We start from the raw sequence: 45,100 nt of genomic DNA, 5'->3' as shown, positions 1-45,100 counted from the left end.
AAACGGTGGGAACTAGGTGTTGGCGACATTCCACGTCGTCGGTGCCGCAGCTAACGCATTAAGTTCCCCGCCTGGTAAGGGGCGCGGGGAACTGCGCGACAAGCCCCCACTGGGCCGCACGCACAGGAAACACCTTCATGAACGGCCCATGAGAACCTCCCCCGACCTGCGAGAAGGTTCCTTATATCGGGCAAACGAGGTTCTCGCGGCGTTCTCAGCGGGCACTCAGGAAGCTCTCATGGTCGCGGGACAAGCTTCTAGTCATGACCGAGAGCTTCCGCCGCAGCGGCGAGTACGAGAACCCGCAGGGTCCCCAAGGTGACGCCTACCAGGGCGCGTACCCCCAGCAGCAGCACGCCTCCGCTCCCGCCCCCGTGAACCCGGAGTGGCCGCCCCCGCCCTCGCACCAGCCGGGGCAGGCGGCGCAGCAGCCCGACGGCGCCGAGCACTCGGTCCACGGCAGGAAGAAGCGGGCCCGCGGCCCGATGGCCCTGCTCGCGGCGGTCGCGATCGTCGCCGCGGCGGTCGGCGGCGCCACGGCGTACGGCTTCCAGGAGCTGACCGGCAAGGACGAGGTCGTCTCCAGCAGCACCACCACCAACGTGGTCCCCTCCAGCAAGAAGGGCGACGTCGCCGCGATCGCCGCCGCCGTCAGCCCGAGCGTCGTGGAGATCACCGCGACCCTCAGCAACGGCACCTCCACCGGTTCCGGCGTGATCATCACCAGTGACGGCCAGATCGTCACCAACAACCACGTGATCTCCGGCGCCCAGTCCATAAAGGTGACGACCAGCACCGGCAAGTCGTACACCGCCAAGGTCGTCGGCACCGACAGCGCCAAGGACCTCGCGCTCATCAAGCTCCAGGGCGCCTCCGGTCTCAAGGTCGCCACCCTCGGCAACTCCGACGGCGTCCAGGTCGGCGACACGGTCGTGGCGATCGGCTCCCCCGAGGGCCTGAGCGGCACCGTCACCAGCGGCATCGTCTCCGCGCTCAACCGGGACGTCACCGTCTCCACCGACGAGGGCCAGGACCAGCAGGGCCAGGGCGGCGACGGCCAGTGGCCGTTCTCGTTCGGCGGCCGCCAGTTCAACGGCGACACCGGTTCGTCGACCACGACGTACAAGGCCATCCAGACGGACGCCTCGTTGAACCCCGGCAACTCCGGCGGCGCCCTCATCGACGCCGGCGGCAACATCATCGGCATCAACTCGGCGATGTACTCGGCCAGTTCCAGCTCCTCCTCGTCCTCCTCGGACGCGGGCAGCGTCGGCCTCGGCTTCGCCATCCCGATCAACACCGTGAAGGCCGACCTGGCCAAGCTGCGGTCCGGCTCCACCAGCTGAACCACCGGCACGCACGTAGTCACGCAGTCACGTAGCAGGGAGTACGTCATGATCAAGCAGGTTTCGCACCAGGTGACCGGCAACGCCCCCGCCGACCTCGCGCTGGCCCTCGCGGTGGCGTACGAACTCCACGCCCCGACCGAGGCGGCCCCGCCGACCCCGGCGACCCCGGCCCCCCGCGCCCCGGAGCTGGTGCCGGCTCCGCAGCTGATGGGCCTGCGCACCTCCGCCGCCCGGCCGCACCAGCGCAAGGTGCCGCTGAGCCGCATGACCCTGGTCCGCGGCTGAGCCGCCGCGCATACGCGACAGCCCGGAAACATGCGAGGCTGAGAGACGTCCCGACCGAGACCCACCGCACCCCGAGGAAACGCGAGCGATGAGCCCCGCCGAAGGCGACCGTGACCCCCAGCGCATCCTGATCGTCGACGACGAGCCGGCCGTACGCGAAGCGCTCCAGCGCAGCCTCGCCTTCGAGGGGTACGAGACCGAGGTCGCCGTCGACGGCGCGGACGCCCTGGAGAAGGCCACCGCCTACAAGCCGGACCTGATCGTCCTGGACATCCAGATGCCGCGGATGGACGGGATGACCGCGGCCCGCCGGATCCGCGGGGCGGGCGACACCACCCCCATCCTGATGCTGACGGCCCGCGACACGGTCGGCGACCGGGTCACCGGGCTCGACGCGGGGGCCGACGACTACCTGGTCAAGCCCTTCGAGCTGGACGAACTCTTCGCCCGCATCCGGGCGCTGCTGCGCCGCAGCTCCTACGCGGCCTCCGTGTCCGAAGCGGCCCAGGAGGACGAGGCGCTCACCTTCGGCGACCTGCGCATGGACCTCGCGACACGGGAGGTGACCCGGGCCGGCCGCCAGGTGGAACTCACCCGTACCGAGTTCACCCTCCTGGAGATGTTCATGGCACACCCGCGCCAGGTCCTCACCCGCGAGCAGATCCTCAAGGCCGTCTGGGGCTTCGACTTCGAGCCCTCCTCCAACTCCCTCGACGTGTACGTCATGTACCTCCGCCGCAAGACCGAGGCGGGCGGCGAACCCCGCCTCGTCCACACCGTGCGCGGCGTCGGGTACGTCCTGCGCCAGGGCGGCGCCGAGTGAACACCCTCGCCCGCCGCTTCCGCGCCCTCCCGATCCGCGCCCGCCTGTCGATGCTGGTCGCGGCAGCGGTGGCGTTCGCGGTGGCGGCGGTCTCGGTGACGTGCTGGTTCATCGTCCAGGGAAAGCTGTACGACCAGCTAAGGAACGACCTGGAGAGGCAGCAGCACGGGCCGGCAGTGGGCGCGGCCATAGACGTCGCCCTCGCCGACTGCTCCGAGTCGCCCCAGGGCAACACCAACTACCGGAGCAACTACGGCCAGGTGGTCATGGCGGACGGCACGATCTGCCTCATGCCCGGCTCCACGGACGAGGTCAAGGTCACCCAGGACGACAAGAACGTCATCAGGAGCGGAGACACCGGCACGCTCTACTTCCGCAACGGCACCGACAAGGACGGCGCCGCGGTACGCGTGATGACCCAGGTGTTCGCGACCCGGAGCGGCTCCTACATCGGACTGGTCAACGCGCTTCCCCTGAAGAGCACCCAGAACACCCTCAACGACCTCGCCCTGATCCTCCTGCTCGTCTCCGGTGTCGGAGTCCTCGGCGCGGGAGCCGCGGGCCTCGCGGTCGCCCGGGCCGGTCTGCGCCCCATCGACGAACTCACCGAGGCCGTCGAACACGTTGCCCGCACCGAGGACCTCAGCGTCCGCATTCCGGTGGAGAAGGAGGCGGACGACGAGGTGGCCCGGCTCTCCCGCTCCTTCAACAGCATGACCACGTCCCTGGCCAGCTCCCGCGAGCTCCAGCAGCAGCTCATCGCGGACGCCGGTCACGAGCTGCGCACCCCCCTCACGTCGCTCCGCACGAACATCGAACTGCTCACCCGCAGCGAGGAGACCGGCCGCCCGCTCCCGCCCGCCGACCGCAAGGCGCTGCTCGCCTCGGTGAAGGCCCAGATGACCGAGCTGGCCTCGCTGATCGGCGACCTCCAGGAGTTGTCCCGCTCGGAGGGGCAGCGCGGCGAACGCGTCCAGGTCGTCGCCCTTCAGGACACGGTCGAGGCGGCCCTGCGCCGCGCCCGTCTGCGCGGCCCGGAGCTGACGATCACGGCGGACGTCCAGCCCTGGTTCGTACGCGCGGAACCCTCCGCCCTGGAGCGGGCGATCGTCAACATCCTCGACAACGCGGTGAAGTTCAGCCCCGAGGGCGGCACCATCGAGGTGGCCCTGGACCGGGGCGTCCTCACGGTCCGCGACCACGGCCCCGGCATCGCGGAGGACGAACTCCCCCACGTCTTCGACCGCTTCTGGCGCTCCCCGTCGGCCCGCGCCCTCCCCGGCTCCGGCCTCGGCCTCTCCATCGTGGCCCGCACAGTGCAGCAGGCGGGCGGCGAGGTCGTCCTTGCCCGCGCAGAGGGCGGTGGCACGGTCGCAACGGTACGCCTACCGGGCGCCCCTACGGCTCCCCCAGAGGCCCCGTAGGCGGCTCGGGTTCCCTCCAGAACAGCTCTTCCACCACGGTCTGCGGATCTTCGGTTCGGCGAACGAAGCTGTACTTCGTCCACCCCCTTGCGTCACACGCGCTTCGGTCCCGTGATCGCCTCCCCGATCACGAAGCCCTTCGCCGGGCCTTCGGGAACGGTGACCTCGGTGCCGTAGGGGACGCGGTGGACTCCCACCCAGTCGGCCTTGTCGGGGTCAGGTTCAGTGAGGACCGTGACCGTGCCGTGGCTGTCATAATCGTCGATGATCACGTAGACGGGGATGCCGGCGCGGGCGTACTCACGGCGCTTACGGACACGGTCTCGGTCCTGGTTGCGCTTGCCGGGTGAGACGACCTCGGCGATGAGGGCGACAGCAGAAGCAGCCACCCCCAGTTGTTCCTCGTCTCCGTGCGGCTCCAGGTCTTCGGGAGCGATGAGGATGTCAGGAATCCATCCCTTGCGCTCGTGGATGACGTTGGTGTCCTGAAACGCCGCGTGCTCTCCCTCACCCAGGAACCGCACCAGTGCGTTGCGGAGGCGGTTGACGATTTGAGCGTGGGACAGACGACCGGTGGGCGACACCTCGATGGCTCCCTCGATGATCTCGGCTCGGTAGCCCTCGGGGAGTTCCATGGCCTTCCATGCCTGCCACAGGACCTCGTCCAGATCGGGTCCGTCGAAGAGTTCGGCCTGCGCCTCGGACATGGTCTTGGGCCTCTCCTGTGCGAGAGCGGTCAAGGTGACACCACCTCCTCAAGTGTGGGCTGGGCGTGCCTGCGACACAAGCAACGCGATCACGGTAGGTAAGGCCGCCCCGGTGACCTGGGGAAATGACTCCAGATCACCCGTTCGAGCGAAGCCGAAACGGTTCGCGGGCTTACTCTCTCCCCAGTCGCGCGCCTGTTCGGTGCGTCAGGGGAGGGGCACGGGTCGTGGACGAAGGTGGAGTCGGCGAGCGGGAGTACCGGAGGCGGCGGAGGCCGCCGCTGGCGTACCTCGTCGTGCCGGGGGTGCTGGTGGTGAACGCGTTCATCCAGACCAGCCGGTTCTACGGAGACCCGGGCGGGGACGGCAGCGGCCGGTGGGGGCCGCCGGTCTTCGCGGTGCTGCTGGTCCTGGCGGTCACGCGGGTCGCGCTGGAGCAGTTCCGGGCGCACACCAGGGTCACGGCCGCCGGCATCACCGCGCAGGGGCCGGTGCGTGCGCGGACCTGGGCCTGGTCCGAGATATACGACATCCGGGTCGAGCAGGCCCCGCGCGGTTCCGGGCAGGGGGCGCCCCAGTGGCTCACCTACCTGTACGACTACCGGGGCCGCCGCTTCCTGCTGTGGCAGCTCAACGACTGGCAGCTGGACGACCCCTACGCCGAGGTCGCCGAGCTGTGCCTGGCCGCCGCGCCGCTGCGCAGCCTCACCTGGGAGCCGCGCCCGGACGCCGAGGAGCGGATCCGGCGGGGGGCCGTGCGCCGCAGGGCGTGGCTGTGGGGGGCGTACGGGACGATCGGGTCGGCGTTCCTCATGCTGGTGGTCGGCTTCGGACTGATCGTCACCGGGCGCTCGGACCATCCCTTCCTGCTGATCGTGTGCGTCCCGGTGGCCGTCGGCGTCGTCCTGGGTGCGCTCCTCCAGTGGTACTGGAGCGTCCGCCCGCCGCGGTCCCTCACCCCGCAGCCCTAGCTACCACCTGAGGATCATCGTCTCGTCCAGGGCGGGGGTCTGGTCCGCCGCGATCGTCTCCGGGAGGGGGTGGGCGAGGTCCGCGTAGGCGCCGCCGTGGGCGAGGAGTTCGGCGTGGGTGCCCGCCTCCACCAGGCGGCCCCGGTCCACGACCAGGATGCGGTCCGCGTCGGGGGCGAGCGTGAGGTCGTGCGTGATCATGATGGTCGTACGGCCCGCCATCAGGGTGCGCAGCGGGGCGACGACCTGGCGGGCGGCGATCGCGTCCAGGCCCGCCGTCGGCTCGTCCAGGACGAGGACCGGGGCGGCGCGGAGCATCGCTCGGGCGATGGCGATCCGCTGGAGCTGGCCGCCGGAGAGAGCGGCCGTGCCGGGGGCGACGGGGGTGTCGTAGCCCTCGGGGAGCGCGGTGATGAAGGCGTGGGCCGCGGCGTCCCGTGCGGCCTGCTCGATCTCGGTGTCCGTGGCGCCGGGGCGGCCGCAGGCGATGTTCTCGCGGACCGTGCCGTTGAGGACGAGCGTCTGCTGCGGGAGCAGGGCGACGTTCTCGCGGAGGAACTCCAGGGGTACGTCGGTGAGCGGTACGCCGTCCAGGCGGATCACGCCGGCGGAGGGGTCGTAGAAGCGGGTGAGGAGCTTGGCGACGGTGGACTTGCCGGCGCCGCTCTTGCCGGTGACCAGGACCAGTTCGCCGGGCCCGGCCGTGAAGCCGATGTTCCGGAGGGAGGCGCGGGGGGACTGCGGGTAGCGGAAGGAGACGTCGTGGAAGCTGACCCGGCCGTGGACCGGCCAGGGGCCGACGGGTTCGGCGGGGTCGGTGACGGCGGGCTCGGCGTCCAGGATCTCGCCGATGCGCTCCGCGCCCGCGGTGGCCGCGGTGAGGGTGAGGCCGAGCTGGCCGAGGTTGCGGACCGGCGGGTAGAGGTAGCCGAGGAAGGCGGCGAAGGCGAGGAGCTGACCGAGGGTCATGCGGTCCGCGGAGATCTCCCAGACGCCCAGGCCGATGACGGCGAGCACGCAGAGGGTCTCCACGACCTCGACGAACTGGGCGTACATCTCGCTGAGCCGGGCCCCGCGCACGCTCGCCCGCAGCCATGCGCGGGCCTCGACGTCGAGGCGCTTCTCCTCGTCCCGGCGGCGGTTGTAGGCCTGGGTGAGGACGACGTTGCCGAGGGACTCCTCGACCACGGAGGTGATCGCGCCGTCGGCGACCCGCTCGTCCTGGGCGGCGGTCCTGATCCGGCCGGAGAAGCGGCGGGCGGCGAACAGGAACAGGGGCGCGAGGACGAAGGCGGCCAGCGCCAGGTCCCAGCGCAGCCAGCAGGCGGCGGTCGCGTAGAAGACGGCGGAGAACGCGGCGGCGACGGTGCCGACGACACCGGAGACGACCATCTGCTCGATGGCCTCGACGTCACCGGTGAGGCGTTCGACCAGGTCGCCCTGACGGTGCCGCTGGAAGAAGTGCGGGGGCAGGTCCTGGACGTGCCGGAAGACCTTGGCGCGCAGGCGCAGCACGAATCTCTCGGCGGTCCAGGTGGCCAGCGAGTTGCCGAGGTAGCCGACGGACGCGCCGACCGCGGCGACCAGCAGCCAGGCGCCGGCCGGGCCCCAGAAGGCGGACAGCGAACCGGCCTTGAGGGCGTTGTCGGTGAGGTCCGCGAAGAGCAGGATCGCGGCGGTCTCGGCGAGCGCGGACACCACCACGCACGTGATGATCATCCAGAGCCACTTGCGGTCGCCGCGGGTCAGCGGCCAGAAGCGGCGGAAGGCGGCACGGGCCTCTCTCATGGTCGTCAACTCCCTTCAGTCGCGGGCGCGCACGGCCGAGGCGGGGCCACCGGTCGCTACCAGGCCTGACCGGTGACCCCGCCTGACTGTGCGCTGCCTCAGCCGTTGTCCACCGGACGGCGGCGCTTCGGAGCCGGCTTCTTCGGCGCGGGCTTCTTCGGGGCCGGGGCGGGCTCGTGGTGCTTCTTGACCGGGGCGATCTTGCGGAAGCTCATGACGGTGTACCTCTCTGTCGTGAATTGCTGTGAACTGCTGTGAATTACTTCTGTGAATTATTTGTCAGCGCTCGTCGCCGATGGGACGACGCTTCGGAGCCGGCTTCTTCGGGGCGGGCTTCTTCGGGGCCGGGGCGGGCTTCTGGTGCTTCTTGACCGGGACAATCTTGTGGAAGCTCATGGTCTTCTCCTTCGATTCGTTCGCTCTGTCGTCCGCGCCGTTCGCTTTCGACATGGAAGACATTACGCGTCCCAGCCGCCCGAAAAAGCCATTTGCAATGAGACCTCGATGAATTGCGACTGAGTTAAATTTTCAGGAGCAATCTGGAACCGAAGGACGCTTCACACAGGTTTTATCCAGCAGAAAGGGCCCGGTACGCGCGCGTACCGGGCCCTCGGCGGGTCTGCTCCTCGGGGTGCCTACCGCACGATCGTGATGCGGTCGGCGGCCGGCGGCGCGAGGGGGCTCGTCGCCGAGGAGTTGGCCGTCAGGTACCGCGCCAGGGCGGACAGGTCGTCCGTGCCGACCAGGTCGTCGGTGCCCTGGCCGAGGGTGGTGAAGCCGTCGCCGCCCCCCGCGAGGAAGGAGTTGGTGGCGACGCGGTAGGTGGCGGCCGGGTCGATCGCCTTGCCGTCGAGGCGGATCGAGTCGCCGACGACGCGGTCCGCGCCGGTCTTCGTCAGGTCCAGGGTGTACGTCAGGTTCCGCGACGGCTGGAGGATCTTCGGCGCCGCCGCGTTGCCCCCGCTCACCTGCTCCTTGAGGACCTGGACCAGCTGGGCACCCGTGAAGCTCTGGAGGTTCACGGTGTTGGCGAACGGCTGGACCGTGAAGCCCTCGGCGTAGGTGACGACCCCGTCGCCCTCACCGGCCTTGGCCGCGTAGGTGAGGCCGGCGCGCACCCCGCCCGGGTTCATCAGCGCCAGGTCGGTCTCCGGGTCCAGCTCCCTGCCGTAGGCGAACTGGGCGTCGGCGATCAGGTCGCCCATCGGGGACTCGGTGCCGGTGTTGGCCACGTCGGCGGAGATGTAGCCGATCGGGCGGTTGCCGATGGGGGCGGCGAGGGCGTTCCACTTGCCGATCAGCCGGGTCATGTCGGGGGCCTTGGCGACGTCCCGGGTGACCACGCGGTTCGCGGACTTCACGGCCGTACGCGCGATGTCGCCGGTGCGGCGGTCGTACGTGAGGGTGGTGTCGGTGTACAGGCGGCCGAAGGAGGCGGCCGAGGTGACCATGCGGGGGTTGCCGGCCGGGTCGTCGATCGTGCAGACGTACGCGTTGTGGGTGTGGCCGGTGACGAGGGCGTCCACCGCCGGGGTCACGTTCTTCGCGATGTCGACGATCGGACCGGAGACGCCGGCACCGGCACCCGGCGCGTCGCAGTCGTAGTTGTACGACGACGAGCTCGGGAAGCCGCCCTCGTGGACCAGCGCCACGATCGACTGGACGCCCTGGCGCTGGAGCACCCTGGCGTACTTGTTGATCGTCTCGACCTCGTCCTCGAAGGCGAGGCCCTTGACGCCGTCGGCGGAGACGATGCCCGGCGTGCCCTCCAGGGTCACGCCGATGAACCCGATCCGCACGTCCTTCTTCTGCCAGACCCAGTACGGCTTGAGGATCGGCTTGTGCGTCTTCTCGTCGAGGACGTTGGCGGCGAGGTAGGGGAAGTCGGCGCCCTTGAAGCGCTTGTCGGTGTAGCAGCCGTCGGTGGGGTGGCAGCCGCCGTTCTGGAGGCGGGCGAGTTCCTTCGCGCCCTCGTCGAACTCGTGGTTGCCGACCGTCGTCACGTCCAGGTCGAGGTCGTTCAACGCCTCGATGGTGGGCTCGTCGTGGAAGAGCCCGGAGATCAGCGGGGAGGCGCCGACCATGTCGCCACCGGCGGCCGTCACGGAGTACGGGTGGCCCGCACGGGCCTCGCGCAGGTGCGTGGCGAGGTACTCCACACCGCCCGCGTCGACCGTCTTCGTCGTCCCGTCGGCCTCGGTCTCGGTGACCCGGCCGGAGGAGCCCGCCGGCGGTTCGAGGTTGCCGTGCAGGTCGTTGAAGGAGAGCAGCTGGACGTCCTGGTAGCGGCCCGGCCGCGGGTGTCCGTGCCCGCCGCCGGTGTGCGCGTCGGCGGGCAGCGCGCTCGCGAGCGCGGCGGCGGTGGCGAGCCCGACGGCGGACGCGAGCACGGCGTAGGCGCGGCGTCCGGACGGGCGGGAAGTGGCCGGCATGAAACCCCCCTGTGGGTCTGCTGAGAAGTGGCCCGGTCCGGCGCAGCCTAGGGTCAACGCGCGTAGCGCAACAGAGGTTTCTTGGTTACATCCTGGTTGCCTTTTGCCTCGCCCTTTACCTTCACCCGTGCACCCGTTCCGGCCGTGCGGGCCCGTACCCTCGTACGCATGACCAGCGACGACACCGCACGGCCGCCCATGTACTCCCGCTCCGTCGACACCTGCTCGGCGCTCACCGAGGACCAGGCCGAGGCCGTCCTCTCGCTGCTCACGGAGGCCGCGCGGGCCGACGGCCAGCAGCCGGTGTCCGAGCAGGGCCGCCTCCAGCTGCGCGGGGGTGCCCGGGACGGCGTCTCCCATCTGCTCCTCACCGTCGGCGGCGAACTCGTGGGCTACGCCCAGCTGGAGGACACGGACCCGGTGGAGGCACCGGCCGCCGAACTGGTCGTCCACCCGTCCCACCGGGGGCACGGGCACGGCCGCGCCCTGGGCAGCGCGCTGCTGGCGGCGACCGGCAAGCGGCTGCGGGTGTGGGCGCACGGCGGGCACGCGGCGGCCCGTCACCTCGCCCAGGTCCTCGGCCTCAGCCTGTTCCGCGAACTGCGCCAGCTGCGCCGTCCGTTGACGGACCTCGACCTGCCCGACCCGAAGCTCCCGGAGGGCGTGACGGTCCGTGCCTTCGTGCCCGGCAAGGACGACGCGGCCTGGCTCGCCCTGAACGCCGCCGCCTTCGCCCACCACCCCGAACAGGGCTCGCTCACCCAGCGCGACCTCGACGACCGCAAGGCCCAGCCCTGGTTCGACCCGGCCGGCTTCTTCCTGGCGGAGCGCGGGGGCGAACTCGTCGGCTTCCACTGGACGAAGGTGCACGAGGAGGAGGGCCTGGGCGAGGTGTACGTCCTAGGCGTCTCCCCCGCCGCCCAGGGCGGCGGCCTCGGCAAGTCCCTCACCACGATCGGCCTGCGCCACCTCGCCGGACGCGGCCTGCCGACGGCGATGCTGTACGTCGACGCGGACAACACGGCGGCGGTGACGGTCTACGAACGCCTGGGCTTCACCACCCACGAGACGGACCTGATGTACCGCACGGAGACCTGACCCCACCTCACCGCCCCGGCGGCCGCCCGCGGTTGATCAGGCGGGCGGACCTGCCCAGCACGGCGACGGCGACCGCCGCGGCGAGTGCCTTGACGAGCGGTGCGGCGCCACCGGCGAGGGTGGCCCCGGCGAGGAGCAGGACGACGGCCGCCGAGAGCCAGGGCATGGCTCTCTCGGCCGGCCCTCCGTCGCGAAAGGGGTTGTCCATGCCCGTCTCCTCGTCCCGCCCGCCCGGCGGTTGATCCGCCGCCCTCCTCATCATGCCCGCGTCGGCCGTGAGCGCCCACAGCCGCTCCGTTTGACTTTCCGGGGCGGCTTCCACCACCCTTTCACTACTTCATTAGTGAAAGGGTGGTTGTACGGGTGGTCGAGTACCGCATCGACCGGCGCTCCGGCGTCGCCACCTACGTCCAGATCGTCCAGCAGACCAAGCAGGCCCTGCGCCTGGGTCACCTGCGGCCGGGAGACAGGCTGCCCACCGCCCGTGAGGTGGTCGAGGCCACCGCCATCAACCCCAACACCGTCCTCAAGGCCTACCGGGAGCTGGAGCGCGAGGGCCTGGTCGAGGCCCGGCGCGGTCTCGGCACCTTCGTGAGACGCGCCCTGGGGACCGCACCGGCCGAGTCCCCCCTGCGCGGGGAGCTGGAGACCTGGGCCGCACGGGCCCGCGAGGCCGGCCTGGACCGCGACGACGTGGCCGCGCTCTTCACCGCCGTACTGGAAAAGCACTTTCAGGGAGACAACTGATGACCGACACCGCGATAGCGGCCTCGGCGCTGGGCAAGCGGTTCGGCCGGCGCGGGGGCTGGGCGCTGCGCGACTGCACCTTCCGGCTGCCCGCGGGGCGGGTCTGTGCCGTCGTCGGCCCCAACGGAGCGGGCAAGTCCACGCTCCTCGCCCTCGCCGCCGGTCTGCTGGGCGCCACCGAGGGCGGCCTGACCGTCCTCGGCACCACCCCGGCCGGGGCCCGCACCCGGGTCGGCTACGTCGCCCAGGACAAGCCGCTGTACCCGCAGCTCACGGTCGCCGAGACGCTCCGGATGGGCGCCGACCTCAACCCCGGGCGCTGGGACGCGGCGGCCGCCGAGCGGATCGTGACGGCCGGCGCACTGGACCCGAGGTCCAGGATCCGCACCCTCTCCGGCGGCCAGCGCACCCGCGTCGCGCTCGCCCTCGCCCTCGGCAAGCGGCCCGAACTGCTGCTCCTCGACGAGCCGATGGCCGACCTCGACCCCCTGGCCCGGCACGAACTGATGGGCGTGCTGATGGTGCAGGCCGCCCAGTACGGCACCACCATCGCGATGTCCTCGCACGTGGTCGCCGAACTCGAGGACTCCTGCGACCACCTGCTGCTGATCGGCGGCGGCCGGGTTCGGCTGGCCGGCGGGATCGACGACCTGCTGGCCGCCCACCGCCGGGTCGGCGCCCCCGCCGACGCCCCGCTCGCCCCGCACACCGTCGTCGAGTCCCGCACCACCGGCCGCCGGCTCAGCGCCCTGGTCCGCCCGACCGGCCCGCTGCCCGACGACTGGGACACCGACAGCCCCACCCTGGAAGAGCTGGTCCTCGGCCACCTCCGCAACCCCGAGGCTCCGGCCCTGGTCCCCGCCGAGGCCGCCGTATGACCGCCCTCACCGTACCCATGAGGCCCCGCCTGACCCGCTGGACGCTGCGCCTGCACCGGCCCGCGCTGTACGCCTGGACGGCCCTCGTCCTGCTCACCGCCGTCCTGCTGGTCCTCCTGCGGGGCCCGTTCGCCGACGCGGCCGCCGAGGGCTGGCGGCAGTACGACCACTGCGCGTTCAGCGGCCCGTGCCCGTACGACCAGAACGCGATCCTGCGCTACAAGGACTGGTACAACTACGGCACCCTGACCGTGTGCGCGCTGCCCTTCCTCGTGGCCGCGTGGGCGGGCGGGGCGCTCGTCGGCAGGGAACTGGAGTCGGGGACGGCCCGGTTGGCCTGGGCGCAGTCCAGCAGCCCGGTCCGCTGGCTGACCGTCCGGCTGGCGGTCCCGGCCGCCGCCGTCACCGCGGGGACGGGCCTGCTGGCCTGGCTGCACCACCTGGTCTGGACCGCGGGCCGGGGCCGTATCGACACGGCCGCGCCCTGGTACGACCTCTTCACCTTCCACACCAACGGCCCCACGATCGTCGCCCTCACCCTCACGGGCCTGGCCGCGGGCGCCCTGGCAGGGCTGCTGCTGCGGCGCGCGCTGCCCGCGCTGTTCGTCGCCCTGCTGCTGACGGGCGCGATCTGCGTCTCCACCCAGGTCCTGCTGCCCCACCTGTGGCCGGCACTCGGCCGCACCCGACCGGGCTTCTTCTACTCGCCGTCCGGGTCCTGGCAGGTGAGCGGTGGCAGGACCGGAGGTCGGTACCACGTCGCGTATCACCCTTACGCCCACTACTGGCCGCTCCAGCTGACCGCCACGGCCCTCCTCCTCGCCGTCACGGCCCTGCTCACCCTCGGCTGCTACCTGGCGCTGCGCCGCCTGACCGGAAAGGCGGCCCGGGGATGACCGCGCCGACGCTGACGGGGCTCCCCCGGACCGTGCTGCGGCTGCACCGGCCGGCCCTGCTGATCTGGACCCTGTTCGTGGCGGGGACGTGCGGCTGGCTGGCGTGGCTGACGGAGGGCGCCGCGAAGGAGCCGGACCTGCGGGGCCTGGCCTGCGCCGACAGCTGCGGCCGGCTCTCCTCCCTGCTCGCCCACCCGACCCAGATGGACTGGGTCGGCACGCTGATCACCTACGCCTTCGTCGGCGCCGCCGCCTTCGCGGGCGGCGCCCTGATCGGGCGTGAACTGGAGTCGGGTACGGCCCGGCTGGCGTGGACCCAGGGCATCACCCCGGCCCGCTGGCTGGCCACCAAGCTGGCGCTGGCCGCCCTCGCGCTCACCCTGGGCGGCACCACCCTCGTCCTGGTCTTCCGCTGGGCCTTCGCCGCCCACGCCGACCCGCTCTGGCCACCGGACTGGTCCTCCGCCTCGGCGTTCGCCGCACGCGGCCCGCTGCTGGTGGCGTACGCCCTGTGCGCGCTCGCCGTCGGCACGCTCACCGCGCTGCTGCTGGGCCGGGCGCTGGCCGCGCTGGGGACCGCGGCCGGGGTGATGTGGCTGTTCAACTCCGTGCTGACGTACTACCGCCCGCACCTGTGGCCCACCGACACCCGTACCGGGCCGAACGCCTTCGACCTGCCCGACGGCGACTGGGTGGTGGACGAGGGGTCGAACGCGCACGGGCGCTTCGCCGCCTACCACCCCGCGTCCCACTTCTGGCCGCTCCACCTCACCGAGACCGCGATCGTCCTCGCCGTCGCCGCCCTCGCCGTCCTCTGCTCCTTCCGGGTACTCAAGGGCCGTCCCGCCTCCCCCGCGTGAGCGGGGGCCCGCCGGCCGCCCCGGGGCCGGAGCCGTCGGTCCCGTGCGTCCCTCCGTCGGGGGAAAGGTGTACGGGATCGTCGCTTTCGTGAACCCCGGCGCACCCGCCGGTCGATCACAGACCTCCGTGAGCCGCTCCCCGCTATCCCGCACGCCATGTCTTCGTAACCATTGGTTCAGACGGACTTGCGACGCTCAGCCAATGAAGCCCGCCGTGCCAGAGCCTTCGCCGCCCCCCGAGGGGTTCGCGGGAAACGGGGTCGTCCACCTCCCACCCGCACGTTCCGACGCGCCTGTCACGCCCCGGGCGCGGAAGAATGGGGTCATGAGTCAGCAGAACGCCCAGGCAGCCGAGGTTCAGCACGCCCAGCCCTCCGTGGGCTCCATAGCCGCGCACCGCCCGCACACGGTGGCCGCCGCGGTCTCCGACCTCGAACCCGACATCGACGCCGACCTCGACGCGTACGAGGAGTCGCAGCTCGACGGCGACCGGCTGCCCCAGGGCCGGTTCCTGGACCGGGAGCGCAGCTGGCTCGCGTTCAACGAGCGGGTCCTCGAACTCGCCGAGGACCCGAACACCCCGCTGCTGGAACGGGCGAACTTCCTGGCGATCTTCGCCAGCAACCTGGACGAGTTCTTCATGGTCCGGGTGGCGGGGCTGAAGCGCCGCATCGCCACCGGCGTGGCCACCCGGTCCGCCTCCGGCCTCCAGCCGCGCGAGGTGCTGGAGATGATCTGGGCCCGCTCCCGCGAGCTGATGGCCCGGCACGCCGCCTGCTACCACGAGGACGTCGCCCCCGCGCTCGCGGAGGAGGGCATCCACCTGGTCCGCTGGGCCGAGCTCACCGAGAAGGAGCAGGCGCGGCTCTTCACGCTCTTCCGGCACCAGATCTTCCCGGTCCTGACCCCGCTGGCGGTCGACCCGGCGCACCCCTTCCCGTACATCTCCGGCCTGTCCCTGAACCTGGCCGTGGTGGTCCGCAACCCGGTCAGCGGCCACAAGCACTTCGCCCGCGTGAAGGTGCCGCCGTCGCTGTCCCGCTTCCTGGAGAGCAGCCCGGGCCGGTACGTCCCCATCGAGGACGTCATCGGCGCCCACCTGGAGGAGCTGTTCCCGGGCATGGAGGTCGTGGAGCACCACGCCTTCCGGCTCACCAGGAACGAGGACCTGGAGGTCGAGGAGGACGACGCCGAGAACCTCCTCAAGGCCCTGGAGAAGGAACTCATGCGGCGCCGCTTCGGGCCGCCGGTGCGCCTGGAGGTCGAGGAGTCCATCGACCGCGACGTCCTCGACCTGCTGGTGCGCGAGCTGAAGATCGGCGAGGCCGAGGTCTACCCGCTGCCCGGCCCGCTGGACCTGACCGGCCTGTTCCGCATCGCCGGACTGGACCGGCCGGAGCTGAAGTACCGCAAGTTCATCGCGGGCACCCACCGCGACCTCGCCGAGGTGGAGTCCGCCTCCGCGCCCGACATCTTCGCGGCCCTGCGCGAACGGGACGTGCTGCTGCACCACCCGTACGACAGCTTCTCCACGTCCGTGCAGGCCTTCGTCGAGCAGGCCGCCGAGGACCCGGACGTCCTCGCCATCAAGCAGACCCTGTACCGGACCTCCGGCGACTCCCCGATCGTCAACGCGCTCATCGACGCCGCCGAGGCCGGCAAGCAGGTCCTCGTCCTGGTCGAGATCAAGGCCCGTTTCGACGAGCACGCCAACATCAAGTGGGCCAAGCGCCTGGAAGAGGCCGGCTGCCACGTCGTCTACGGCCTCGTCGGCCTGAAGACGCACTGCAAGCTGTCCCTGGTGGTGCGCCAGGAGGGCGACACCCTCCGCCGCTACAGCCACGTCGGCACCGGCAACTACCACCCGAAGACGGCACGCCTGTACGAGGACCTCGGGCTGCTCACCGCCGACCCGCAGGTGGGCGCCGACCTGTCCGACCTGTTCAACCGCCTCTCCGGCTACTCCCGCCGGGAGACGTACCGCCGCCTGCTGGTGGCACCCAAGTCGCTGCGCGACGGACTGATCGCGCGGATCGACAAGGAGGTCCAGCACCACCGTGCGGGCCGCCCCGCCTTCGTCCGCATCAAGGCCAACTCGATGGTCGACGAAGCGCTCATCGACGCGCTCTACCGGGCGTCCATGGCCGGCGTGCCGGTCGACATCTGGGTGCGCGGCATCTGCGCCGTCCGCCCGGGTGTCACGGGCCTCTCGGAGAACATCCGGGTCCGCTCGATCCTCGGCCGCTTCCTCGAACACTCCCGGGTCTTCGCCTTCGGCAACGGCGGCGAACCCGAGGTGTGGATCGGCAGCGCCGACATGATGCACCGCAACCTCGACCGCCGGATAGAGGCCCTGGTCCGGGTCATAGACCCGGCCCACCGGGCAGCCCTCACCCGGCTCCTCGAAACCGGCATGTCCGACTCCACCTCCTCCTGGCACCTGGGCCCGGACGGCGAATGGACCCGGCACGCGACCGACGCCGACGGACAGCCGCTGCGCAACATCCAGGAGATGCTCATAGACGCCCGGAGGCGCCGGCGTGGCACAGCAACACCTTGAACCGACGGACCCCACGGCCCGGGCCGTCAGCGGGGACGCCCTCGCGGGTTACCTGCGTGCCCAGGCCACGGAGTTCCTCCGCGCGCTGCGGCTGCACCGGGAGACCGGTACGGCCGCGGCCGCGGCGGAGGAGTCCGTCGACGCGGCCCGCGCGTTGCGCCGCTCCGCCCGGCGCATCAGCGGCAGCCTGCACACCTTCCGACCGCTCCTGGAGGCCGACTGGTCGGAGGAGATCCGCCCCGAACTCGCCTGGCTGTCGGGCACGTTGGGTCTTGAGCACGCGTACGAGGCCAGGCTGCAGCGGCTGCTGCTGGCGCTGCACCGGCTCTCCGGCTCGACCGCCCTGCCCGGCCAGGCCACTTCGGAGGTCCCGACCGACCGCGGCAACCTCACGGTCGGCGCGGCGAAGGCCGGCGCCCTGCTGGACCGCCAGCTGACCCTCGCCCGCACCCGGGCCCACTCCACGGCGCTCCAGGCGCTCGGCTCCTCCCGCTTCCACGCGGTCGCCGACAAGGTGGCGGTACTGGCCAGCGAGGTCCCGCTGACGGCCGCGGCTTCCACCGCCGACCTGCGCCCGGCGGCGGCCGCCGCCGAGGAACGCCTCACCGACGCCATCGCGGCCCTCCCGCTGGTCACGGCCGGTCACCCCTACAACGCGGAGGCCCTCGTGAACGGCCTGTCCCCGGACCCGTCCCCGCACCCCCAGGACGGCCCCTGGCACCAGGTCCGCCTGCTGCTGCGCCTGCACCGCTACGCCCGCGAGGTGCTGTGCGGCCAGGGCGCCCCCGTGGACGTCCGGCTGCTCACGGCCGGCCAGGCCCTGAACCGGCACCGGGACGCCTCCGAGGCCGCCGCGGCGGCCGCCGCGGCCGCCCGCACCCCGCGCATCGCCCCGGCGACCGCCTACGCCCTCGGCGTCCTCCACGCCGACCAGCGGCACGAGGTGGAGGCGGCCCGCTTCGCCTTCCAGCAGGCGTGGCAGGAGCAGCCGCTGGAGGCCGTGTGAACGACACCCCGGTACTCGCGGCGGGCTGCGTCCTGTGGCGCCGCTCACCGGTCGACGGCGGCCTGGAGGTCTGCCTCGTCCACCGCCCCAAGTACGACGACTGGTCCCACCCGAAGGGCAAGCTCAAGCGGGGCGAGGACGCCGGCACGGCCGCGCTGCGCGAGGTCGAGGAGGAGACGGGCTACACGGCGACGCTCGGCAGCGAGCTGTCCACCGCCCTCTACTACGCCAACGGCCGCCCCAAAGAGGTCCGTTACTGGGCGGGCGAGGCGGGGGAGGGTCACTTCACCCCGAACCACGAGGTGGACAGGATCCTGTGGCTGCGGCCGGCGGAGGCCCGGCGCCGCCTGACCCAGCCGCGGGACGCGGAACTGGTGGACGAGTTGCCGGCCGCGCTGCACAACGCTCCGTGAGGCGTGTCACCCGGCACCGGACACCTGGCACCCGGCTTCTGACGCCCTGACAGCTGACACCTGACACCGTCTCACCCGCCGGTGGCCAGGTGCCCCTCCGCGTCCGTGCGCGCCAGGCTTCTCGCCCGCCGCGCCGGCCCCCGCCAGCCACACGTGCACCGGGCGAAACAGAACCGCCCCTGCTCAACCGTGTCCGCCTCGTGTCCCACCCTGTGCAGGGCCCGTCCGGAACCGTCCTCCTGCGCCACACCGACAACGTTACCCAGCCCCGGTAAAGCCCAGGCATGCGTGACGGCCCCACCCACCCCTCGTTAACCGGAACGACAGGCGGCCCGCGACGGACGTACCGGTGGGGGTAGGCAGCGATGGATCGGCGGCAGCACAGGCGCGCTGGGAAGACGGCCGTCACCGTGGGCCTCGTGGTCGGACTCGGCGCGTGCGCCACCGGCTGCGGCGGCGCCACGGCGGAGGGCGCGAGCGGCCCGCCCGGGGACCCGGTCACCGTCCTCGAACACGCGGCGGACGCCCTGCTGAACGCCCGCACGTCCAGGGCGACCACGTCGATGGAGATGGCGGCCGGCGGCACCCGGGTCACCATCCGCGGCCAGGGCGTCTACGACTACGCCCACCAGCTCGGCAGGCTCACGGTCGTCCTCCCGCAGGACCCCACCGGTACCCCCGAGCACCGCCCGATCACCGAACTCCTCGCCCCGGGCGCGCTGTTCATGAAGAACCGGGGCGCCGGGGTGCCCGCCGACAAATGGGTGCGGGTGGAGACCGCCTCCCTCTCCGACGGCAACCTGGTGACCGGCGGCGCGACCGACCCGTTCGCGGCGGCCGAACTGCTGCGCGGCACCCGGACCGCTACGTACGTCGGGCGGACGGAGGTCGCGGGCGCCGGGGTCCGGCACTACCGGGGCACCGCCGATCTGGCCGTCGCGGCCGGGGCCGCCTCCCCGGGCAACCGGCCGGCCCTCGCCGCCGCGGCGAAGGGGTTCGCCACCGCCGAGGTCCCGTTCGACGTGTACCTCGACGACCAGGGCCGGATCCGCAAGCTCAGGCAGCGGTTCAGCTTCGTCAACGACACCAGCAAGGGCACGGTCGCGGTCGCCTCCACCACCCTGCTGTACGACTTCGGCACCCCCGTGGACGTGAGGCTGCCGCGCTCCCGGGACATCTACGCGGGCCGGATCGCCGAAAACCAGCCGCCGCACTAGTCCGGGACCGAGCCCGTCCCACCTGTGAACTAGCCCGTCCGTGCCATGCGCGGTGTGTAGACCGCTGCCTACTCTAGGAAGCGGTGACGGCAGAGAAGAGGTGATGCGCGTGGCTCCGGTCGGCGGTACGGCAGTTCAGGACCACGTGGCCCTCGCCGAGATCGAGCTGTGCGGAGAGCTGATCATCGCGGCGTCGGCCGCCGAGGACCGCCTCAGCCTGGAGAGCATCGACGAGGTGCTGAGAGTGGCCGAAGAGCGCGGGGACGGCTAGCCCAGCGCCGCCCGCGCGGTCACGTCCGCAGCAGGCGGCCGATCGCCTTCGTGGCCTCCTCCACCTTCGCGTCGATCTCGTCCCCGCCCTTGACGGCGGCGTCGGCGACGCAGTGCCGCAGGTGCTCCTCCAGGAGCTGGAGGGCGAAGGACTGCAGGGCCTTGGTGGAGGCCGAGACCTGGGTGAGTATGTCGATGCAGTAGGTGTCCTCGTCCACCATCCGCTGCAGGCCCCTGATCTGGCCCTCGATCCGGCGCAGTCGCTTGAGGTGCTCGTCCTTCTGCTTGTGGTAACCGTGCGTGGTCGCCGGTGCCCCGCCCCCGGAGGGCGTCACGGCGTCGGCCTCGGTGGTCGTCATCGCGTCCTCCGCACTATCGAGACACATACCCCTGGTGGGTATATGGTAACGAACTTTGCTGGGTATAGGGCCCTCGGGACGCCCCCGTGCTGATCACCACGCCCGATGGGCGAAACTGGACGGCGGCCCATTAGCCGTGGCCGGATGTTGCGCTTAGCATCAGCCTGACCGAAACCCATGCATACCGAGGACCCCAAGTGCGCTTTCGTCTGACCCCCAGGGAGACGAGCTTCTACGACATGTTCGCCGCCTCCGCGGACAACATCGTCACCGGCTCGAAGCTCCTGATGGAACTGCTCGGGGCGGACGCGTCTGCCCGGGCCGAGATCGCAGAGCGTATGCGGGCAGCGGAACACGCAGGTGACGACGCCACGCACGCGATCTTCCACCAGCTGAACTCCTCGTTCATCACGCCGTTCGACCGCGAGGACATCTACACCCTCGCGTCCTCCCTCGACGACATCATGGACTTCATGGAGGAGGCCGTCGACCTGGTCGTCCTCTACAACGTCGAGGAACTGCCGAAGGGCGTCGAGCAGCAGATCGAGGTGCTGGCACGGGCCGCCGACCTGACGGCCGAGGCGATGCCCCACCTGCGCACGCTGGACAACCTCACCGAGTACTGGATCGAGGTCAACCGGCTGGAGAACCAGGCCGACCAGATCCACCGCAAGCTTCTCGCCCACCTCTTCAACGGCAAGTACGACGCGATCGAGGTGCTGAAGCTCAAGCAGATCGTGGACGTCCTGGAAGAGGCTGCGGACGCGTTCGAGCACGTGGCGAACACGGTGGAGACCATCGCCGTCAAGGAGTCCTGAGGCGTCGATGGACACCTTCGCGCTGGTCGTGACCATCCTGGTCGCGCTCTTCTTCACGTACACGAACGGCTTCCACGACTCGGCGAACGCGATCGCGACCTCGGTGTCGACGCGGGCCCTGACCCCGCGGGCGGCGCTCGCGATGGCCGCCGTGATGAATCTCGCAGGCGCATTCCTGGGCTCCGGCGTCGCCAAGACGGTCAGCGAGGGCCTGATCGAGACCCCGCAGGGCTCCCAGGGCATGGGCATCCTGTTCGCGGCGCTCGTCGGCGCGATCGTCTGGAACCTGGTCACCTGGTACTTCGGCCTGCCGTCCTCGTCCTCCCACGCCCTGTTCGGCGGGCTCGTCGGCGCGGCCCTGGCCGGGGGCACGGAGGTCCTCTGGAACGGCGTCGTCGACAAGATCATCGTCCCGATGTTCCTGTCGCCGGTGGTCGGACTGATCCTCGGCTACCTGGTCATGACGGCCATCATGTGGCTGTTCCGCCGGTCCAACCCGCACAAGGCGAAGCGCGGCTTCCGGATAGCCCAGACCGTCTCCGCGGCCGGCATGGCCCTCGGGCACGGTCTCCAGGACGCCCAGAAGACGATGGGTGTCGTCGTCATGGCCCTGGTGATCTCCGGCCACGAGACGTACGGCGACCCGATCCCGGCCTGGGTGAAGATCGTCTGCGCGCTGATGCTCTCCCTCGGCACCTACGCGGGCGGCTGGCGCATCATGCGCACCCTGGGGCGCAAGATCATCGAACTCGACCCCCCGCAGGGTTTCGCGGCCGAGGCCACGGGTGCGTCGATCATGTTCACCACGGCGTACCTCTTCAAGGCGCCGATCTCCACGACCCACGTCATCACCTCGGCCATCATGGGCGTCGGCGCGACGAAGCGCGTGAACGCGGTCCGCTGGGGCGTGGCCAAGAACATCGTCCTGGGCTGGTTCATCACGATGCCGGCAGCGGCCCTGGTCGCCGCGGCGGCCTACGGGGTCCTGAAGCTGACGGTGCTGTAGCGCCCCGTAGGGGCGCTGGGGGTGCCCCCGGCCGAAGGCTGGGGGAGGAACTGCGCGACAAGCCCCCACCGGGCCCCAGCCGCCACCGGACCGATCCCACCCACCCCCTGCGGCGCCACCCCCCTCCCGCAGCCGGCGCACGACGCAGACGGGCCCGCCCCCGGGAGCCAGGGGCGGGCCCTCTTGCGTCCTCGCGGTGGCACCGCCATGCAGCACCGCGAGGGGTCGGTGTCGGCTCAGCCGAAGCGGCCCGAGATGTAGTCCTCGGTGGCCTGGACCGACGGGTTGGAGAAGATGCGCTCCGTCTCGTCGATCTCGATCAGCTTGCCGGGCTGGCCGACGGCGGCCAGGTTGAAGAAGGCCGTGCGGTCCGAGACACGCGCCGCCTGCTGCATGTTGTGCGTCACGATGACGATCGTGAAGCGCTCCTTCAGCTCGCCGATCAGGTCCTCGATGGCGAGGGTGGAGATCGGGTCGAGGGCGGAGCAGGGCTCGTCCATGAGCAGCACCTTCGGCTCGACCGCGATCGCGCGGGCGATGCACAGCCGCTGCTGCTGACCGCCGGAGAGCCCGGACCCGGGCTTGTTCAGGCGGTCCTTGACCTCGTTCCAGAGGTTCGCGCCCTTGAGCGACTTCTCGACGATGTCGCCGAGCTCGCTCTTCTTGTAGTTGCCGTTCAGCCGCAGACCCGCGGCCACGTTGTCGAAGATCGACATCGTGGGGAACGGGTTCGGGCGCTGGAACACCATGCCGACCTCACGGCGCACCGACACGGGGTCGATCCCGGCGCCGTACAGGTTCTCGTCGTCGAGGAGGACCTTGCCCTCGACCCGGCCGCCGGGGGTGACCTCGTGCATCCGGTTCAGCGTGCGCAGGAACGTCGACTTGCCGCAGCCGGAGGGGCCGATGAACGCCGTGACGGTGCGCGGCTCTATGTTCATCGAGATGTCGTCGATGGCCTTGTGGGAGCCGTAGAAAGCGGTGAGCCCGCTGACGTCGATTCGCTTGGACATTACTTCTTCACTTCCAGACGGTCGGTCGCTGTGAGGCCGGTCAGCGACCGGTCTTCGGGGCCTTCCAGCGGGCGATGCCGCGGGCCACCAGGTTCAGGATCATCACGAAGGCGATCAGCGTGAGCGAGGCCGCCCAGGCCCGGTCGTAGGCCGCGTTGGCACCGGCGCTGTTCGCGTACTGCTGGTAGATGAACAGCGGCAGCGACGACTGCGCACCCTCGAAGGGGTTGTTGTTGATGAACGGGTTGCCGAACACCAGCAGCAGGACCGGGGCGGTCTCGCCCGCGATACGGGCCACGGCCAGCATGACGCCGGTCGTGATACCGCCGATGGAGGTCGGCAGGACCACCTTCAGGATGGTGCGCCACTTGGGCACGCCGAGCGCCAGGGACGCCTCGCGCAGCTCGTTCGGGACGAGCTTGAGCATCTCCTCGGTGGAGCGCACGACCACCGGCATCATCAGGATGGCCAGGGCCAGCGATCCGGCGAAGCCGAACGGCTGCATGTCGAAGATCAGCATGATGCTGAGGATGAACAGACCCGCGACGATCGACGGGATACCGGTCATCACGTCCACGAAGAAGGTGACGGACTTGGCCAGCCGGCCGCGTCCGTACTCGACGAGGTAGACCGCGGTGAGGATACCGATCGGGGCGCCGATCAGGGTGGCGAGACCGACCTGCTCCAGCGAGCCGATGATGGCCGCGTAGGCACCACCGCCGGGCTGGGAGTCGGCGACGACGCCCATGGAGTGGGTGAGGAAGTAGATGTCCAGGACCTTCACGCCGCGCGAGACGGTCACCCAGAGCAGGGAGACCAGCGGGACCACGGCGATGACGAAGGCGACCCAGACCAGAGAGGTGGCGACGCGGTCCTTGGCCTGCCGGCCTCCCTCGACCTTGGCGGCGATGCCGTAGGTGCCGAGGACGTACAGGAGGCCCGCGATCAGACCCCACTGGATCTTGCTGTCCAGGCCGGCCACCAGACCGATGACCACGCCCAGGACGATCGACCCGCCGACGATGGCGTACGGGGACCACGAGGGGAGACTGGCGCCCTGGAGGGAGCTGGGGCGCTTGTCGGCGACTGCTGCGGTGCTCATGCGTTGGCCCCCGAGTACTCCGCACGGCGCTGGATGATGATCCGGGCCGCGCCGTTGACCAGCAGGGTGATGACGAACAGGACCAGACCGGAGGCGATGAGCGCGTCACGGCCGTCGGAGGTCGCCTCACCGAACTTGCTGGCGATGTTCTGGGCGAAGGTGCCGCCGCCCGGGTTGAGCAGGCTGGCGTGGATGTCGAAGTCCGGGGAGAGCACGGTGGCGACGGCCATCGTCTCGCCGAGGGCGCGGCCGAGGCCGAGCATCGAGGCGGAGATCACACCGGAGCGCCCGAAGGGCAGCACCGCCATGCGGATGACCTCCCAGCGCGTGGCGCCGAGCGCCAGCGCGGCCTCCTCGTGCATCTGCGGGACCTGCCGGAAGACCTCGCGGCTCACGTTGGTGATGACCGGCAGGATCATGATCGCGAGCAGGATGGCGACGGTCAGCAGCGAGCGCGGGGCGCCGCCGTCCCAGGAGAAGACCCCGGTCCACCCGAAGAAGTCGTCGAGCCAGCCGAACAGGCCGGTCATGTGCGGCACGAGGACGAGCCCGCCCCACAGGCCGTACACGATGGACGGCACCGCGGCGAGCAGGTCGATCACGTAGGCGACGGGTCCGGCGAGCCGGCGCGGCGCGTAGTGCGTGATGAACAGCGCGATGGCCACGGCGATCGGGACGGCGATGGCCATGGCGATGATCGAGGAGACCACCGTGCCGAAGGCGAGGACCGCGATGCCGAAGCTCGGCGGGATGAGGTTGGTGTTCCACTCGAAGGTGGTGAGGAAGTTGCTGTGGTCGCGGTTGATCGCGAGGGCGGCGCGGTAGGTGAGGAAGACCGCGATCGCGGCCATGATCACCAGCAGCAGGACGCCCGAACCGCGGGAAAGACCGAGGAAGACCCGGTCACCTGCGCGGGTGGCGCCGCGGGCGTTGCGCTTCTGCTCGGCAACGCCGGGCTGTGGAAGGGGAGGGGGGGCGTCTGTCGTCTGCGTCGATATGTCCATCGGGTTCTCCGGTCTGCGGAGTCGCCCTCGCGGGCGGCTCGGAGGAGCCGTACGTCCCGGCTGTGGGGGGCGGACGACTCCGGGCGGCGGTGCACCGGACGGTGCGGCCGGGCCCCTCGCGGGACTCGGCCGCACTCGCGGATCTTTAGCTCAGGCCCTCGATGGTGGTGCGGACCTTGGCGATGATCTCGTCGGGGATCGGGGCGTAGTCGATCGTGGAGAGGACCTTCTGGCCGTCCTCGGAGGCGATGTAGCGCAGGAACGCCTTGGTCGCCGGGAGGGTGTCGGCCTTGTTGCCCTTGTCGCAGGCGATCTCGTAGGTGACCAGGCTGATCGGGTACGCGCCCTCGGCCTTGGTCTTGTAGTCCAGCTTCAGCGACAGGTCCTTGCCGGTGCCGACGACCTGGGCGGCCGCGATGTCGGCGGTGGCGGACGCGGTGGACGGGGCGACCGGCTTGCTGGCGCCCGTGTCGATGCTGGCGGCCTTGATGCCGTCCGAGACGTAGGAGAGCTCGAAGTAGCCGATGGCGCCGGAGGTCTGCTTGACCTGCTGGGCGACGCCCGCGGACTGCGGAGCGGACTGGCCGCCCTTGGCCTGCCAGGCCTTGCCGCCGGAGTACTTCCAGTCGCTCGGGGCGGAGGCGATCAGGTACTTGGTCAGGTTGTCCGTCGTACCCGACTCGTCCGAGCGGTGGAACGCCTGGATCTTCAGGTTCGGCAGCTTCGCGGTCGGGTTCAGCTTCTTGATCGCCGCGTCGTTCCAGTTCGTGATCTTGCTGTCGAAGATCTTCGCGAGGGTCGGCGCGTCCAGAACCAGGTTGTCGACACCCGGGACGTTGTAGCCGATCGCGATGGCCCCGCCGACCATCGGGAGGTCGATGCCCTGGCCGCCGGAGCAGACCTTCTTGGAGGCGGTGACCTCTTCGGGCTTGAGCGCGGAGTCGGAACCGGCGAAGGCGACCTGGCCCTGCGTGAAGGCGGTCACACCGGCGCCGGAGCCGGAGCCCTTGTAGTTGATCTGGACACCACAGGCCTGCGAGAAGTTCTTCACCCAGGCGTCGATCGCGTTCTTCTGCGCGGAGGAGCCGTCCGCGAGCAGCTGACCCTTGGCGTTGTCGCACTTGATGGAGCCGGCGTTGGCGGAGGTCGAGGGGTTGCTGCTCGAACCGCTGCCGCTGCCGTTGTCGTCAGAGCCGCACGCCGTAAGGGCCAGGGCGCCGGAGACGGCGACAGCACCGAGAGACAGGGCGCGCAGCCGGTTCTTGCGCTGAAGCTTCACTTTCGGGAGTTCCTTCCAGAGGCGCCACCTTCGGCGGCGTGCGAAGTAGTGGTGACGAAGTGAGGGCTCCCCGACTGGGTTTCCACGGCCGCTCACCGCATCGCGTACGGCCGAAAGTAGGCAGAACAGGTGAAGCCGCCGATGGGCACAAGTGAACGGAGGGTGAACCCCTGCCGTCGGCCTGGTTAGGTCACGGAACGCTTACGGTGAGGGCACGTGCAGGTTCCAACCGCCGGGTTAAGCGAACACGTCTTCGGCGTTCGCCATCACAGCCGTTACGACGTCACAGCGTTCGTTACACCGGACGGGAACCCGTGTGCGACGGACGTCGTCTCGTCCCAGGACAGCCGACGAAAGGCACGGGCATGGAACGGCGCACCTTCATATCGGGCGGGGCAGCCGCCATCGCGGCGACCGCACTCACGGGGTGCAGCTCGGGCGGGGCGGGCACGGCGCCGGCGACCGGCGCGGCTCCCGCGTCCACATCCTCCCGTACCGCGCTGAAGACCACCAGCGCAGCGGCGGCGGCCAACTGGACCGCTCTCGCACGCGCCCTGGACGGCACCCTGATACGCCCCGGCGAGGCCAACTGGACGGTCGCCCACCAGCTCTACAACACCCGCTTCGACACCCTGAAGCCGTCGGCGGTCGCGTACGTCGCCCACGCCGACGACATCCGCACCACCCTCTCCTACGCCCAGGCCCACAACCTGAAGATCGCCATCCGCAACGGCGGTCACTCCTACGCGGGTTACTCCTCCGGCGACGGCCGGCTGATCCTCGACGTCTCCAAGCTCAACCGCATCCGCGTCGGCGGCGGTACGGCGGTCGTCGGCGCCGGTGCCAAACTGATCGACGTCTACCGGGGGCTCGCCGCGAAGGGCGTGACCATCCCGGCGGGCTCCTGCCCCACGGTCGGCGTCTCCGGCCTGGTGCTCGGCGGCGGCCACGGGGTCGCGTCCCGGGCGTACGGCCTGACCTGCGACAGCCTCACGCGGGCGACGATCGTCACCGCCGACGGTACGCAGGTGGTCGCCGACGCGAGCACCAACAAGGACCTCTACTGGGCGCTGCGCGGCGCGGGCAACGGCAACTTCGGCGTCGTCACGGAGCTCCAGTTCGCCACCCACCCCACCCCGCAGGGCGTGACGGCGTACCTGACCTGGCCGTGGTCGAAGGCCGCGCAGGTCCTCAAGGCCTGGCAGGAGTGGGGTCCGTCGCAGCCGGACGAGATCTGGTCCTCCCTGCACCTGGAGAACTCCGGCAGCGGACCGCGCGTCTCGGTCGCCTGCTTCTCCATGGGCACGTACGGCGAGTTGCAGAACGCGGTCGACGCCCTCGCCCACAAGGCGGGCGCCAACGCCTCCTCGGTGTCCCTGCGCCGCCACGCCTACGAGGAGGTCATGGAGATCTACGCCGGCTGCTCCTCCTTCGCCACCGAGCCCCAGTGCCATCTGCCCGGCTCCACCCCCGGGCGCTCCCCGCAGGGCAGGCTCGGCCGGGAGACGTACACGGCCCGCTCCGACTTCTTCGACCGTTCGCTGTCGTCGGCCGGCATCCAGACGGCGCTCAGGCAGATCGGTGCGGTCCGGGGCGGCGCGGGAAGCATCGCGTTCACGGCGCTCGGCGGGGCGGTGAACCGCGTCTCGCCGACGGCGACGGCGTTCGTGCACCGGCGGTCGCGGATGCTGGCGCAGTACATCGTGTCGTGGGGGGCGGGCTCCTCCGGGAGCGCGGGGCAGGCGTGGCTGAACGCGGCGCACGCGGCGATGAAGCCGTACGCCTCCGGCGCGGCGTACCAGAACTACGCGGACCCGACGCTGACGGGCTGGAAGAAGGCGTACTACGGGGACGCGGTGACCAAGCTCGGCAAGGTGAAGAAGCAGTACGACCCGGAGAGGTTCTTCTCTTATCCGCAGGGGCTGTAGGGGGCCGAGTCGTTCGACTGCGGCTGCGTGGGGGCTGCTCGCGCAGTTCCCCGCGCCCCTGCCGGGGCACGTCGTAGCTGCGGGCAGTCGTGCCGCTGGGGCGGCGCGGCCCCCGGGCCTCAGCCTGCCTACGCCGCCAGGTCGCGGTCCGTCGGTTCCAGCGCCGTACGGGCCCCCGGCACCACCCCCACCGTCGCCGACCGCCGCCGTACGAGCCCGCCCACCCGCGGGGACGACCCGACCGCCTTCAGCACCGGTGTCAGCAGAGCCGTCGCCAGCGGGGACAGGAGGAGAACGACCGCCGTGCCCAGCGCGAACCCGCCGACCACGTCCGTCGGGTAGTGCACGCCCATGTAGACCCGGCAGAAACCCTCGGCCAGCGCCAGCGCGATGCCCACCAGCCCGAACCTGCGGTGGGCGACGAACAGGCCGACCCCCATCGCCATGGTGATCGTCGCGTGGTCGCTGACGAACGAGTAGTCGGTCTTCCCGGAGATCAGGACGTCGAGGCCCTGGTGGGTGAGGAACGGCCGGGGGCGCTCGACGAAGCCGCGGATGGGAACGTTCACGAGGACGGCGATCGCGGCCGCGAGCGGCGCCCAGACCAGCGCGGCCAGGGTGGCGGGGGCGTCCTCGTCCCCGCGGCGCCGCACGGTCCACCAGCACCACACCACCAGCAGCACCATCGCGACCAGCAGCCCGTACTCCCCGACGAACTCCATGACCCGGTCGAACCAGTGCGGTGCGTCCTTGGCCAGGCCGTTGATGTCGTAGAGCAGGTCGACGTCGGGGTTGGATCCGGATTCGGCGAGTACAGCCATCGTGCTGCGGCCCCTTCGTCGTCGTTCCGGGACGCACACGGTGTGCGTCGCTCGTGCCACCCCCGTGGTCGGCTACGTCAACAGGAACGCACGGCCTACGCCCCTACGTTCCACCCTCCACCGAATGATCACGCAGACGTTATCGAAGAGAGACACGAAGCCCCAGCTCAGGGGTGGGTTTCACGCTCGGTTCACACCGTCGTGGGGAGCGCTTTCGCGCCATCCTCGGTGACCCGGGTGGCCCCGAAGTAGTCGGCCGAGTCGATGGGGTCGAAGCGGATGACGGCCCCGGTGTACGGCGCGTCGATCATGTACCCGCCCCCGACGTAGATACCCACGTGGTGGATGGCCCGGGAGTCGGAGAGGTCGGTGGAGAAGAAGACGAGGTCGCCCGGGAGCAGTTCGCTGCGGGAGGGGTGCGGACCGGCGTTGTACTGGTCGTTGGCGACCCGCGGCAGGGTGATCCCGACGCTCGCGTACGCCGCCTTCGTCAGCCCCGAGCAGTCGAACCGGCCACCGTCCTGAGCTGTGCCGTTGCCGCCCCAGAGATAGGGGGTGCCGAGCTTGTTCTGGGCGTAGGTGATGGCACCGGCGGCCTGCTTGGTGGGCGAGAGCCGGCTGACCGGCGCGGCGAAGCTGTCCTCGAGGGTGGTGATCGTCTTCACGTAGTTCTGGGTCTCCGCGTACGGCGGCACACCCTTGTACTTGATGACCGCGTACGCCCCCGCGTTGTACGCGGCGAGCATGTTGTCGGAGACGTTGCCGGGGACGTCCTTGACGTACGAGGCGAGCTGGCAGTCGTAGGAGGCCGCCGACGGAATCGCGTCATTCGGGTCCCAGACGTCCCGCACCCCGTCGCCGTTGCCGTCGATGCCGTGGGTGGCCCACGTCCCCGGGATGAACTGCGCTATCCCCTGGGCCGCCGCCGCGCTCTGCGCCCTCGGGTTGAAGCCGCTCTCCTGGTACAGCTGGGCGGCGAGCAGGGCGGGGTTGAGGGCGGGGCAGAGGTTGCCCCACTTCTGCACGAGGGCCGAGTAGGCGGCCGGTACCGAGCCCTTCGCCAGGCTCTTGGTGGCCCCGTCGACCCCGTTGAGGAGGTTCCCGGCGACGACGTACACCCCGACGACGAGCAGCATGACGAAGCTCAGCCCGAGGCCGACCGCCGCGCCACCGATCACCCATACTTTCCGCACGCCCCAACCCTCCCCCATGGCAGGGCCGTTCAACGCCATTTCGGCTGAGAGTGGCGCTATTTCACAGCAGGAAGGCGCGCATGACGCCGTTTCACCGGGCGGTGGCGTCCCGGTACAGCTCGGCGGCCTCGCTCCCGAGCACCACGCTGTACGAGGTGTCGGCCGTGGCGCCGCCCTGCTCGTGGCCGCCCAGCACCCCCACCACCTCGTGGTCGCCGTTCACCCAGGGGCTCCCGCTGGTGCCACCGGTGAACTCGGGACAGTCGATGCGCTGTTGGGTGGAGCTGTGGGCGAGGGGCTTGTTGGTGCAGCTGATCGGCACCTCACGGGAGTCGGGGTACCCGATGACGGTCACCGCGGTGGCCCCGGTGGCGACGCCGGTGGCGAACCGGTTGGCCCTGGTGACGTCCTCGATGCGCTTGCCGGCCAGCTCGTCCACGGCGGCGAAGGCGACGTCGCTGTCCTCGTCCTGGCCGTGCGACCAGCCGTCCGGCAGGTACCGCCTGCCGACCTTCCACACCCCGTACGGCGCCAGCCCGTCCCGGTAGCCGGGCACGAACACCAGGTTCGTGCCGTCGTCCCCGTCGACGCAGTGCGCGGCGGTGACGATGAGGTCCCGCTGCGGGCTGTGCACGACGGAGGCGGTGCAGAAGTGGTTGCCGGACAGGCTGCCGGCCTTGTCCGCGCTGAACAGCGCCCCGACCCTGGCGCTGGCGGCGGTGGCCCCCACCACCGCGGTCACCCCGAACGGACCCGCCGCCTCGTCGGCGGCGGCCACGGAGGCCGAGGTGGCGGCCAGGACCAGCACCGCGCACAGTGCGACGCGGCGCGTGGTGACGTAGATGCGTGAGGTGCGCTTCATCAGGCTCCACTGTGTCCCACGAAGGTGAGAAACCTTCCCCGACTTCACTGAGATTTTTCTGTGAACCGCCCGCGCGGCCGTCCGTTCCCGCCTCGGACGGCCCTGCTCAGAACGTCGTGGTCATCCCACCGTCCACCGCGATCGTCTGCCCCGTGACGAAGGAAGCAGCCCCGCTCGCGAGGAGGACGACGATCCCCGCCATCCGTCGTGCACGTCGTGTCGGCTCACCGCATCCAGGTCCGCCGGGCCTTCACAGGACCCCCGGTTTCACAGGGCCCGTGTCCCGAGCGTCCACGTGACCCCGGTCATCTCCTCGGAGAGCGTCCACAGCCGGCGTGCCGCCGCCGGGTCGCTCGCCGCCCGGCTGCGGCCGACCAGTGTCGGCGCCCCCCGCATCTCCCCGAGGCCGTCGGGACCGACGTAGCTCGCGCCGGGCAGGTCCTGGGTCGCCGCGTACAGCGTGGGCAGGGCGCCCGCGCGGTCGTCCTGGGCGAGCAGCCGGTTGCCGACGGCCATACCCAGCCGGGCGAGCGGATTGGCGTGGTGGCTCTGCAGGTTGGTCGCCGCGTAGCCGGGGTGCGCCGCGAGCGCGCGGACCCGGGAACCGGCCTCCGTGAGACGGCGCTGGAGCTCCAGGACGAACAACAGGTTGGCCAGCTTGGACTGGGCGTAGGCGCGGGTCGGGGTGTAGGTGCCGCGCAGGTTGACGTCATCGAAGTGGATCATGCCGTCGCCGCCGCGGTGCAGACCGGAGGAGACGGTGACCACCCGGTCGGTGACGTGCGGCAGCAGCAGGTTCGTGAGCGCGAAGTGGCCCAGGTGGTTGGTGCCGAACTGCATCTCGAAGCCGTCGGCGGTGCGCTGCTCCGGCAGCATCATCACCCCCGCGTTGTTGATGAGCAGGTCCAGCGGGCGGTCCCAGCCGTCCGCGAACTCCCGCACCGAGGACAGGTCGGCCAGGTCCAGCCGGCGCACCTCCGTGCTGCCGGGCACCTTCGCCGCGGCGGCCCGGCCGCGTCCGGTGTCCCGCACCGCGAGCACCACATGGGCACCCGCCCGCGCCAGCGCGTCCGTGGCCGCCAGGCCAAGACCGCTGTTGGCCCCGGTGACCACGGCGGTCCGGCCGGAGAGGTCAGGGAGATCGTTCACGTTCCACTTGTGCTTCTTCTCAGCCATGGCGTCAATGTAGGCGTCGACAACAATGCTGTCAACGACAACAAAGATGACGGCGCCCACAAAGGTGGCAGCGTCCACAAAGCTGTCAGCGCCAACATCGGGATACGATGGCCCCCATGCCGCAAAGCCGCCCCTACCACCACGGAGACCTGCGCGCCGCCCTGCTCACCAGCGCCGAGCGCACCCTGCGCGAGAAGGGCACCGCCGCCCTGTCCCTGCGCGAGCTGGCCCGTGACATCGGGGTGAGCCACGCCGCTCCCGGCCGGCACTTCAAGGACAAGCAGGCCCTGCTGGACGCGCTCGCGCTCAGCGGCTACGACCGCCTGAACCGGGCCCTGGCCGCGGCGGACCTGCCCGGCGCCACCCTGGGGCCGCGCCTGACCTCGCTCGCCCGGGCCTACCTCGGCTTCGCCGTCGAGAACCCCGAGCTGCTCGCGCTGATGTTCGCCCGCAAGCACGATCCGGACATCGACGCGCGGCTGGCCGAAGCCGTCGACATGTCCATGGGGTCCTTCGTCCGGCTGACCGCGGAGGCACAGAGGCACGGCGAGATCATCGAGGGCGACCCGGAGCAGCTCACCCTCGCCGCCGCGGCCGGCATCCACGGCCTCGCCAGCCTCATAGCCGCCGGCGCCCTGCCCGCGGACGAGGCCCTGGCCGGCCTGGAGAGCCACGTCCATCTCCTGCTGCACGGCCTCAAGCCCCGCTGACACCGGACCCTTACGCCCCCCGATGCGCCGTCGACGCGCATTGCCCGGCACCCCCTTCGGCCCTCCGGGTCAATCGAACCCCAACTTCCGGCCATCCGGCGGCCATTGACCAGTAAGCCCGCGCCGCCCTTGGGTAACGCGGAAGTCAGGATTCCGAAACCCATCTTGTTGTCGCGTACCCAACAACGCGATGGTCGACGCGGGCCGCCGCCCCCACCGGTAACCACCCCGGTGGCCCCCCACCCGCAGGCCTCTGTCCCCTCTTCCAGGAGGCTGTACGTTGCGTACGTCCACCCCCAGCTCCCCCCACACCAGCGGTAGATGGCGCCGGCTCGGCACCGCTTTCGCGGCCACCGCGGCACTCGCCGCCGCCGGCCTCGGCACCGCGGCCCATGCCACCGCGGCCCCCGCGACCGCGACCCCCAAGGTCAGCTCCAAGGCCATCGCCGCCCAGGTGGCGAAGGCCCACGTCCAGTACGAGAAGGCCGCCTGCGGCGCCACCCCGAAGAAGGGCTTCGCCGCCCGCGACGCCCTCCGTGTCACCGGCGGCACCACCGCCTTCATGGAGAGGCAGGCCGCGGTCAAGGGTGTCGCGCCCAGGACCGTCAAGCCGAACGCCGCGTCCGACTCCCCCACCGGATACGGCCCCTCGGACATCCAGTCGGCGTACGGCCTGACCGACGCCGCCTCCGCCAACGGCTCGGGCGAGACCGTCGCCATCGTCGACGCCTACGACGACCCGAACGCCGAGGCGGACCTCGCCACCTACCGCTCGTACTACGGCCTGCCGGACTGCACCACCGACAACGGCTGCTTCACCAAGGTCTCCCAGACCGGCTCCACCACCTCGCTGCCCTCCGCCGACAGCGGCTGGGCCGGTGAGGAGTCCCTCGACCTCGACGTGGTCAGCGCGACCTGCCCGAACTGCAACATCCTGCTGGTCGAGGCCAAGTCCGCGAGCGACGCCAACCTGGGCACCGCGGTGAACGAGGCCGTCAAGCTGGGCGCCAAGTTCGTCTCCAACAGCTACGGCGGCTCCGAGTCCTCCTCGGACACCTCGTACGACACCTCGTACTACAAGCACCCCGGGGTGGCCATCACCGCGAGCGCCGGTGACGAGGGGTACGGCGCCGAGTACCCGGCCGCCTCCCGGTACGTGACCGCCGTCGGCGGCACCAAGCTGTCCGCCTCCTCCAACAGCCGCGGCTGGACCGAGTCGGTGTGGAAGACGTCGAGCACGGAGGGCACCGGCTCCGGCTGCTCCGCCTACGACGCCAAGCCCAGCTGGCAGACCGACGCGAGCTGCTCGAAGCGCATGATCGCCGACGTCTCCGCGGTCGCCGACCCGGCCACCGGCGTCTCCGTCTACGACTCCTACGGCGCCGACGGCACCGGCTGGAACACCTACGGCGGCACCAGCGCCTCCTCGCCGCTGATCGCCTCGGTGTACGCCCTGGCGGGCACCCCGGGCAGCAGCGACTACCCGGCCCAGTACCCGTACAACGCGGCCGGCACCTCGGCGCTGAACGACGTCACCAGCGGCAACAACGGCACCTGCTCGACCTCGTACTTCTGCACCGCCCGGTCGGGCTACGACGGCCCGACCGGCTGGGGCACCCCCGAGGGGACCGGCGCCTTCACCGGCTGAGCCCCGCACCGATCGACCTCCCCGTCGGGTCACGGGGAGCCGCCACAGTGAGGGGGACGTGGGGTCCCCTCGGCGGCACGCAAGAGAGACGGGCCACGGCATCCGGCCGTGGCCCGTCTTTCGTCCTCAGCCGCTTTTCACGCCTTGGCAACTCCCTTGAATTTCCTGTGCGTTGAGTCAAGCACCCGCCACCCGCGGGACAACGGGCGGCCATCGGCGGGTCACGCGAAGGCCTCGTTCGGCAATGCGGACGTCAGGATTCCCGGCACCCCTTGTTGTCGCGTACTCAACAAAGGATTCTCTTCGCGGACCGCCGTACCAGATCGCACCCGCACTGCCCCTGTTCGAACTGTTCCACCCCATTGAGGAACATCAGGAGGCTGCACGCATGCGTTCCACTCCCCCCAGCAGATCGTCCCTGCGCGGCGGCTGGCGCCGCATCGCCACCGCCGCGGCGGCCACCGCCGCCCTCGCCCTCGCCGGCTTCGGCACCGCCGTCCAGGCCACCGCGGCACCCGCCGCCGCGTCGAAGGTGACCTACACCGCGACCCCGTGCGCCACCCCCAAGCACAAGGGCGAGCTGGCCTGCAACTCCTTCCGGGTCACCGGCGGCCTCACCGCCTTCCAGAAGCAGCAGGCCGCGCGGACCGGCATCACCCCCAAGGCCGCCGACGCCTCCACACCGTCCGGCTACAGCCCGGCCAACCTCCGGTCGGCCTACGGCCTGACCTCCGCGGCCTCCTCGAACGGCTCGGGCGAGACCATCGCGATCGTCGACGCCTACAACGACCCGAACGCCGAGTCCGACCTCGCGACCTACCGCTCGTACTACGGCCTGTCCGCCTGCACCACGGCCAACGGCTGCTTCAAGAAGGTCAGCCAGACCGGCTCCACCACCTCACTGCCCTCCTCCGACGCCGGCTGGTCCGAGGAGATCTCCCTCGACCTCGACATGGCCTCCGCCATCTGCCCCAACTGCAACATCACGCTCGTCGAGGCCACCAGCGCCACCATGGCCAACCTGGGCACCGCGGTGAACGAAGCCGTCAAGCTGGGCGCCAAGTTCGTCTCCAACAGCTACGGCGGCTCCGAGTCCTCCTCGGACACCTCCTACGACACCTCGTACTTCAACCACCCCGGTGTCGCCGTCACCGTCTCCGCCGGTGACAGCGCCTACGGGGCCGAGTACCCGGCCGCGTCCAAGTACGTGACCTCGGTGGGCGGCACCAAGCTGTCGACGTCCTCCACCACCCGCGGCTGGACCGAGACCGTCTGGAAGACCAGCTCCACCGAGGGCACCGGCTCCGGCTGCTCCGCCTACGACGCCAAGCCCACCTGGCAGACCGACACCGGCTGCACCAAGCGCATGATCTCCGACGTCTCCGCGGTGGCCGACCCGGCGACCGGCGTCTCGGTCTACGACTCCTACGGCGTCACCGCCGGCTGGTACACCTTCGGCGGCACCAGCGTCGCCGCGCCGATCATCGCGGGCGTCTACGCCCTCGCCGGCACCCCGTCCAGCGGCTCCTACCCGGCGAAGTTCCCCTACAACTACGCGGGCACCGCCAACCTCAACGACGTGACCAGCGGCAACAACGGAACCTGCACCACCTCGTACTTCTGCACCGCCACCACCGGCTACGACGGCCCGACCGGCTGGGGCACCCCCGAGGGCGTCACCGCCTTCGCGGGCTGACCCGGTCTCAGGAGGAACGGTGGGCCCCGGCGTTCGCGCCGGGGCCCACCGGCCGTTTCCCGACGACCCCCGTGAGAACATCGTCTCGATCCGTCACCCGACCGGCCGTCAGAAACGCGCCAGGTCATGAAAAGGGTCAACGACGGAACCACACGACAGGTTCCGCTCCGGCCTCATTGCCCGGCGTGACCTGCCGTGATACACAGAGTGACCGTACGAGACTTTCGTACGAAACCCGCCAATCAATGACGTCAAGTCGACATACTCCGGCGGCTTTGTCAGCGAGAATAGAGCGTGACCTCTGCACCGGGCAGGGGCGGCCAGAACTACCCATCAGGGGCGGTGACTTACATGTTCTACGCGGCCGACAAGGGAGACATCAACACCATCATCGGCGGAATCGCTCCGGACTGGGGGCCTTTCGGCAGCCTGGGCAACGAGGCGAAGACGATGATCCAGGTGGTCATGGCCGTGGCCATCCTCATCTGCCTCGGCATCGCCGTCTGGGGTGCCGCCAAACAGCGCATCGGCGCCACAGCTCTCCGCGACACCTTCAGTGCCGAGCAGGGCAAGGGCCTCATCATCGCCGGACTGACCGGGGTCTTCATCATCGGCTCCCTCGGCACCCTGTTCACCATCGTGTACGGCATGGCCGTCTAGACCGCCTGGACCTCACCCTTCCCCGCTCCGAGGTTGCGTTTCCCTGATGTCGAGTCACCACACCGCGCCCGCGCGGGAACCAGCACGGCTACCGTCGTACTGCTACGCGTTCCGGTACGACGTGGAGGGGGAGTACGCGGCATGAGCCTCGGAGACGAGCCCGGCTACCCGGAGACCGGCCACACCCGCACCCGCCTGCCCGACGACCCCTACGGCGGCGCCTCCCGCCGCGGCGGCCGCTCCTCCTCACGGAGCCTGGTCACGGTCGTCGGCGTGGTCGTCCTGCTGATCGCGGCGATCGCCTTCGCGAACAGAGGCGACGGCGACAACAACGACTCGTCGTCAGCCACGACCACCGGCGGCAGCGGCAGCCGGCCGACCACATCACCCACCTCGGCAACCGGCACAAAGCCGGTGGAAACAAAAACCAACGGCATCCCCTCCGGCTTCGCCCACACCCAACAGGGCGCCGAAAGCGCAGCGGCGAACTACGCGACGGCACTGGGTTCGGACGCCATGTTCAACACGGCCAGGCGGCACACGATCGTGCAAGCCGTCGCCGACCCGAGCACCGTGAACAAGATGCAGGGGGGCTTCGACGCCGACTACTCGGCCGGCTTCCTCAAGAACGTCGGGCTCAGTCCCGACGGCACGGCCCCATCGGGCAGCACCTTCGTCAACCGCACCCTGCCGGTCGGCAGCAAAGCCACGTCGTACAGCGACAACGCGGCCACGGTCGAGGTCTGGTGCAACGGACTGTTCGGCATCGCCGGTGGTACCTCGACCAACCCCGTGACCAGCAACTGGTTCACCGTCACCATGAAGCTCAACTGGAACGGCGGCGACTGGAAGGTCCTCGAATCCAGCCAGAAGACCGGCCCCACCCCGGTCACCGGCGACAATCCCGTGTCCGGCGCCGACGAGATCAGCAAGGCGGTCCGGGAGTTCGGAGGGTTCACCTATGCCCGCTAGCCAGCACCGCGCGCTCAAGCTCACTGCCGTGGTGGCCTCCGTGCAGGCCTCCGCCGTCCTCCTCGCCACCCGTGCCTTCGCGGATCCCTCGCCCGGCGCGTCGTCCCCCTTCCCCTCCGCAAGCCCCTCTCCCTCCGCAAGCCCCTCTCCCTCGTCGAGCAGCGACGCCTGCGGGCTGATCGCCGGCCCTGCCAAGAAGTACTGCGAGAACGGCGCCGGCAGCGGTAGTGGTGGTGGGGTCGACAACAACCCCCTCACCTCCACCCTCGACCCCCTCTCCTCCCTCGCCCAAGGCTGCGCCAAAGCCGCCTCCTGGACCGTCGACAAGCTCAGCGGTGCCGTCAAGGAGACCGCCAACGTCGACTTCACCAACGAGAAGTTCCTCCAGCAGTACGCCGTCGTCTTCGCCGCCTCGACGATCCTGACGCTCCTGCTGTGGCTGCTGGCCGTCGCCAAGCGGGCGGTCAGAGGCGTCCCCCTCACCACCGCCATCTCCGAAGCCGTCGGCTTCCTCTGGCTGACCGTGCTGGCCTCCGCCTTCACCCCGCTGATCCTCTACACCATCGTCTCCGCGACCGACGGCGTCACCGACGTCCTCGCGAAGACCACCGGCAACCAGACCGACACGTTCTTCGGCACCTTCTCCGACGCCCTCAACAAGGGCGACGACATCGGCGGCGGCCCCATCATGCTGATCGTCGTCTCCCTGGTCAGCATCCTCGCCGCCGGCGTCCTGTGGCTGGAACTGGTCATCAGGGCCGCCCTCCTCTACGTCGGCGCCCTCCTCGGCACCGTCGTCTACGCGGGCCTCGTCGACAAGAACCTGTGGGGCCACGTCCGCCGCTGGGCCGGCATCATGATCGCCGTCATCCTGGTGAAACCGGTCATCGTGATAGTGCTGGGCCTCGCAGGCGCGCTCTCCTCCGACGGCGGCCCCGACGCCTTCTCCGCCGTCGTCTCCGGCCTCGCCATCATCCTGCTCGCCATCTTCGCCAGCGCGATGATCTACCGCTTCGTCCCCGGCTTCGGCGACGAGATCGCGAGCGGCCGCAACAACCGCATCATGCAGGGCGCCGAAGGCAAGGCCGCCGCCGTCATCAGCAGCCCCGCCAACCTGGTCGCCCAGGGCATCCGCACCCACAGCGCCCGCGCCGACAACAACGGCGGCGGTGGCGGTTCCGGCGGCGGCCCCTCCGCCGCCCGCCCCGCCAACCCGGCCTCGGGCGGCGTCGCCGCGCACAGCACCCGCGCCTCCGGCGGCGGCGGATCCGTCCCCTCCGCCGCACCCGCGCCCCGCGCGCCCAGCCCGGCGAACACCCCGCACGCCAGCAACACCCGCAACAACAGCTCCGGAGGTGAGGGGCGTTGACGACCGAGTCCCATCTGTCCCATCCGATGACGCCTCGCCGCACGTATCTCATCGGCCGCGCCCGGCCGAACGCGATCGTCGGCCGCAACCGTGAGTCCGGCGAGATCGGCCTGATCATCGTCGGCGCGTTCCTCGGCATGATGTGCGGGCTCCTCGTCCCGATCCTCTCCCTGCGCATCGTCCTGCTGATGGGCTTCCCGCTGCTCGCGCTGGCCGCGGTCTACGTGCCGTACAAGCGCCGCACGTTCTACAAGTGGTTCGAGATCAACCGCAGCTACAAGCGGACCCTGCGCTCGGGCACCGTCTACCGCTCCGCCGCCAGCGAGGCCGGCACCCGCATCGACGGCCGCGAGGTCGAGATCGGCCCGCCGCCCGGCATCGGCCGCATCAGCTGGCTCGCCGCCCCTTTCGGCCCCGACGAGATCGCCGTACTCCTGCACGCCGACCGCAAGACGGTCACGGCCGCGATCGAGATCGAGGGCCCGGGCGTCGGCCTGCGCGACTCCGAGGACCAGGAAGCCCTCGTCGACCGCTTCGGCACCCTCCTCAAGCACGTGGCCAACGGCGACGGCTTCGTCACCCGCCTCCAGATGCTCGCCCGCACCCTGCCCGCCGACCCCGACGCGCACGCCAAGGACGTCGCCCAGCGCGGCGACGACAAGGCACCGGCCTGGCTGGCGCAGTCGTACGACCAGCTGCAGTCCATGGTCTCCACCAGCAGCGAGCAGCACCGCGCCTACCTCGTCGCCTGCATGCACTACTCCCGCGAGCTGGCCGCCGAGGCACACGCCATGGCCCGCGCCGCCCGCCCCCAGGCCGGCCGCAAACTGGACCGCGACTCCGGGCTCGCCGTCGTCATGGCCCGCGAGCTCACCGACATCTGCTCCCGCCTCCAGGAAGCGGACATCCGGGTCCGGCAGCCCCTCGGCCAGGGCCGCCTCGCCTCCCTGATCCACTCCATGTACGACCCGGACCACCCCATCGACCACATCCAGGCGATGACCCAGCGCAACGCCTGGCCGGCCGAACTGGACGCCATGGAGCCGACCTACCTCCAGGCCAAGACCCGCGAGTCGTCCACCCGCGAACCCTGGTGCCACGCCACGGCCTGGGTGAAGGAGTGGCCGATGACCCCGGTCGGCGTCAACTTCCTGGCCCCGCTCCTCGTCCACACCCCCGACGTCATCCGCACGGTCGCGGTCACCATGGACCTCGAACCCACCGAGGTCGCCATCGAGCGCATGCTCACGGAGAAGACCAACGACGAGGCGGAGGCGTCCCGCGCCGCCAAGATGAACCGGACCGTCGACCCCCGTGACATCGCCGCCCACAACCGCCTCGACCAGCGCGGCGAGGACCTGGCCAGCGGCGCCGCCGGCGTCAACCTGGTCGGCTACATCACGGTCTCCTCCCGTTCCCCCGAGGCCCTCAACCGCGACAAGCGCACCATAAGGGCGTCCGCCGGAAAGTCGTACCTGAAACTGGAGTGGTGCGACCGCGAGCACCACCGCGCCTTCGTGAACACACTGCCCTTCGCCACCGGAATCCGAAGGTAGAGGCTGATGCGCTGATGAGGGACCCGCTGTCCGTCCTCACCGAAGCCTTCACGTCCTTCCTGTTCGGGAAGGTCGAGACGACCCGCGCCCCGGTCCGCACCTCCACCGGCCAGGCCCAGGCGGTCTACCTCCCCACGGCCGCCCCCGGCCTGGGCGACTCGGGCGTGATCATCGGCCGCGAGGTGTACTCCGGCAAGGGCTACATCTACGACCCCTTCCAGCTCTACGGCCAGCAGCTGCCCGCCCCGCACTGGCTCGTCCTCGGCGAGTCCGGCAACGGCAAGTCGGCCCTGGAGAAGACCTACGTCCTCCGTCAGCTGCGCTTCCGCGACCGTCAGGTCGTCGTCCTGGACGCCCAGGGCGAGGACGGCGTCGGCGAGTGGAACCTCATCGCGGAGGAGCTGGGGATAACCCCCATCCGGCTCGACCCGACCGCGGCCCTGAACCACGGCATCCGCCTCAACCCGCTGGACCCCTCGATCACCACGACGGGCCAGCTCGCGCTGCTGCGCACCATCATCGAGGTGGCGATGGGCCACGGCCTCGACGAACGCTCCGGCTTCGCCCTGAAGGTCGCCCACTCCTACGTCAACGAGACGATCCTCGACCGCCAACCCGTCCTGACGGACATCGTCGAACAGCTACGACACCCCGAACCGGAGTCGGCCGAGGCGATGAACGTCGCCATAGACGACGTACGGGCCTGGGGCCTGGACGTCGCCCTGGTCCTGGACCGCCTGGTCGACGGTGACCTGCGCGGCATGTTCGACGGCCCCACCACGGTCGGCATCGACCTCGACGCCCCGCTCATCGTCTTCGACCTGTCCCACATCGACCGCAACTCCATCGCCATGCCGATCCTGATGGCGATCGTCGGCGTGTGGCTGGAACACACCTGGATCCGCCCGGACCGCAAGAAGCGCATCTTCCTCGTGGAAGAGGCCTGGCACATCATCAACAGCCCGTTCGTGGCCCAGCTCTTCCAGCGCCTGCTGAAGTTCGGCCGGCGCCTCGGTCTGTCCTTCGTGGCGGTCGTCCACCACCTCTCCGACGTCGTGGACGGCGCGGCGGCCAAGGAGGCCGCGGCGATCCTGAAGATGGCCTCGACCCGCACGATCTACGCCCAGAAGGCGGACGAGGCACGGGCGACGGGCCGCGTCCTGGGCCTGCCCCGGTGGGCCGTGGAAATCATCCCCACCCTCACCCCCGGCATCGCGGTCTGGGACGTCAACGGCAACGTCCAGGTGGTCAAACACCTGGTCACCGAGACGGAACGCCCGCTCGTCTTCACCGACCGCGCGATGACCGAGTCGTCCAGCGACCTGGCCGACGCCGACGACGCGCTGCGCGCCGCCGAGCTGGAGGCGGAACAGCGGGCGGCGGCCTTCGTGGAACAGCACATCGGCGACTCCGAGTCGACGGTGGCGTAGGGAGGCCGTGCGTGAGACCGGACCCTCGGCAGGAGCGGGAGCACCGCGGCGGTGGCGGCGTTCCCGACGGCCTGCTGATCGGCATACTCGGGTTCCTGCTGGGCGTCACGGTCCTGGTGTGGACGGCGACGGGACTGGCCGCCTGGTTCGCCCACGGCAACTGGCCCTCGACGGTCACCCTCACCCACACGCCACCGGCGATGCGCCACCTCGTCGGCGAACCGCACGACCTCGCCGGCGCCTGGCCCGACACACCGGCGGCCCGGCTGTCCGGGTGGGGCCTGTTCTGGGGCCTGTTCCTCGGTCAGCTGATGATCCTGCTGGTCCTCACCGTGTTCGTGCTGGGCACAGTGACCCGCTGGCGCGCGGGCCGCAGAAACCGAAGAGCGACAGCCGGGCAGGCGACACCGGCAGATCAGGCGACGCCAACAGGTCAGGCAACGACGGTCGACACGGGTCCGGCCCCGGCTCCGGTCCCGGCAGGGGCGACCGTCGAGGCCCCGTTCCAGGCCCTGCTGAGCCCGGCCGTCCCGACGCCCGTCACCGAGCAGGCCGTCCCGGGCCAGCAGGCCATCTCTGCCCAGCAGGCCATCCCGGGCCCCAGGATCCACATCGCCCCCGCCGAAGCCCGCCAGACCACCGCGACACAGGCCATCCGTGACGCGGCGGGCCCCGCCCTCGTCGTCACCTCCAACCCCACCGTGTGGTCCGAGACCAAGGACGCCAGGGCCAAACTCGGCCCGGCCCTCCTCTACGACCCGAACCACCTCTGCGACACCCCCGCCCGCTTCCACTGGTCCCCCACGGTCGGCTGCGAGGACAGACCGACCGCGGCCCTGCGCGCCCAGTCCCTGCTGACCCCCGTGAAACCCACCGCGAAGATCGACCAGGCGGTCACGGAGACGGCCGAGACCCTCCTGCGCAGCTACCTGCACGCTGCGGCCCTGGAGAACCGCACCATCCGTCACGTCCACCGCTGGGCCCAGGGCACGGGCGTCCAGGACGCCGTACGGACCCTCCGCACCCACCCGAAGGCGGCCCCCGGCTCCGCGGGTGAACTGGAGGCCGCCCTCACCGCCCACCCGGAACGCCGGGACGTCGCCCAGGAACTGACGGCCCGGGCCCTGGCCGCGCTCTTCACCGTCAACATCCGCGAGGCCTGCAATCCCAACCGATCCGATGCCCTCGCTTTGGATTCCTTCGTGCACGAAGGGGGCACGCTTTATGTGGTCGGTGAATCCATCGAGGACCCCAGGACCAACCCGGGCGCGATGCCCCTCCTGACGGCCCTCGTCTCAAGCGTGGTCGAGCATGGCCGGCGCATGGCCGAACGGTCATCCTCCGGTCGGCTCGACCCACCACTCACCCTGGTCCTGGACGACGTGGCGGCCGTGGCCCCCCTCCCGCAGCTGCCCGACCTGCTCGCCACCGGCCCGGACCAGGGTCTCCCGACCCTCGCCCTGCTCCGCTCCCACGAACAGGCCCGGTCCCGCTGGCCGCACCGGGAACTACCGGTCTAGGACGAACTCCACCTCGGTCTCGGCCGCGTTCTTGTCGAACGGCACGAGCACCCCGCTCGGCACGAACCCCGCCTTGCGGTACGCCCCCTGGGCCCGCGCGTTGTCCTCGTGCACCAGCAGCCGTATCCGCTCCGCACCGCGTTCCCGCGCCCAGCGGATCCCGGCGTCGAACAACGCCCCGATCAGCCCGTTCCCCCGGTGCTCAGGCCGGACGAACACGCCGACGAGGTGCCCCTGCCGCTGCTCGACCGGGAATCCGGCCCAGTCCTTCGACCCGGCCTCCTCGATCAGCACGGTCACGGAACCGACCCACGTCCCGTCCGCCGCCTCCGCGATGAACTGCCGTGCCGCACCGGCCTCCGCCGCCGACCCCGCGGCCCGGTCCTGATAGAAGGAGTCGGGCCGGGCCAGCGCCTCCTCGTACGACTCCAGGAAGGCGATGTCCGCGACCGGGTCCCGCAGGGCGACGAGCCGAAGCCGCTTGACGTCCTCCCACTCGTCGGCCCGTATCGCACGAACGACGTACTCACTGCTGGTCGAAGCACTCATGCGGCCAAACTAACGCTCGCCCGGGCCCTGTTGTCAGTGCCCCCCTCTACCGTGAACGTCATGACGACTCTGCCGAACCGCCCGAACACCGCCCTGCTGATCGTCGACGTGCAGAACGGCGTGGTGAACACCTCCCACAACCGCGACGAGGTCATCGTCAACATCAACACCCTGATCGCCAAGGCACGTGCCGAGGCGGTCCCGGTGATCTGGGTCCAGCACTCCAGCGACGAACTGAAGCCGGACAGCGCCCCCTGGGAGTACGTCCCCGAGCTGACCCGCGAGGCGACCGAGCCCCTCGTCCACAAGCGCTACGGCGACTCCTTCGAGGCCACCGAGCTGGAGTCCGTGCTGGCCGAGCGAGGGGTGGGCCGCCTGGTCGTCACCGGCGCCCAGACCGACGCCTGCATCCGCTCCACCCTGCACGGCGCGATCGTCCGCGGGTACGACGCGACCCTGGTGTCCGACGCCCATACCACGGAGGACCTCACGCAGTACGGTGCGCCGGCCCCGCAGCAGGTCATCGCGCACACGAACCTCTACTGGCAGTGGCAGGAGGCCCCGGGACGAAAGGGCGGCACGGTCACGACGGCGGACGTGACCTTCTAAAGCAGAAAACCCCCGCATCCGTGGATGCGGGGGTTTTCCCAATATTTGTTCGGCGGCGTCCTACTCTCCCACAGGGTCCCCCCTGCAGTACCATCG

43 protein-coding genes are annotated in these 45,100 nt (G+C 70.6%); 28 read left to right on the top strand and 15 right to left on the bottom strand.

Annotated elements, in window-relative coordinates; genetic code table 11:
* Positions 1 to 263: 263 nt before the first annotated feature.
* From AB0G52_RS39080 to AB0G52_RS39065, 4 genes are all read left to right on the top strand, one after another.
* Positions 264 to 1,346 (top strand): trypsin-like peptidase domain-containing protein, encoded by a 1,083-nt coding sequence (locus AB0G52_RS39080; protein WP_132892099.1) that lies wholly within the window; start codon positions 264 to 266, stop codon positions 1,344 to 1,346.
* 48 nt (positions 1,347 to 1,394) lie between these two features.
* Positions 1,395 to 1,634, top strand: coding sequence for a hypothetical protein (locus AB0G52_RS39075; protein WP_132892100.1), 240 nt, complete (start codon positions 1,395 to 1,397; stop codon positions 1,632 to 1,634).
* Positions 1,635 to 1,722: 88 nt separating this feature from the next.
* Positions 1,723 to 2,457: a response regulator transcription factor gene (locus AB0G52_RS39070; RefSeq protein ID WP_132892101.1), complete on the top strand. Its 735-nt coding sequence runs from the start codon at positions 1,723 to 1,725 to the stop codon at positions 2,455 to 2,457.
* Complete coding sequence (locus AB0G52_RS39065; protein ID WP_361343742.1) at positions 2,454 to 3,881, top strand: HAMP domain-containing sensor histidine kinase; 1,428 nt, start codon at positions 2,454 to 2,456, stop codon at positions 3,879 to 3,881. The genes AB0G52_RS39070 and AB0G52_RS39065 overlap by 4 nt, the downstream gene beginning before the upstream one ends.
* 92 nt (positions 3,882 to 3,973) lie before the next feature.
* Here AB0G52_RS39065 and AB0G52_RS39060 read toward each other — a convergent pair whose 3' ends face one another.
* On the bottom strand, positions 3,974 to 4,621 hold the full coding sequence (locus AB0G52_RS39060) for a Uma2 family endonuclease (protein ID WP_361343739.1): 648 nt from the start codon (positions 4,619 to 4,621) through the stop codon (positions 3,974 to 3,976).
* A gap of 194 nt (positions 4,622 to 4,815) precedes the next feature.
* On the opposite strand from AB0G52_RS39060, the gene AB0G52_RS39055 reads away from it, so the two are divergent.
* Complete coding sequence (locus AB0G52_RS39055) at positions 4,816 to 5,559, top strand: PH domain-containing protein (protein ID WP_361343736.1); 744 nt, start codon at positions 4,816 to 4,818, stop codon at positions 5,557 to 5,559.
* On the opposite strand, the gene AB0G52_RS39050 is transcribed toward AB0G52_RS39055, so the two are convergent.
* Positions 5,560 to 7,347 (bottom strand): ABC transporter ATP-binding protein, encoded by a 1,788-nt coding sequence (locus AB0G52_RS39050; RefSeq protein WP_361343733.1) that lies wholly within the window; start codon positions 7,345 to 7,347, stop codon positions 5,560 to 5,562.
* Positions 7,348 to 7,982: 635 nt separating this feature from the next.
* Complete coding sequence (locus tag AB0G52_RS39045; RefSeq protein WP_361343730.1) at positions 7,983 to 9,779, bottom strand: bifunctional metallophosphatase/5'-nucleotidase; 1,797 nt, start codon at positions 9,777 to 9,779, stop codon at positions 7,983 to 7,985.
* A gap of 168 nt (positions 9,780 to 9,947) precedes the next feature.
* On the opposite strand from AB0G52_RS39045, the gene mshD reads away from it, so the two are divergent.
* Positions 9,948 to 10,877, top strand: coding sequence for a mycothiol synthase (gene mshD, locus AB0G52_RS39040; RefSeq protein WP_361343727.1), 930 nt, complete (start codon positions 9,948 to 9,950; stop codon positions 10,875 to 10,877).
* Between the two features lie 7 nt (positions 10,878 to 10,884).
* On the opposite strand, the gene AB0G52_RS39035 is transcribed toward mshD, so the two are convergent.
* A complete protein-coding gene (locus AB0G52_RS39035; protein ID WP_361343724.1) occupies positions 10,885 to 11,085 on the bottom strand; it encodes a hypothetical protein in 201 nt (66 codons plus the stop codon).
* A 155-nt stretch (positions 11,086 to 11,240) separates the two neighbouring features.
* On the opposite strand from AB0G52_RS39035, the gene AB0G52_RS39030 reads away from it, so the two are divergent.
* The 9 genes from AB0G52_RS39030 (at position 11,241) to AB0G52_RS38990 (ending at position 19,725) form a co-directional block, all read left to right on the top strand.
* Complete coding sequence (locus AB0G52_RS39030) at positions 11,241 to 11,624, top strand: GntR family transcriptional regulator (protein ID WP_361343721.1); 384 nt, start codon at positions 11,241 to 11,243, stop codon at positions 11,622 to 11,624.
* Positions 11,624 to 12,502, top strand: coding sequence for an ABC transporter ATP-binding protein (locus tag AB0G52_RS39025; protein ID WP_361343718.1), 879 nt, complete (start codon positions 11,624 to 11,626; stop codon positions 12,500 to 12,502). Before AB0G52_RS39030 ends, AB0G52_RS39025 begins: the two co-directional genes overlap by 1 nt.
* Complete coding sequence (locus tag AB0G52_RS39020; protein WP_361343716.1) at positions 12,499 to 13,398, top strand: ABC transporter permease; 900 nt, start codon at positions 12,499 to 12,501, stop codon at positions 13,396 to 13,398. Before AB0G52_RS39025 ends, AB0G52_RS39020 begins: the two co-directional genes overlap by 4 nt.
* Positions 13,395 to 14,258, top strand: coding sequence for a hypothetical protein (locus AB0G52_RS39015; protein WP_132892112.1), 864 nt, complete (start codon positions 13,395 to 13,397; stop codon positions 14,256 to 14,258). Before AB0G52_RS39020 ends, AB0G52_RS39015 begins: the two co-directional genes overlap by 4 nt.
* 202 nt (positions 14,259 to 14,460) lie before the next feature.
* A complete protein-coding gene (locus AB0G52_RS39010; RefSeq protein WP_132892113.1) occupies positions 14,461 to 16,818 on the top strand; it encodes an RNA degradosome polyphosphate kinase in 2,358 nt (785 codons plus the stop codon).
* Positions 16,799 to 17,824, top strand: coding sequence for a CHAD domain-containing protein (locus AB0G52_RS39005; RefSeq protein ID WP_132892114.1), 1,026 nt, complete (start codon positions 16,799 to 16,801; stop codon positions 17,822 to 17,824). The genes AB0G52_RS39010 and AB0G52_RS39005 overlap by 20 nt, the downstream gene beginning before the upstream one ends.
* Positions 17,821 to 18,237 (top strand): NUDIX hydrolase, encoded by a 417-nt coding sequence (locus AB0G52_RS39000; protein ID WP_361343712.1) that lies wholly within the window; start codon positions 17,821 to 17,823, stop codon positions 18,235 to 18,237. Before AB0G52_RS39005 ends, AB0G52_RS39000 begins: the two co-directional genes overlap by 4 nt.
* 365 nt (positions 18,238 to 18,602) lie before the next feature.
* Positions 18,603 to 19,454 (top strand): hypothetical protein, encoded by an 852-nt coding sequence (locus AB0G52_RS38995; RefSeq protein ID WP_132892116.1) that lies wholly within the window; start codon positions 18,603 to 18,605, stop codon positions 19,452 to 19,454.
* Between the two features lie 103 nt (positions 19,455 to 19,557).
* The gene (locus AB0G52_RS38990; RefSeq protein ID WP_165939509.1) at positions 19,558 to 19,725 is read left to right on the top strand and encodes a hypothetical protein; all 168 of its coding nucleotides are present in this window, start codon (positions 19,558 to 19,560) and stop codon (positions 19,723 to 19,725) included.
* A 19-nt stretch (positions 19,726 to 19,744) separates the two neighbouring features.
* Here the strand turns inward: AB0G52_RS38990 and AB0G52_RS38985 are convergent, their stop codons facing one another.
* Complete coding sequence (locus AB0G52_RS38985) at positions 19,745 to 20,083, bottom strand: metal-sensitive transcriptional regulator (RefSeq protein ID WP_132892117.1); 339 nt, start codon at positions 20,081 to 20,083, stop codon at positions 19,745 to 19,747.
* Positions 20,084 to 20,280: 197 nt separating this feature from the next.
* On the opposite strand from AB0G52_RS38985, the gene AB0G52_RS38980 reads away from it, so the two are divergent.
* Positions 20,281 to 20,901: a DUF47 family protein gene (locus AB0G52_RS38980; RefSeq protein ID WP_132892118.1), complete on the top strand. Its 621-nt coding sequence runs from the start codon at positions 20,281 to 20,283 to the stop codon at positions 20,899 to 20,901.
* Between the two features lie 7 nt (positions 20,902 to 20,908).
* Positions 20,909 to 21,907: an inorganic phosphate transporter gene (locus AB0G52_RS38975; RefSeq protein ID WP_132892119.1), complete on the top strand. Its 999-nt coding sequence runs from the start codon at positions 20,909 to 20,911 to the stop codon at positions 21,905 to 21,907.
* A gap of 236 nt (positions 21,908 to 22,143) precedes the next feature.
* On the opposite strand, the gene pstB is transcribed toward AB0G52_RS38975, so the two are convergent.
* The 4 genes from pstB to pstS all read right to left on the bottom strand — a co-directional run bounded on the left by pstB (position 22,144) and on the right by pstS (position 26,305).
* The gene (gene pstB, locus AB0G52_RS38970) at positions 22,144 to 22,920 is read right to left on the bottom strand and encodes a phosphate ABC transporter ATP-binding protein PstB (RefSeq protein ID WP_132892120.1); all 777 of its coding nucleotides are present in this window, start codon (positions 22,918 to 22,920) and stop codon (positions 22,144 to 22,146) included.
* 40 nt (positions 22,921 to 22,960) lie between these two features.
* On the bottom strand, positions 22,961 to 24,022 hold the full coding sequence (gene pstA / locus AB0G52_RS38965; RefSeq protein ID WP_132892121.1) for a phosphate ABC transporter permease PstA: 1,062 nt from the start codon (positions 24,020 to 24,022) through the stop codon (positions 22,961 to 22,963).
* The gene (gene pstC, locus AB0G52_RS38960; RefSeq protein WP_132892122.1) at positions 24,019 to 25,026 is read right to left on the bottom strand and encodes a phosphate ABC transporter permease subunit PstC; all 1,008 of its coding nucleotides are present in this window, start codon (positions 25,024 to 25,026) and stop codon (positions 24,019 to 24,021) included. Before pstC ends, pstA begins: the two co-directional genes overlap by 4 nt.
* Positions 25,027 to 25,171: 145 nt before the next feature.
* Positions 25,172 to 26,305 (bottom strand): phosphate ABC transporter substrate-binding protein PstS, encoded by a 1,134-nt coding sequence (pstS, locus tag AB0G52_RS38955; RefSeq protein WP_132892123.1) that lies wholly within the window; start codon positions 26,303 to 26,305, stop codon positions 25,172 to 25,174.
* A 365-nt stretch (positions 26,306 to 26,670) separates the two neighbouring features.
* Here pstS and AB0G52_RS38950 point away from each other — a divergent pair, with 365 nt between their 5' ends.
* Entirely contained in the window at positions 26,671 to 28,233 is a 1,563-nt protein-coding gene (locus tag AB0G52_RS38950; protein WP_361343704.1) for an FAD-binding oxidoreductase, read from the top strand.
* A gap of 128 nt (positions 28,234 to 28,361) precedes the next feature.
* On the opposite strand, the gene AB0G52_RS38945 is transcribed toward AB0G52_RS38950, so the two are convergent.
* The 5 genes from AB0G52_RS38945 to AB0G52_RS38925 all read right to left on the bottom strand — a co-directional run bounded on the left by AB0G52_RS38945 (position 28,362) and on the right by AB0G52_RS38925 (position 32,285).
* A complete protein-coding gene (locus AB0G52_RS38945; RefSeq protein ID WP_361343701.1) occupies positions 28,362 to 29,054 on the bottom strand; it encodes a phosphatase PAP2 family protein in 693 nt (230 codons plus the stop codon).
* Positions 29,055 to 29,245: 191 nt separating this feature from the next.
* Entirely contained in the window at positions 29,246 to 30,265 is a 1,020-nt protein-coding gene (locus tag AB0G52_RS38940) for a bifunctional lytic transglycosylase/C40 family peptidase (protein WP_361343698.1), read from the bottom strand.
* A 73-nt stretch (positions 30,266 to 30,338) separates the two neighbouring features.
* Entirely contained in the window at positions 30,339 to 31,109 is a 771-nt protein-coding gene (locus AB0G52_RS38935) for a trypsin-like peptidase domain-containing protein (RefSeq protein WP_132892126.1), read from the bottom strand.
* Positions 31,110 to 31,215: 106 nt separating this feature from the next.
* The gene (locus AB0G52_RS38930; protein WP_207921878.1) at positions 31,216 to 31,311 is read right to left on the bottom strand and encodes an SDR family oxidoreductase; all 96 of its coding nucleotides are present in this window, start codon (positions 31,309 to 31,311) and stop codon (positions 31,216 to 31,218) included.
* 65 nt (positions 31,312 to 31,376) lie between these two features.
* Positions 31,377 to 32,285 (bottom strand): oxidoreductase, encoded by a 909-nt coding sequence (locus tag AB0G52_RS38925; RefSeq protein ID WP_361343694.1) that lies wholly within the window; start codon positions 32,283 to 32,285, stop codon positions 31,377 to 31,379.
* A 107-nt stretch (positions 32,286 to 32,392) separates the two neighbouring features.
* On the opposite strand from AB0G52_RS38925, the gene AB0G52_RS38920 reads away from it, so the two are divergent.
* The 9 genes from AB0G52_RS38920 (at position 32,393) to AB0G52_RS38880 (ending at position 43,846) form a co-directional block, all read left to right on the top strand.
* The gene (locus tag AB0G52_RS38920) at positions 32,393 to 32,995 is read left to right on the top strand and encodes a TetR/AcrR family transcriptional regulator (RefSeq protein WP_361343691.1); all 603 of its coding nucleotides are present in this window, start codon (positions 32,393 to 32,395) and stop codon (positions 32,993 to 32,995) included.
* A gap of 280 nt (positions 32,996 to 33,275) precedes the next feature.
* Positions 33,276 to 34,643 (top strand): S53 family peptidase, encoded by a 1,368-nt coding sequence (locus AB0G52_RS38915; protein ID WP_361343688.1) that lies wholly within the window; start codon positions 33,276 to 33,278, stop codon positions 34,641 to 34,643.
* A 388-nt stretch (positions 34,644 to 35,031) separates the two neighbouring features.
* Positions 35,032 to 36,339 (top strand): S53 family peptidase, encoded by a 1,308-nt coding sequence (locus tag AB0G52_RS38910; RefSeq protein WP_132892130.1) that lies wholly within the window; start codon positions 35,032 to 35,034, stop codon positions 36,337 to 36,339.
* Positions 36,340 to 36,690: 351 nt separating this feature from the next.
* Positions 36,691 to 36,999 carry a hypothetical protein gene (locus AB0G52_RS38905; protein WP_046732870.1) on the top strand — a complete coding sequence of 103 codons (309 nt, stop codon included), beginning with the start codon at positions 36,691 to 36,693 and terminating at the stop codon, positions 36,997 to 36,999.
* Positions 37,000 to 37,140: 141 nt separating this feature from the next.
* Positions 37,141 to 37,971: a hypothetical protein gene (locus tag AB0G52_RS38900; RefSeq protein ID WP_361343685.1), complete on the top strand. Its 831-nt coding sequence runs from the start codon at positions 37,141 to 37,143 to the stop codon at positions 37,969 to 37,971.
* Positions 37,961 to 39,340, top strand: a complete 1,380-nt coding sequence (locus AB0G52_RS38895) for a hypothetical protein (RefSeq protein ID WP_361343682.1) — start codon at positions 37,961 to 37,963, stop codon at positions 39,338 to 39,340. The genes AB0G52_RS38900 and AB0G52_RS38895 overlap by 11 nt, the downstream gene beginning before the upstream one ends.
* Entirely contained in the window at positions 39,337 to 40,896 is a 1,560-nt protein-coding gene (locus AB0G52_RS38890; RefSeq protein WP_132892133.1) for an SCO6880 family protein, read from the top strand. The genes AB0G52_RS38895 and AB0G52_RS38890 overlap by 4 nt, the downstream gene beginning before the upstream one ends.
* 14 nt (positions 40,897 to 40,910) lie before the next feature.
* Complete coding sequence (locus AB0G52_RS38885) at positions 40,911 to 42,326, top strand: ATP-binding protein (protein ID WP_132892134.1); 1,416 nt, start codon at positions 40,911 to 40,913, stop codon at positions 42,324 to 42,326.
* 11 nt (positions 42,327 to 42,337) lie between these two features.
* Positions 42,338 to 43,846, top strand: a complete 1,509-nt coding sequence (locus AB0G52_RS38880) for a type VI secretion protein (RefSeq protein ID WP_361343678.1) — start codon at positions 42,338 to 42,340, stop codon at positions 43,844 to 43,846.
* Here the strand turns inward: AB0G52_RS38880 and AB0G52_RS38875 are convergent.
* Positions 43,835 to 44,395 carry a GNAT family N-acetyltransferase gene (locus AB0G52_RS38875; protein WP_132892136.1) on the bottom strand — a complete coding sequence of 187 codons (561 nt, stop codon included), beginning with the start codon at positions 44,393 to 44,395 and terminating at the stop codon, positions 43,835 to 43,837. The genes AB0G52_RS38880 and AB0G52_RS38875 overlap by 12 nt on opposite strands.
* A gap of 60 nt (positions 44,396 to 44,455) precedes the next feature.
* Here AB0G52_RS38875 and AB0G52_RS38870 point away from each other — a divergent pair, with 60 nt between their 5' ends.
* Positions 44,456 to 45,004 (top strand): cysteine hydrolase family protein, encoded by a 549-nt coding sequence (locus tag AB0G52_RS38870; RefSeq protein ID WP_361343675.1) that lies wholly within the window; start codon positions 44,456 to 44,458, stop codon positions 45,002 to 45,004.
* Positions 45,005 to 45,100: the final 96 nt, after the last annotated feature.

The organism is Streptomyces sp. NPDC021562 (genome assembly GCF_040640875.1).
In the GTDB taxonomy this organism is placed as follows: domain Bacteria; phylum Actinomycetota; class Actinomycetes; order Streptomycetales; family Streptomycetaceae; genus Streptomyces.
The sequence above is the reverse complement of the archived record's forward strand: the minus strand, read 5'-3'. Positions and strand labels throughout refer to the sequence as shown.

Bases quoted from the DNA above. Each gene is read 5' to 3' on its own strand.
- AB0G52_RS38870 (WP_361343675.1), top strand. From the start codon at position 44,456: ATGACGACTCTGCCGAACCGCCCGAACACCGCCCTGCTGATCGTCGAC.
- AB0G52_RS39015 (WP_132892112.1), top strand. From the start codon at position 13,395: ATGACCGCGCCGACGCTGACGGGGCTCCCCCGGACCGTGCTGCGGCTG.
- AB0G52_RS38885 (WP_132892134.1), top strand. From the start codon at position 40,911: ATGAGGGACCCGCTGTCCGTCCTCACCGAAGCCTTCACGTCCTTCCTG.
- AB0G52_RS38900 (WP_361343685.1), top strand. From the start codon at position 37,141: ATGAGCCTCGGAGACGAGCCCGGCTACCCGGAGACCGGCCACACCCGC.
- AB0G52_RS38905 (WP_046732870.1), top strand. From the start codon at position 36,691: ATGTTCTACGCGGCCGACAAGGGAGACATCAACACCATCATCGGCGGA.
- AB0G52_RS38875 (WP_132892136.1), bottom strand. From the start codon at position 44,395: ATGAGTGCTTCGACCAGCAGTGAGTACGTCGTTCGTGCGATACGGGCC.
- AB0G52_RS39020 (WP_361343716.1), top strand. From the start codon at position 12,499: ATGACCGCCCTCACCGTACCCATGAGGCCCCGCCTGACCCGCTGGACG.
- AB0G52_RS38950 (WP_361343704.1), top strand. From the start codon at position 26,671: ATGGAACGGCGCACCTTCATATCGGGCGGGGCAGCCGCCATCGCGGCG.
- AB0G52_RS39025 (WP_361343718.1), top strand. From the start codon at position 11,624: ATGACCGACACCGCGATAGCGGCCTCGGCGCTGGGCAAGCGGTTCGGC.
- AB0G52_RS38895 (WP_361343682.1), top strand. From the start codon at position 37,961: ATGCCCGCTAGCCAGCACCGCGCGCTCAAGCTCACTGCCGTGGTGGCC.
- mshD (WP_361343727.1), top strand. From the start codon at position 9,948: ATGACCAGCGACGACACCGCACGGCCGCCCATGTACTCCCGCTCCGTC.
- AB0G52_RS38995 (WP_132892116.1), top strand. From the start codon at position 18,603: ATGGATCGGCGGCAGCACAGGCGCGCTGGGAAGACGGCCGTCACCGTG.
- pstA (WP_132892121.1), bottom strand. From the start codon at position 24,022: ATGAGCACCGCAGCAGTCGCCGACAAGCGCCCCAGCTCCCTCCAGGGC.
- AB0G52_RS39070 (WP_132892101.1), top strand. From the start codon at position 1,723: ATGAGCCCCGCCGAAGGCGACCGTGACCCCCAGCGCATCCTGATCGTC.
- AB0G52_RS39045 (WP_361343730.1), bottom strand. From the start codon at position 9,779: ATGCCGGCCACTTCCCGCCCGTCCGGACGCCGCGCCTACGCCGTGCTC.
- AB0G52_RS39050 (WP_361343733.1), bottom strand. From the start codon at position 7,347: ATGAGAGAGGCCCGTGCCGCCTTCCGCCGCTTCTGGCCGCTGACCCGC.
- AB0G52_RS38930 (WP_207921878.1), bottom strand. From the start codon at position 31,311: ATGGCGGGGATCGTCGTCCTCCTCGCGAGCGGGGCTGCTTCCTTCGTC.
- AB0G52_RS38945 (WP_361343701.1), bottom strand. From the start codon at position 29,054: ATGGCTGTACTCGCCGAATCCGGATCCAACCCCGACGTCGACCTGCTC.
- AB0G52_RS39080 (WP_132892099.1), top strand. From the start codon at position 264: ATGACCGAGAGCTTCCGCCGCAGCGGCGAGTACGAGAACCCGCAGGGT.
- AB0G52_RS38990 (WP_165939509.1), top strand. From the start codon at position 19,558: ATGCGCGTGGCTCCGGTCGGCGGTACGGCAGTTCAGGACCACGTGGCC.
- pstC (WP_132892122.1), bottom strand. From the start codon at position 25,026: ATGGACATATCGACGCAGACGACAGACGCCCCCCCTCCCCTTCCACAG.
- pstB (WP_132892120.1), bottom strand. From the start codon at position 22,920: ATGTCCAAGCGAATCGACGTCAGCGGGCTCACCGCTTTCTACGGCTCC.
- AB0G52_RS39075 (WP_132892100.1), top strand. From the start codon at position 1,395: ATGATCAAGCAGGTTTCGCACCAGGTGACCGGCAACGCCCCCGCCGAC.
- AB0G52_RS38975 (WP_132892119.1), top strand. From the start codon at position 20,909: ATGGACACCTTCGCGCTGGTCGTGACCATCCTGGTCGCGCTCTTCTTC.
- AB0G52_RS38985 (WP_132892117.1), bottom strand. From the start codon at position 20,083: ATGACGACCACCGAGGCCGACGCCGTGACGCCCTCCGGGGGCGGGGCA.
- AB0G52_RS39035 (WP_361343724.1), bottom strand. From the start codon at position 11,085: ATGGACAACCCCTTTCGCGACGGAGGGCCGGCCGAGAGAGCCATGCCC.
- AB0G52_RS38940 (WP_361343698.1), bottom strand. From the start codon at position 30,265: ATGGGGGAGGGTTGGGGCGTGCGGAAAGTATGGGTGATCGGTGGCGCG.
- AB0G52_RS38925 (WP_361343694.1), bottom strand. From the start codon at position 32,285: ATGGCTGAGAAGAAGCACAAGTGGAACGTGAACGATCTCCCTGACCTC.
- AB0G52_RS39010 (WP_132892113.1), top strand. From the start codon at position 14,461: ATGAAGCCCGCCGTGCCAGAGCCTTCGCCGCCCCCCGAGGGGTTCGCG.
- AB0G52_RS38935 (WP_132892126.1), bottom strand. From the start codon at position 31,109: ATGAAGCGCACCTCACGCATCTACGTCACCACGCGCCGCGTCGCACTG.
- AB0G52_RS38910 (WP_132892130.1), top strand. From the start codon at position 35,032: ATGCGTTCCACTCCCCCCAGCAGATCGTCCCTGCGCGGCGGCTGGCGC.
- AB0G52_RS38920 (WP_361343691.1), top strand. From the start codon at position 32,393: ATGGCCCCCATGCCGCAAAGCCGCCCCTACCACCACGGAGACCTGCGC.